Origin of the sequence: Actinomycetospora endophytica (assembly GCF_021026375.1) — a bacterium.
GTDB classification, from domain to species: Bacteria; Actinomycetota; Actinomycetes; order Mycobacteriales; family Pseudonocardiaceae; genus Actinomycetospora; species Actinomycetospora endophytica.
On sequence record NZ_JAJNDB010000001.1, the window covers coordinates 1 to 56,015 of the forward strand.

Genomic DNA, 56,015 nt, shown 5'->3' on the forward strand with positions numbered 1-56,015 from the left:
CACCGCCTGGCGGTGGGCCTCGAACGGGCCGTAGCCGCCGTCGGGTCCGGCGTTGCGGCGCAGCTCGCGGGAGATCGTCGACGGGTCGCGGCCCAGCTCGGTGGCGATCGCGCGCTGGGTGTAGCCGGCGCGGTGCAGGTCGGCGATCTGGAAACGTTCGTCCTGTGAGAGGTAGCGGGTGCTGATCTCGCGCACCGCGAGGCGGTCCAGGGGCGCGACGAACCCGACCACCTCGCCGTTGCGGTAGGTCTTGTAGCCACGCGCCCAGTTCGCGCCGCTGGTGCGCGAGACCCCGACCTCGCGGGCGGCGGCGGCCACGCTCCATCCCCGGGACCGCAGCTCGGTGAATCGCTGCCGCTTGGCCGACTGCGGACGGCGACCAGGGCCCTTCTTGACACGACGCGTCGACAACACGACTCCCAAACGATCAAGGACGTGTTGCGACGCTCAGTGGAAACCGCCCGTCCGGAAACTGACCCCTCCGGGAAGTGGGTGCTTTGCGGAGGTTCGCGGTTGGCCCGGCCGGCGCCGAGCTGACATAGAGCCGACTTATCAGTCATGTCAGCAGTTCAGAGCAGGGAGATGGTGAGCAGGGCGAAGCTGGCGACGGCGGTGCTGGAGCGCAGGACGTCGATGGTTTCCCAGCGGGCGATGACAGTGGGCCAGTCCGGTGGGGGTTGGTCGGGGTCCCACTCGATGACCTGCATGTTGATGGGCACGGTGCCCAGCGCCGAGGACGCGACGAACACCGCGAGCACACCCAACGATGCCCACGCCCACGGCCCCGGCGCGGCCCATACCGCCAGGGCGATCACGAGGGCGACGGTGGGCGCGATGAGCATCGGCACCAGCACGCGCAGCCGCCGGACCAGCGCGATCCAAATCCGTAGGTGGGCGGGGTCGGGCAGCGAGCGCATCGCCGGTGCGAGGCCCCAGCGCACGACGAACTCTTCGCCGGCGAGCAGCCCGGCGAAGATCACGGCGAGCGCGGCCACGGCGGTCACAGCGACTCCGTGTTTATCGAGCGTTCGTTAAGCTTGCTGGTGTGCCGAAGCGCAGCGGACCGAACTCGGGGCCGGCGACCCGCGGGGCAGTGCTCGAAGCGGCACGGCGGTTGTTCATCGAGCGCGGCTTCGACGGCACCTCGATGCGCGACATCGCCGCCGCGGTGGAGGTGACCAACTCGGCGCTGTACTACCACTTCCCGTCCAAGGAAGCGCTGCTCGGGGCGCTGTCCCAGGTCCGTCGCGATGAGATCAACACGCTCGTGGACTGGGCCCGCGAGCAGCCGAGCTCGCCGGGACTGTTGCGCGAGACCGGGCTGCGGTGGCTGGCCGGCGCCAGCCCCGAGCGCCTGGCGGGGCTGCGGCTGTCCCGGGCGATCCGGCCGGTGCTGGATCGGGTGGTGGCACCGGACGCGAGTGTGCCGGGCGGATTCGAGGTCCTGGTCGAGTTGTTCGCCGCACCCCGGGACGCGACCGACCGGTTGCGGATCCGGCTGGTCTTCGACGCGTTCGGCGCGGCGGCCGACGTCGCCGACCCTGACGACGGCCTGGACACGATCGTCGCCGCGGCCCGGATCATGGTTCTCGGGCTCACCGCCGAGAACGCCGGTCAGCCGTCCTGACCCACCGGCGTCCCCGGGGTCTTCGGGTCGGGGGTCAGGTGCACCACCCGGTAGAGCGCCGGCTGCGCCGCCACCGTCGAGTTCCGGGGCACCTGCCCAGAACTGTCCCAGCCCGCCGCCGCTACCGCCGCACGCCAGTGCGCCTCGGACTCCCACCGGGCGACGTTGACCACCTGGTACGGCGCCTGCGGGTCGATCGCCCAATGCAGCCGGGTGCCCCCAAAACCCAGGAGCTTCGCGCGTGTCCGCGATCGACGACTCCCAAGCGGCCACGAACTCCTCGGCCAGCTCAGGGGACATCGAGAATAGGTTGACGAGCACCAGAGGCTCGTGGGCGGGCATCGCCATGCGGCCAGCTTACTTACCGCTCGATCGGTAAGTAAATGACCTGGATCGCACCGAGGTCGCGCACTCCCCGGCCCGATTAGCGCAAGGGCCGATCGGCTCCCGATTGCGCACGAGCTGGTCGAGCCGCTTGGGACCGTCCAGCTGCGGTGTACGCGCGCAGCGCCCCGGCGACGCCAGCGCCACTGGTGCCGGGAGCGGTCAACAGGCTGGGGCCTCGACGTCGTCGCGGATCGCATATCGCGGATCACCCGGCCCCGAGGTCAGCCTGAAATCTCGAATGGCCGCGGGCGATCACCGGCGAATCGGCTGACCGCAACGCCGCGAGCCGCGACAGCCGACTCAACGATGGTGGGGCCAGCTACCCCTGACATTCGGATCTCGACCCGATCAGCGCCTGCGGGCTCGGTGCCCGGCCGCGGCGGACTGTCGATCGCCGCGGACCTCGGCGGCCCTCGCCGGTTACACCGAACCCAGCTACACCCAGCGGGCCAGCAGCAACGCTGGTGCCGCCGGCCCCCACGCCGCGCCCGAACAGGCCCGGCCGTGAGCACCCCGACCACCGCGCCGCGCGCAGACGCGCCACCACCACGAGTCCTCCACCCGATCGCGCGGACACCGGCGGCGCCCCGGCGAGGGCCCTGGGATGCGCACAGGGCAGCGGGGCTACAGCTCCGGCTCCGGCTCCGGCGAGCCGACAGCGACGCTACTCTCCGGTAGGCGGGGCGCGGGGACACGATGTTCCGCGCGCCACCCCTCCAGCGTGCGGCTATCCACCGTTCCGTGGCGTGCCATCGCCGCCCACGGCGTTGCCGCCCACACCACCGCCGCGAGCGCGGCGAGGCCGCAGAACACAGTGGTCGACCGTCGTGACATCAACGCCCCCCGACGCCCGTCACCTCCAGCACGACGGAATACTCCCGGCGAAAACGGTTCCTTCCTCACGGCCTGACAGCCGCCGGTGAGCGTGCCGGGCTCCCTTACGCTCAGGTATCACCATTGGGTTTTCAACCCCACCTCTTACTGTAGGGCACCCGCGCTATTTCATGCTCGAGTCCATGCTGCGTCGCCGCTATCCGAGAAGCGATGACGGGTGGCAGCGCTGGTTACGCATCTCGTTCATACAGCACTGCCTGCGGTGAACACTGACCGCGCCGATCCACCGAGTAGATCACGGAAGCGTCCCATCCGTTCCGCTGGTTCCCGATACCGCGATCGCCGATGCAGCCTGACGCCTGCTGGGCGCGCCGCATCGCTGACGCGGTCTACCAGCGAGCCGCCGGAGTGCTCGACGCCGAGCTCGCCGAGGCGGCACTCTGGAGTGCCGCCGGCCGGGCCGGCGGTCCGAACGGTCGGATACCCTCGCCGGCGATTACCCGGCAGGCCGAGAGGACCTCGCCGGGCTGCCAACCTTGCCGGGAATGCGCTGGCCATCGAGCGTGGCGGCGAGCCGGTCCCGGCCGCCCCCGCGCGCGGAAAGGCACCGGGCCGACACCGACGGTGCCGACAGCAAGAGCCAATTCACTCCCGGTGCCCGCTGGAGCGCAAAAAGTGAGTAGTGCGCAAGAGCCGTCGAACCGGAATACACTAACCCGACGCGGCGCAAGATTCGATACCGCCCTCCGTGGTCGCTTCGCCGCACGAGGAGCTCCATCATGGCCATCGGAAAGAACACCGAAACCGTCAAAACCATTTACGCGGCCTTCGAACACGGCGACGTCGATTCGATCCTCGACCGATGCACCGACGACGTCGACTGGGCCGCCGACTCAGCTCTCGACATCGGGCCGTGGCACGGCACAAAGCACGGCAAGAGCGAGGTTCCCAGCTTTTTCGAAGGAATCGCCAAGACCGGGCCGGTCAACGAGTTCACACCGCTGAGCTTCGCGGAAAACGACGACGGAGACGTCATGGTATTTCTCCGCTACGCATTCACGGTATCGGCCACGGGCAAGGACGTAGCAACGAACCTCCATCACTACTTCCGGTTCCGTGACGGCAAAGTCGCGTATTACCGCGGATCGGAGGACACCGCGCTCATCGCCGAAGCGTTCACCCCCTAACCGCGACCCGGGGGACACCCGTCCCGGGTGGATCCAGCTCGCGGCGGCTCGATCCACCGCCAAGTCGGCATGGACAGGCGACACGACCGCGGGGCAACACACCGCTCCCGCCGTCCGAGTACGGCCGGACGGCGGGGCTCGTCGCGCCTGGACCTCACCCATCGCCGACCTCCACGACGAGCACGGCACCGACGACGCGGCGACCCGTTCGCGACCCGCGCCGATCAGGTCGACACCTCGGCCGGACGCCCCACCTGCGGCACCAGCCCGGCTCCTACCCTCCGGGCCCGTCAGCCCGAATCAATCCGACCCGCCCCAGCCCACGGAGCACACCATGCCCACCGCCCTGACCAGCATCGACGCCCAAGCACTGCTCAACGCCCAGGCCAGAGCCTGGAACACCAATCCCGCCGGAATCGCCGCGACCTACGCCCCGACCGGAAGTCTGGTCAGCCCCGACGGGCATGTCTGCGACGGCCGTGCGGTCATCGAAGCCGCGTTCGTGATGCTCTTCGGCGGCCCGGCCACCCCCGGGATGCCCCCAGCCTGGGCCGGGCTATTCGCCGACACCACCACCGACTGACTACACGACGTCCGGCCCCTGTCCGACACCCTGGCCGTCGTCGAGGCCAGCCAGACAATGGGCCCGCTGCCCCCGCTGCACATCACCGCGGTCCTAGCCCAGACCAGCGAGACGGCCGCCATCCTGGAGTGTCGCCTACGCCTTCCTGACCCTCCCCTAAGCAGCGACCACGACGACACCACCCCAGGTCCGACCAGGTCGCCGCCCGGTTTGCGGCCGAAGCCATGTGTCGTCGGAGCGGCGGACTGTGACGCCCGGCGCCACCTCGTGCCAGGCGGCGAGGAACACGCCTCGGGAGCCCACCTCAGCGCAACGACACACCCCAGCGCTGCACGTGCTTACGCCCTCACATGCGCTCCATCTCCGGAAGAGCCTGATAAGCGGCCGTCATAGCCATCGTCTTCCAAGGTGGCGACCGCTAGGTCGAGGCCTCATCACCAATCACCACAAGCAGTCCCAGAGACGGACAGCGACTTACGAGCACTCTCCGTGTTCGTCAACTGAGAGCTATTCTGCGCAATCGCCCGTCCGGGTTCCGTCCTCGCCCAGATTCCGACGGACGGCACGGACGAACTCGAGAGTGGCATCCCGCTCGGCAGGACTCATCGGATCACTCGAGGCCTCCACCCGGGCGGCGAACGACGCGAAGATCTCCTCGATCTCGCGCGCGCCCGACTCGGTCAGCTCCACGAGCAGACGCCGCCTGTCGCGGGGATGCGGACGCCGGACGACGTGATCGAGAGCCTGCAACCGGTCGATCAGCTCGGTGGCCGACGCCGTCGTGATGTCGAGCAGCCCGGCGAGCTCCGAGGGACCACGCGGCCCGTCCAGGAACAGCGCGGTCAGCACCGTCACCGACGACGGACTGAGTCCACGGCGTCGACCTGCCTGCGCGCGGAACCGCTCCCCGGCCAGCACCAGGTCTCGAACCGCGCGCGCGAACTCCCCGTGCTCCCCCATGCTCGCTAGGTTACCTGGTGACATGGCTTCCTGGCGGCCACTATTCTGGGTCGATCCGCACTCCCGAGGAGGGCTGATCATGGCCCGCAAGATGGTCGACTGCCGAGACGTCCCCAGCGACATCGGCTGCACACTGACTCTCACCGGTGACGAGGACGAGGTCGTCGAGGCCGCCACCCAGCACGCTGTCGCGGTGCATGGCCACACGGACGACGCCGCGCTGCGCGACATGATCCGCAGTGGCCTGCGCGACGCCCAGCCCGCGACCGCGCCCGGAGCGTTCGTCCAGCTCATCGAGTTCCCCACCGACCAGCTCGAGCAGTTCGACGCCGCCGTCGAGGACTGGATGCGCGACATCGGACCCGACCGCACGGCACGCTGGTTCGTGCTCGGGGCCGACCGCGACCGGCCCGGCATGCACGTCGAGGTCGTCGAGTTCCCCAGCTACGAGGACGCGATGACGAACTCGAAGCACCCCGCGACCGCGGCGATCGCCGAGCGCATGACCGCCCTGGCCGGGGGCGAGGTCACCTTCCGCAACCTCGACGTCGTCCGCTGCCAGATGCCCTGAGGGCCAACCGACCGATCGGAGAAGACATGAGCAGCATCGCGGTCAAGAACATGGACGCCCCGGACGAGACGCGGACCCCGAACCTGACGAACGTCGACGTGGTCGCCCTCGGCGACGCGACGATCGCCCGGATGACGTTGCAGCCGGGCTGGCGCTGGTCGGAGTGCATCAAACCCCTCGCCGGGACCGACAGCTGCCAGACGCCGCATCTCGGCTACCTCGCCTCGGGTCGGCTGCACGTCGTCGCCGACGACGGCACCGAGGCCGACCTCGTCGCCGGGAGCGCGTACCGCCTCGCTCCGGGCCACGACGCGTGGGTCGTCGGGGACCAGCCCGTGGTCGGGCTGGAGTTCGAGTCCAAGACCGCCGAGACCTACGCCCGCCCCTGAGGCGGGCGGTGGTGCATCGGGTGCTGGTGCGCCATGAGCTGGTCGCCCCGGCAGGAGCAGCGCCGGCCGCGCAAGTACAAGCGCTGGACCCGGGAGACGCCGATGGCGCTCTGGCAGCCCGGTCTGGTCGGTTGGGGTGCACCTGGCCGGCGGGCGCGAGGTCAAGATGGTCTCCGGGATCGACAACCACTCCCGCTACGTGGTGGTCGCCGCCCTGGTCGTGGTGCCGACCGGCCGGGCGGTCACCGAGGCGTTCCTGCCGCGACCTCGCGCTACGGGGTGCCCAGTGAGGTGCTGACCGACAACGGCAAGCATTTCACCGGCCGCTACACCCGCCCGGCGCCCGTCGAGGTGCTCTTCGAGCGGACCTGCCCGGGGGCATCGGATCACCGCCCGGTCGACCAAGCGCCGCTCCCCGACGACCACCGGGGAAGATCGAGCGGTTCCATCAGACGCTGCGCCGCGAACTGCTCGATCACGTCGCGCCGTTCGCAGATCTCGACACCGCCCAGGCCGCGATCGATGCCTGGTACAGGGCTGTAATCACGTCCGCCCGCGTCAGAGCCTGGACATGGCCACCCCGGCCAGCCTGTTCCGCCCCGGACAGGCGGCCACGGCCGGTCCGCGGGGTACCGGCGCCCCCTGTCGGCCGCCAGAGATGGAACGTGCTCATACAGCCGGTGCCCGGCGGCGGGCTCGGTCCAGATGCGCTCATGCAACGCGTCTGGACCCAATGCCCTGTCGGCCTTCCGCACCTTGATGACCATTAACCGAACGGGTTGACCGCTCGGCGAACACGGAGGACCCTCGGCGCTGACCCGGAGACCGCCGTCCTGGACATGAGGTCGAGCGGACCACCAGCCCGGCCTCCGGGTCGCCCAGGGCGCCGCGTCCCGCCCCCTTGTGACGTTGCGTCCGGCGCGGGATCCCCGGGAGTCACCCCCTGGCTCTCGGGGCCCGCACCGGGGGCGTCGGCCCATGTGTCGACGACGGATGAAAACTGCCTCCCCGGACCAGCAACGTTGCGACGTTCACTAGAACACGCCGTACCTGCGCCAGGTCCGCATGCAGCGCGCCCACCGCGACCTGCAGGCCGCAGACCCCACCCGCGGGGACCGCGTGGCCACCGTCGCGCAGCGGTGGGGCTTCGCCCACCTCGGCCGCTTCTCGCTGGACTACCGACACCGCTACGGACACTCACCCAGCGAGACCCTGCGCAGCTAGCAGCGCGAGCTCGTCCCGCGGCGGGCCCGACTCGCCCCGGGTCGCAGTGGCCGCGCCTCGCCGCGCGAGGGCGGGCGATTAGCGGTGCGGGGACAACAGAGTGGGTAGCCGCAGCGATGACGGTCGAGACCGCTCCAGGTGGCTTCGTGTCCCCACCGGGCACCGAGCCGGGCCGACGCCGCCCGCGGCTGCGGTTCGAGCTGCTCGGGTGCGCCTGGCACGGGCACCGGATGGTCGGCACCGACGCGGCCATGATCACCGAGGCCGACGCGCTGGTGGTGCGGCCGGCCGGGGAGTGGGCCCGCTGGTATCGGTGTCTGCGCTGCGACGCCTGGCTGCTGCTGCCGAGCCCCGCCGCCCCGACGCGGGCGACACCGCCCGGGCGCGAGGAGATCGTGCTGCCCACCCGGGGCCGCCCGCTCAAGAGCCGCTATGTGCTGCGGCTGATCGCGCTGACCCGGGCGTTCAACGTCCTGGTCCTGGCGCTGGTACTCGGCGGCGCGGTCGCGGTGCTGATCAACCAGACCGCGCTGCGCGACGACCTGCTCGCCAACGCCGCAGCGCTGCAGATCGTGTTCGGCGGCCAGGCCATCGGCCAGCTCGAGAGCGTGCTCTCCGGCGGGGCTGGCCCGCTGTGGCTGGTCGCGGCCGGGCTGCTGATGCTGGTGGCCGTGGAGGCCGCCGAAGGGATCGGGCTGTGGCGGGCCACCCGGTGGGGCGAGTACCTGACCTTCGTGATGACCACGCTGCTGCTGGTCCCCGAAGTCGCCGAGCTGACCAGCTCGGCCAGCCCCGGCACCATCGTCGGGCTGGTGATCAACCTAGCGGTGGTGGCCTACCTGCTGGTCGCCAAGCGGCTGTTCGGGCTGCGCGGCGGCGCCGCGGCGATCGCCGCCGAACGCGACCACGACATCAGCTGGGCCGCGCTGGCCCGCCACCTGCCGACCGACGCCGGGTGAGCGGCCACCCCGCGCCCCGGCCCCGAGCCCGCCCGGGGCGGCGCCCGGCCGCCGGCAGGAGAGCGCGACGCCCCTGATGGGTACCCGCGCGCCGATGACTGAGGTCAGTCCTTCGGAGGCCGGCGCCGCCAGGACCCTGACCGGCGGACCGGGGTGCCGGTGCTGGCCCGCCGTCCGCGCCGGTGAGGCCCCCGGCCCGGGGCGGGTACGGGAGAAGCGTGGAACTGCTGGGGCAGCGTCTGGGGAGCCGCGAGCCCACCGATCCCCGATCGCGCCGTGATCCCACCAGCGCAGCGACCACCACGACGCCCGCTCGCCGGGCAGTCAGCGCACCAGCTTGACGACGGAGACGAAGAAGTTGTCGATCCGCCGGATCACGTCGACGAACCGGTCGAAATCCACCGGCTTGGACACATAGGCGTTCGCGTAGGCCTGGTAGCTGCCCGCGACGTCCTCGTCGGCCGACGACGTGGTCAGCACCACCACCGGAATGCTGCGCAGCGACGCATCCGACTTGATCTCGTGCAGGACCTCACGGCCGTCTTTGCGGGGCAGGTTGAGGTCCAACAGGATCAGCCCGGGGCGCGGCGCGTCGGCGTAGCCACCCTCGCGGCGCAGGAACTCCAGCGCCTGCACCCCGTCGGCGACCACGTGCAACGGGTTGCGCAACTTGTGGTACTCGAACGCCTCGCGGGTCATCAGGACGTCGCCCTCGTCGTCCTCGACCAGCAGCACGTCGAACTGCTCCGGCTCAGCCACCAGCGCCCTCCTCGGCTCCCCGCGCGACACGCGCCGACCCTCGGGTCAAACCGAACCGCCAACGACAGCCACCGGTCGGCCACCGCCGGGCCTATTCAACCGGCATCGCCACCCCGCCGCGGCACCGGGTCAGCCGCGGGCAACCAGCGCTGGGTGGTCTGCTGCGCGCCGGCCGGCGGCCCACCGCCTCCTCGCGATGGGCCGGCGCTGCGCTCGAGCGAGGAAACGACTCGAACATGTCCACCCGGCCCACCACCCGGGGGCGCCCGGACGGCATCGCTGGCCGGCGCAACGGCCGCCGGACCGGGGCGGGAGCACCCGGCTGGCAGCGTTGTTGACCCAACTGGCCGTTGTCCGCGACGCGAACCCGTTGTACAACTAGCGTGAGCGGAGTCACGGTCGGCCACGGCGGGATCAAAGGAGAAGGTCCCGCCCCCCGCACCACGACTCCGTGCCCGGACCCCCCGGGACCCCACCGCGAATGCCGCCCCCTCACGGGAGACAGCCGTGGGTCTGCGCCAGCCCCTCGAGCCGCGAGGGCCGGCGCCGAGACCGCCCATCACGGCGTCCGGTGCACGCCTGGTGCCCCGCCCGGTCCGGGCCCCCGGACGCCCGCCCCGCCCTGCTCCGGCACCCCCGCCGCCCTTGAGGGTGCCGGCTGGGCGGGCGTCCGGGACCTCACCCCGTGGACCACGCACAGTACTCAGCCTCAGCGCTTCACCGCGGTTGACCCCGACAGCCGCGCCTTGTGGTCGTCCGCTCCCCCGCTCGCGCCCGCCCCTGCCGGGCCGCGGCGCGAGTCCCGGGCCGCCCGCTTCCCCGCCGCCAGCACCCGGGCGACGGCGGGGCGGCGGCGGTGGTTCTGGAAGGTGGCCGTGGTGTCACTGCTCGACCCGCCCATCCCCGAGCGGCCGGTACTCGGGCCGACCCGGCTGATCACCCGCGGCGGGCTGATGCCCTGGCCCGGCCCGGCCCCGGCCGCGCTGGCCGAAGGCTCGCTGGTGGTCGCGGTCACCGCGCCCCGGGCCCGGACCGTGATCGCCCGCAGCATCGGCGAGATCGACCCCGCCACCGCCCCAGGTTGGCGGCGCACCCTGCACGCCACCCTGCGGGTACTCACCGCCACCGGCCACCAACCCCGGCCCACGGGCGCGCTGCGAACCCCGAGCACGCTGGTCTGCGATCTCACCGACGTGGTCCTGCTCGACCCCGCCGGGGTCGAGGTACTCGTCGAGCTGGCCGGGCACTGCCGGCTCTCCGGGGTGGAGCTCCAGCTGCTCGCCGAGAACTCACGGTGGCCGGTCCGGCAGGCACTACAGAGCAGCGGGCTGGGCCACGGGCTGGTGGTGACCACCCGGACCAGGGGCCGCCACCGGCCAGCGGTGCCGCCGCTGTGACCACGACCCGGCCGCCCCGCCCGACCGCCGACCCCCTGCCGGCGCCGGCCGGGCCGGGCCCTCGTCCCGTCGGGCACCACCCCGTTGCGCCATCGCAGCCCGACGCCGACGGCGCCCCGCTCGAGCTTGCCGCCGCGATCTACGTCGGGCTGCACGCGCTGCGCGACCTGCGATCGCTCCCGCCCGCGGTCCGCGGCGGGCACCTCGAGGCCACGCTGCGCGCCAGCTCCGCCCAGCACCGCACCACCCCCGGCGGGCAGCTCGGGGCCGACGACGACCCCGTCACGGCGCTCGCCGCCGCCGCGGCCGCGACCCGCACCGCGGCCGCGTTCCTGGCCAGCGGCGGCTACGAAGACGCCTACCTGGCGCTGCGCACCGCCCACGACCTACTGCCACGCCGCCGCGACCGCTCGACCGGTGATCCCCGCTGAGGCCGCCGCCCGACCAGTCATCCCACCCCCGGGCGCGGCCGCGGGCATCACCGCACCCGACCCGACGGGCCCTGACCGGGGCGGGAAGCGGCAAGCGGACGGGCGCGCAGCTCGCCATCGACCTGGGCGAGGCGCTGCGCAGCAGCGATATGATCGGTCAGGCCAAAAGGGATGGCGGTTGCGGCGTAGCTGGCTAAGCGATGATCTCCACCGGCCTGCTCTCGACCACCGGTGTTGCCCTGGCCCCCGACAACGGCAACGACGGCGACACCGCCCAGCAGGGCGTGGTCAACTCCAGCGACTTCGCCCCGAACACCACCGGCGACCTGTGCAACAACGATGTTCCGGTCAACGTCCTCGGCGTGCAGGTCCCGGTCCAGGACGACGTGCTCGGCCTGCCGATCCTGTCCTCCGCCGGGACCGGTAACGGCGCCGCCAACGTCAAGAAGTGAGGCAACGGCATCGACGCCGACAACCAAGAAGCGCCCGAAGCCAGCGCCCGGGTCCCGGTGACGGCCCGGCGGGCTGGCTTCGGCGTGCGGGTCTGCGAGCCCGGCCACCAGTTCCCCTCGATGGCTGGTGATCGGGCCTGCAGCATGTCGACCCCCGACCGCTCACTCTGTGCGACCCGGCGGTTTACCGGGGTCAGCGGTGGCGGGGGCCCGCCCAGGTGTAGACCGCGCACACTGACCGGTATGGACCTGGGGATGATCTCCGGGTTGGTCGGGCTCGACGTGGTCGCGGTCGGTCTGTGGCCCGGCGACGACCCGTGGCCGCGCGCCGAGCACCCCGCCGCGATGCCACCGGAGGTCCGCTGCGTGGACCCGGTCACCGCCGAGCGGGTCCGGGCTCTCGCCGGTGTCCGGGCGGCCGCCGCCGTCGAGCTGAGCCGGCGGGGCATGCACTACCTGGTCGACCGAGCGGAACGACATCCCCGCGGCGGTCTCGACGGCCCTGGCGCGGACTGACCATCCGGCTTGGTCAGCATCCCGGCTGTGTCGGGCATGATCGCTCAGCGCGCAATCTAATTGCCGTTAGACGAATCGTGGAGATCTGGTCGCGGCGCCGCTACCCTGCTCGGTCGGGGACCGCCGGACCGGGTTTCCGAGCCTCTTGTGGGGTCTCCACCGGCTCGGCGCACCCCCACCCCGGGAGGCCCGGTCGGTGGCTGTCCCCCCACAGCCCCGGCCGGGCCTCTCCCCGGCCTGCGAAACGTCGAGCTGACACCACGTTATCGATCGGTCGCGCGATGTGATCACCGGGTGGCCGGGGCTCCCGTGCCAGGAAGGTTCCGCCACTCATGGCGACTCTGCGCACGACCGTCCTCGTGGCGGCCGTGATCTCCACCGGGCTGGTCTCCACCGCCGGTGTCGCACTGGCCCGCGACACCTGCGAGAGCGGCGACTCGAGCGGGCACCACGGCGTCTCGCGTCACCACGACGTGGGAACCACGGTGCAGAAGGGCCTGGTCAACTCCAGCGACTTCACCCCGAATACCTCGCTGAATGCCTGCAACAACAACGTGCCGGTCAACGTGCTCGGCGTGCAGGTCCCGGGTCCAGGACCTCGCCGGCGGTATTCCGATCCTTTCTGAGGCCGGGCACGGCAACGGCGCGGTCAACGCCAAGTCCTGCCACAACCCCATCGCCGCCGACAACTAGACCCGACCGGTCACATCGGCGGGCCTGCGGAGGGTGTCCGCCGATGCCCCGGAGGGACCGGGGGTCCTCTGGGGTGTGCGGGCCCGGTCACCGGCCCACGTCGTCGCTGGTGACCAGGCCCGCAGCATCTCCACACCCTCCGCCGCCGCGGCGCCCGACCGCCGACGTGAGCGCACTTGGCCGACGGTCAGCCCAGCACCGGGCCTGCTCTGCGCCATGGCCGGGGTCGTCTCCCCGGCGTCGGTCCGTCCGGCAGCGACCGGGAGAGGGACTGACCGGACCGAGCCCGGCAGGGCACACCCCCCTGGAGCCCTGACTGCGGCTGGCCGATCAGCCCCTCGAACAGCTATTCGCACTCGCCGGAGATCCTGTTACGGACATTAAGGTCAACGCCGCCACGGGTACGCATCGAGCCTGCTCATGTTGGTGTGTGCCGTCGCGGGACATGGTTGACGGATTGTTGTCAGGAGATCGTTGACGTGCCCGCTTGATCAGCTGGGTCGAGAGCGGGGGCCAGGGCAGGGGCGTCTGAAGCGCTGTGAGCAGGACGTATCTCTGGAGGCATGTCGGGTCGGGGTTGGACATGCCCGCCGTGGTGACCAGGGCTTCCCAGAACACCCATCCGCGAGCGCGTCGCCAGGTGTCAGCGTCGAGGTCAAGACGGCGCTGGAAGCTTCGGCGGGCCGGCTCGGTGAACAGGGTCCAGGCCAGCGTGAGGTCGCAGGCGGGTCTCCGACCGCGCAGCATCAGAAGTCGATCACCGCACTGAGGCGTCCGTGTTGGACGAGCAGGTCGTCCACGGCGAGGTCGCCGTGGGCACAGACGGGTGCCGCTGGCCAGGCGGTCGTGGTCGCTTCGAGCCAGATCTGACGGCAACGCTGGACATCGACCCGGTCAGCGAGGGCGAGAAGTGCCTGTTCGACCTCGTCGCTGTATGCGCTGGGGTGGCTGCTGCGGAAGAAGGACTGCCTGCCGGCGGCGGGGCCGTCCTCGGTGCTGGCCGCGTGCAGCTCGGTGAGGAAGGCGGCAAGGTCGACTGCGAGTAGCTACTCGTCGAGCTCGGTGGTCGTGCTCAGTGGTTGACCCGGCAGCCAACGACGGACAGACCACGGGAACGGGAAGCGGTCGCTGGGGACACCGGTGGCGACACCCAACCTGCCCGCGGCGCGCGATGCCGGCCGCCGGATTCCGCACCCTCGCCCACCCGATCCCGTCCCCGCTCAGACGGGCAGAACTACCATCACCGCTGGGCACGGCGGTGAAGCATGTCCTGACGACGAACTGTGAACTGTCTCCTGAGACACCACACATCAACGTACCCCGGAGGGCTGCCAGCTGACCGACCGAACCCGGGGCCCAGCGACCTTGAGCAGGCCAATACGACCACTCGTTTGGGTGATCTCGCGTTGGGTGGGCGTCAGGGAGTCCTGAGGCAGGAGTCATATCGACAGAACAAGCATTTCAGGAACCGGTCGTCTCTGGTCTGCCGGCAACCGATTGGTAGGGCGGGACGTGACCGGGTCGGGGGCGTCGGCGTCGGCCCGCCCACGGGGTGGAGGCGTCGCACGCCGGTCCCCTACCGGCAGCACAGCGCTCGGGCGGGTTCGCGGTGAGCGTCCTGCCTCGCCGGGCCCGGCTGGTGTCGACGGACCCGAGAACCTCCGGTCCGGCGGGTGTTCCACCGGCTGGGTCGTCGCCGCGCTGGAGCGGGTGGTCGGGCCGGTGCCCGACATCCTGCGGCTGCCGAAATGAGGGGATCGATCGTGCAGCCGCCGATCGAGGGGTACACCGCTAGGCCGGTCACCTGGAATGGCCGGCGATGACGCTCCGGGTAAGTGTGTCAACCCGGAGTGGCCCCGGGGGGACGGCTTGATCTGGCCCCAGTTGCGCGTCAGGGTTCGGGTAGGTGCGTGGCGAGGTGGGTGTGTCAGGTGATCGAGCCGGACGAGGGTGATCAGGGCGGTCGGCGGCGTGAGGGGCAGAGTTCGAGTCGGGTGGCTCGAGCGCGTGAGCGCCGGGACCGGCTCGGGCAGCAGCTCGAGGAGTTGCGCCAGCAGCGGGAGGACCTCGCGGAGCGGGGCGCGGAGGGCGCGCGTTCGCCGGAACAACAGGAGGCTTCGCTGCGCGCGGCTCGAGGCGAGGCAGCTGCGGCTCATGAGGAGGCGGCCCGTGCTCATGAGCTCAGCGCGGACGCTCATCAGCGGGCTGGGCGGTTGCGGCAGCGTGCGGGTCGGGAGTCCGGTTCGCCGACGCATCCGCAGGCAGCGGCTTGGGACCGGGAGCAGGCGCAGCGGGAGCGCCAGGAAGCGGCCGAGGACCGGGAGGACCCCGGCAGCTGAGTGAGCGGCCTCAGTCTGCGGCGAGTCTGGCCTTGGCGTGGGCGAGGCGGTAGGAGTGGGTCCCGGTTTCGATGATCAGTCCGGCGAAGGTGAGCCGGTCGATGATCGCGGCGCAGAGCCGGGGGTCGGTGAAGGTGCTCGTCCAGCCGGAGAACGCTTGATTGCTGGCGATGGCGATGGAGTTGGTTTCTTCGCGTTCGGTGAGGACTTGGAACAGCATTTCGGCGCCGCGGCGGTCGAGTTGCATATATCCGAGCTCGTCGATGCAGAGCAGGTCGACGCGGCCGTAGCGGGCGATGGTCTTCGCGAGTTGGCGTTCGTCGGCGGCCTCGACCAGCTCGTTGACCAGTTTCGTGGCCAGGGTGTAGCGGACCCGGAATCCCTGGTTCGCAGCCGCGGTCCCCAGCCCGATGAGCAGGTGCGATTTCCCGGTTCCGGAGTCGCCGATCAGGCAGAGCGGGTCGCCTTTGCGGATCCAGTCCCCGGCCGCGAGGTGGGAGATGGTGGCGGGGTTGACGTTCGGGTTGGCGTCAAAGTCGAAGTCCTCGAGCCACTTATCCCGCGGGAATCCGGCGGCTTTGACCCGCCGGGCGGAGCGGCGCCGGTCGCGGTCGTCGCACTCGCAGAGCAACAGCTCGGCGAGGAACCCGCGGTAGGTCAGCTGGTCGTGCTCGGCGGCGGTGATGGCGTCCTCGACGGTGGTGCGCATGGTGGGCAGGCGCAGGGTGCGGCAGGCCTGGTCGATCGCCGCGGTGGCGGCCTGCTCGGTCATGTTGCGTCGCCGACGCCGCGAGCCGGTGGCTGCCTTGGTGGCGGTGTTGGGCTCGGTCATGACGCTCCTCCGGTGGTCGTCGCCCGGGATGCTCGCGGGGTCGGCTGGCGGCGGGCGAGCAGCTGGTCATAGCCGGCGACAGTGGGCAGCGGACGCTGATCCGCGGGCAGCGCGGCGATGGTGGCCTGCGGGTCAGCCAGCCGCCGCTCGGTCAGGCTGACCACCGCACCTTCGGTCGTGCTCGGCGCTGGTCCGAGCTGCGGGGCAGGTCGCTGGTCGGCGATCCGGCGGGTCTCGACGGCGACGACGTCGGCGCGGGTCGAGCCGGCGGCGGTGGCGGCGCGCAGCCCGGCCAGGACGTCTTCGCGGGCCTGGTGGCGGTGCAGCAGCAGCACCTCGATCAGCTCGCGGGTGCCGTCGCGGTCGCCGTGCGCGGCGCGGGCGGCGGCCCAGAACGCCTCGTGCTCGACGGCGAACGCCCCAGAGCGGCGGGCCTGGACCAGCGCGGTCGCCCCCGGCAGCGCCCCAGGCTTCCGCGCCAAAACCTCGAGGTAGTGATCGAGCGCCAGCACCTCGGCGCCCTTGCCCTGGGCCCGGTCGTGGCGGGCGACCTCGCGGCGCCGGTCGAGCACGATCACCTCGGTGGCGCGCAGCAGCACCCGCAGCTTGCGCCCGATCAGTCTCGCGGGCACCGAATAGCGATTCTGGCGGATCACCACCCGGGCGTGGGTGTCGACCCGCGGAGTCAGCACCAGCCCGGTCTCGAAGCTCTCCGCCGGCAGCGGACGCAGCATCGGCGCCTCGGTGCCGAAATCATGCCCGACGGGACGCACCCGATTGGCGATCCGGCGGGCGTCGTCGCGTTCGTCCGCGGCCCGCAGCCGGGCGTTGAGCTCGGCCAGTGAGGCGACTTTCGGGACGGGGACGAGGTGATTGCGACGGAACCGGCCGCCCTCACCCTCCACCCCGCCTTTCTCATGGGCGCCGTCCTCGCCGGGCTCGCAGTAGAACGGGTCGAACCCGTAGTGGGAGCGGAACGCCACCCAGCGGCTGGTCTCGTCGCGGTCGCGGCCCTTGAGGACCTTACTGACCGCCGGAGACAGATTGTCATAGCGAATCTGGTCCCACGGGACACCGCCGAACCAGGCAAACCCGTGCACGTGGCCTTCCAGGAACGCCTCCTGGGCCTGCGTGGCGAAACACTCATGGAAAGCTCGGCCCGAATACGACAGCCGCAGCGTGAACAAATACGTCTTCGTGCGGACCTCGGCCAGGTCGATCCAGAGCTCGGCGAAGTCGCACTCGGCCTCCCCGCCGGGCTCGTGGGTCTGCGGGACGAACGCCTCCGGGGCCCGGTCGGCCTCCAGCGCGATCTCCGCCCGGCGACGGGCGACGTAGTCGCGCACCGTCGGATACTTCAAGTCGGTCTGGCCGTGCTCGTCGACCAGCCTCGCCAACACCCGACGGGCAGTGTGGCGCTGCTTGCGCGGCGCGGTCAGGTCCTCACGCAGCATCGCGTCGATCAACGGCTTCACCGGATCCAACCGCGGCGCCTGACGCACCGGGGTCTTACGCTCCGGCGGAACCGCCGAGCCCAACGCACTGCGCACCGTGCGCCGATGCACCCGATATCGCCGGGCCAGCTCCCGGATCCCCAACCCCTCGCGGCGCTCGTCGCGCCGGATCGCCTCGTAGAGCTCCACCCTGGTCAGCCCCACCCCGGCCCCTCCCGCCGCGAGCAGGCTCTTCGCCAACCTGCCTCGCCGGCGAGGCCTATCAGCCCGCCCCGACACCCCGACCATGGCCGACTCATGGTGGGGCCAAATCAGACCGTCACAACCGGTCTCGCAGCTCCGGGTGGGGCCAAATCAGACCGTCACCACGACCACCACCGACACCCGAGATGGGGCCAGATCGGACCGTCACAGTGGGGCCAAATCAGAATGACAAACTCATCCGGGTGCTGATCTGTGAAGCACGGGAGCGGCTGCGCGAACGGCTGGCCGCCGAGCTGGGTGTCCGGTGGCTGGGCGAGCCGGGCGCCACCCCGGCGCGGGTCGATGTCGTCGATGATCCGGCCGAGCTGGTCGCGGCGTGGCTGGCCAGCGAGCCCGACCTGGTGGTGGTCGGCGCGGGCCGTAACCAGTACGACACCCTGGCCGGGCTGCGTGCGCTGCTGGCCTGGGCCCCGCAGGTCCGGGTGCTGGTGGCCGGCGCCACCGCCGAGGACCACGAGCTGTGTCCGCTGGTGCTGTCGGCCGGGGCCCGCGGCTACCTCGCCCTCGCCGCCGCGCCGGGCGCGGCTTCGGATGGCACCCCCGCCCCGGATCGCTCCCCGCCGGCAACCACCCTGCCGGTTTCCGCCGTCCCCGCCGCGGTGGCTTCCGACGCGCTGTTGAGCCAGCGCGAGGCCCAGGTGCTGGTGGCCATGAGTCGCGGGGAGACCCGCGGGGAGATCGCCGCCGAGCTGTCCCTCTCGCCGATGACGGTCAAGACCCACACCCGGCGACTGTTCCGCACCCTCGGGGTCAGGTGCCGCGCCGAAGCGGTCGCCGCCGGGTTCCGGCGCGGCCTACTCAGCTGACCCACCGCCCCGCGGGCAGACGCCCACCGGCGGACCGGCGCGGTTCACTCGACCGGTGGTCCTCGGGGCCCGGCTGCGCCGGGCCCGGGGGCGAGGAAGCGACACTCACCGTCGTGGAGCTGTGGTTGTCGGAACATCCCGCCTCGGGGCTGGTCGCGGTGGCGCTGATCGATCCCACGAGCAACCCGGATGAGCAAGACGCGCGGAGCTTGCCGGCCGAGGTGCGAGTCGTCGACGGGCACACCGCGGCGCTGGTGGAGTCGCTGGCCCAGATGGTGCGCGGCACCGCGGAGCGCCACGGCCACCCGGCATACTTCGAGCTCGACGCGCTCGTCGACGGCGCGCAGCGCCTCGCGGTCGACCTCACCGCCGAGGGCTAGACAACCCGGCGCCCAAGCGTGGCGCCAGGCTGGTCGGGGCTGGCCCGGAGGGCCGGCGGCGGTCCCAGCTGGGGACCGAACGACCACCGCCGGCCCCGAGCACCGTCCCGCGCCGGGGGGGGGGGAGACGGCGCGTCCTCAATACCCAGCGCCCACCCAGGCAGGACGGACAGACTCCGGGGGCGCGGCGGCGTCGCCAGGCCACCGCGGCGGAAACCGGCCCGGGTCCGCTGCCGGAGCCCACGCCAACGACATCCGGGCCATCGTGGAGTCGCGCCAGCAACGTGTCGGCCCAGCCGGGGCGGCGCAGCACCGCCTCGAGCAGATCCTCGGGCTCGACCCAGCGCTCGCCGCGCCCGGCGCACAGGCAGCGGGCGGCGGCGAGCACCCCAGCCGCCTGGAGACTCCAGCCCCCACTCGCGCACTGCCCCGCCGCCGGTAGCGTGAAGCGACGCGCCGGTCTCGGGAGCGTCCACAGGACTCGGCACCACCCGGTCTCCGCTCGGGCAGCCGGGTCTGCCGAGGGCGCTGAGCATTCGCCGGGTCGCGGCCAGCTCGAGGCCGGCCCGCCGGAACCGCTCCCCGGCCGACCCGCCGGCCAGCAACAGCGCCAACAACACGTGCCCGGTCTGCACCCGCCGATGCCCCAACACCCCGGCCTCCTGCTCCGCGAGCCTGACCACCCACACCGCGCCCCGCCCCGAACCACACCCCCGCAGCCCGCCGACCCCACCAGCCTCGGGGCCGCCGTGGCGGGGGTCGCCGGGACGGGGCCAGCGTCGGGCGCGCGACCGTCGGCGCGCCCGGCCAGCAGCGCGTCATAGATCGGCGCGTCGTCGACCGGCGTGCCCATCGCACTCGACTCGAGGGGCGGCGAAGCTCTCGCACAGCGCTTCGTAGATCAGCGCGGAGACCGGTTCACCGACACCGGCCGAAGCAGGACGGGAGCACACGCCCAGCTAACGAACACGCCGCCGACATAGCGACGATCAGCCCGCGGGCGCCATGACCGGCACGGGTACCGACATCACGCTGCGTCCATCGCCGCAACCGCCGGCCGCGGTCACCCCGGTAGGCGTGCGGTGCCGATGTGGGGGAACACCCGACCGGCCGCAGCTACCCGGAACCCACTAGGCGGCACCCCGTTACCACCACGAGTGGATCTCCGTCGCGCGTCGGCCCAGCACTCGAACGGAGAACCCGATCGCCGCCGCAGCTGGTCAGCGAGGCTTCGCCGGGAGCGAACGGCCCCCTGAGCCGACTCGACCCGAGCATCACGCCACGAGATTCACGCGCGAGTCCCCGGCAGGGCCGCTCGCATGGGCATGCAGGTCTCGGTCTTGTTTTCGTCGACACCCCGAGGTAGCGCTGGGTCCTCCGGCATCCGCGCCCTCGGCGGACGCGACCTCGCCTCCGGGCTGGCCATGGCCGTCGCGCCGCAGGGGACCCCGCTGCGCACGGCGGTCGGGATCCGGGTGGGCTCGGACCTCGTCGACCTGGTCGTGCTCGGCACCAGCCTGCCCGATCGGGGGGCACGGTCCAATGCGGTCGCCGTCGCGGGCGGGTGGGGCGCGCTGTGCGCCCTCGGCTTCTGGGCGGCCTGAGGCCCGCTCAGGCGCAGGAGCGGTCCGCCGGCTCTCCGGCGATCGCGTTCGGCTCGTGGGCGGGGGTGAGCACCGGCGCCAATCTGGCGATTCGTCAGTCGGAGCACGCTTCGAGAAGGTGCTCGAACCACCGCCCGCGTTCGCCGCCGATGAGAACAAGTGCGCCTTCGGCGTCGCGATGAACGGCTACCTGGCCGGCTACGAGCAGCCCTCACGGCCGGCCACGCGCAACGGTGGCGGAGCCGGGACCCTACTGCTCTCGCTCAGGTCACATCGGTTTGCTGAGGTGCGGTCGGAGCGTCCCGGGCCAGGCGCCGGGCAGCACGGTGACGGCCTCTGGCGTCGCGGGCTCTCGCTGCGAGCGGCTACCGGCTGGCCGAGCGCGACCTCGTTGCTGGCGGTGGCGCACAGTGTGTCTATGTCGGCCCGAGTACGACCCCGACTCGGTGACCCAAGCACCAGTACCACCTTGAGAGGGCTGATTTGCGGCATGTTCGGGCGCTGCCAGGTCGTGGAGGCAGAACCGGCACGCTGCATCGATCTGTTGCTCGCCGGCGACTGCGCCCTGGCGCTGCTCGCGGTCGACGACCGGGTCCCGCCTGAGACAGACAACCGCTTCGAACACCACACCGTGCTCGACGAGCCGATCGACCTCGCTGTCCCGGCAGGGCACCGGCTCACCACCCAGCCCGAGGTGACACTGCGCGAGACCGCATCCGAGCCATGGATCACCTGCCGCCCGGACAGCGCCTACCACCGACTCACCCTCGCCGCGTGCCAGGCCGCAGGCTTCCGGCCGACCGTCGCCCATTACGCCGAGGAGTGGGACACCGGCACCACGCTGGTCGCCCACGGCTTCGGGATATTCATGCTCCCCCGGCTTGCCCCCGCTCCATCCCGGCACCGACGTGGTGCGTCTACGGCTGAGCGGCCCGGCGGCCCCCGTACGGCGGATCGTGGCCGTCACCCGCGCGGGCGGCTCCACACAACCCGTCATCATCCACGCGTTGACTTCGATCACGACCGCTGCCCGGTCAATCGCGAACTGGTGGTTGTCGCAACCGCCGACGTAGAACAACTCCCGAAGGTCGCTGCGGGAATTCCCGACCGGCCGGTTCAGCCGAACCCCGACCGCCGTTCGCCCGCACCGCACGGCGAACGGCGCAACTTCGGATCGAGTCGGACGGGCGCCCGCAACACAGGCTCAGGCGGGTCGTTGAGCCCGCCACCTGCCCTCTCGTTGACACCGCAGCCCCGGGCGGGGTCTCGCGCTTCCCGATGGACAGGAGACCCGTCATGATCGTTCTCGGTATCATCCTGGTGGTTGTGGGCTATCTGGCCCCAGTCCCCGCGTTCGTCACCACCATCGGCTGGATCCTACTGGTGATCGGGCTGATTCTGACTCTGCTCGGCGCCGTCGGGCGCCCCCTCGGACGCAAGACCTACTTCTGACGGTGACCGGGGTGAACCGCAGCGACGGGCCCGACACCCCAGACCCCGCCCCGGGTACCGGCGCGGGCCCTGCGGCGGGCCGGCACGTGGTGTGGCACCAGGAGTTGGTTTGCCAGAGCCGGGCATGCCGGGGCCGGCGGCGGGTGTTCCCTCCCGGGGAACTCATCGAGCGCGGTCACCGGGAACGCCGGGTCTGCCCGGAGTGCGGAGCGACGGTGAGGGTGCCGGCTTTCTATCGGCGCCCATCCGATCGCCACGGGACACAACCCTGATCGAGCCCACGAGCGAGATGTTCACGAGCATCGCTCCGGAAGGAAGCCGAAGAATTCGGGACGGGCAAATCTCCCGGGGCGGTTTCGCAGATAGCCCAGAACGCCTCAAGGGCAGCGAAACACGCTGCAACGCCGTCTCCAGCGTCCGGAATTTGTTCTCGCTGCCGAATTCGCTACCGCTGGGATTCTCAAGGTCGGCGCCGCGCGTCATTGGGATTGTCCCTGATCGGGTCACTTCTCGGCTGCGGCTTGGCCTGGCCTCTCTTGAGGACGACCAACCCTTCACGGTCATCAGCTTTGACGAGATTGGTGGGACCGTGTCCGGTCAAGCTGTCGCGATACCCCAGCTCGTCGGGGCCGCCCCGGCGGGGACCGCTCCCGGTGCGGGTTTCCGAACGCGGCCTAGGAGGACACGATCGCGGAGAGCCGGAGTCGGGCTAGCGAAGGACCTGCCCGCCCTGGACGGCGGACCAACGCCTCGAGCAGATCGGCGGGCTCGACCTGACGACTGCGACGAGCAGCCGCTACCTCGCGTGCGGTGGCGAGCACCCAAGCCGCGTCGATCCCCCAGTTCCGACTCGAGTTCTGCGCCGCCGCAGGATGCCGGTCGCCCGGGGCCGCGTTGCGTGTGGTGAGCATCCGTCGGCTCGACGAGAGCTCGATCCCCGCCCGCCACAGACGCTCGCCGACCTCTCCGCCGACCGACAGCAGGCCCAGCAGGACATGACCGGTGTCCACCCGCCGATCTCGCGATGCGCTCGCCTCCCACTCGGCGAGCTGGACCACCCAGGTTGCGTCCTGTCCCAGGCGGACGCCCGCTCCGGCTGCGACCGGCACCGCCGGACGCGTCTCCGACAGAACCTTCCCGGCCGGCGCTGTAGCCGTCCCGTGGATCGCGCGGTCGTCGGCGAAGGCGTCGACGAGTGCTTGGTAGATCGGGGAATCCTCGACCGTCACGTCCTCGACCGGAGCCGCGTCGAGGTCGACCCGAGCAACGTGGGCCTCCAGCAACGCGTCATAGATCAGCGTGCTGACGGGGTCACCGGGTCGAAGAGTGGAGCGCACCCTCTGCCAACGAAGTTCCTGCCATGGAGCGACGAACGGCAGGGAGTCGTCGGACCTCGACCCGGTCCTCGCGATCACGCTGCGTCAATTCCGCGGCCCGACCAACCGTGACCATGGTGGTTTCTGATGTCGGCGTGGGTGAACGCCACCGCGAAAGCAATGACCGTGCCGCGCCGGGCGAGCCCAAGATCATCATGGTGAGTGGATCTTCCCTCGAGTTGCGGTCCGCTGGTCCTGGTCGGATACCGAAGACCTTGTGCCGTCGGGTCCCTCGCTCGGGTAGCGGCTCTCGAATGTCAGCCCAGCGGGGCAGGCCGCCGCGCCTGCTGGCCATCTCCCTGTGCGGGGCCCGGGCAGTGTTCACGAGAATGACACGACTTGATGACGGGTTCGGTTTCGGCAGCGAGCCGTGGTCGGGCACGCTCTGCGGCCATGGTTTCCCCGGGGACTCGTGTCCACCATGGCTCCCATGAGGCGCGGCCGCCCCGGGTGGTGATCACCGGTAGCGGGTTCGCCGGATTCCACGCGGCCAAGGCCTTGGCGAGGCGGACCCGCGGCGCGATCGAGATCGTGGTGGTCAGCCCGACCAACTACTTCCTGTACCTGCCGCTGCTGCCCGAGGTGGCCGGCGGCATCCTCGAGCCGCGACGTATCGCGGTCGCGCTCTCCGATGCACTACCGGCCTGCGTGCGCCACGCTCCGGGCGAGGTCGACGACATCGATCTCGAGGCGCACGAGATCGGGTGGCTCGACCCCGAGGGCGTCGGGCACCGGATGAGCTATGACCGGCTGATACTCGCGGCCGGCAGCGTGCACAAGGTGATGCCGATCCCGGGGATCAACCAGTACGCCGTCGGGTTCCGCGGTGTCCCGGAGGCGCTGTACCTACGGGACCATCTCGTTCGGCAGATCGACCTCGCGGCGATGTGCGACGACCCGGCCGAGCGGGAAGCGCGCTGCACCTTCGTCGTGGTCGGTGCCGGCTACACCGGGACCGAGGTCGCCGCACAGTGCCAACTGTTCACGCGCGCCCTGGCCGCGAGCCGCGGGCTGAACCCGGACGACATGCGCTGGGTCCTGGTCAGCAGGGGCGAGGTCCTCGCGGGCCTGAACGAGCACCTCGCTCGCTCTGCCGACGCCGTGCTCCGCCACCGCGGCGTCGAGGTGCACACCGACACGACCATGGAGGAGGCCGGCGACGCGGAGGTACTGCTGAGCACCGGCGAGCGCATCCCGACCCGCACCCTGCTCTGGTGTGTCGGTGTCCGGGCCGACCCCTTGATCGAGAACCTCGACATCGAGCTCGACTCGGGACGGGTGGTGGTCCACGAGACCTTGCAGGTACCGGGTCAGACCGACCTCTACGCATGCGGGGACGTGGCCGCGGTTCCCGATCCCAGCCGGCCCGGCGAGCGCACCCCGATGACCGCGCAGCACGCCGTCCGCCAAGGGGCGCTCGCGGGCCGGAACGTGGCAGCCTCGCTGGGGCACGGTTCCTTGCGGCCTTATCGGCACCGAGATCTGGGGTTCGTGGTCGACCTCGGTGGCTTCAAGGCCGCCGCAGCACCACTCCACCTCCCGCTGACTGGGCTCCCCGCCAAGATCGTCGCCCGCAGCTATCACCTTGGCGCGATGCCGGGAAACCGGCTCCGCACCGCGGTCGACTGGACCCTCGAAGCACTCCAGCCCCGGCAGAGCGCCCAGCTGGGCCTGGTCCGCTCACCCGCGATACCTCTCGACACCGCCTCGCCGGAAGTTCCCCAGCACCACCTCGGCTTTCCCCACGTCGCAGGCGGAAGGCAGGCCCCAGACGCTGCCGCCACCTGGAGCCGAGAGTGAGTCCAGCAAAGGTCGGCGAGGCGAACTCCGGAGCCAGCGACGCGGGTTCCAGGGCGCTGGATCTCGGCTGCTCGCTGTAGCCAGCCCTTGCAGGCCCTGATCCTTCGTGGGACTCGTGGCCTCGACTGCCGCCGATCCGGTAGGTCGTGGTCGTGTGACGCGCCGGGCAGCGAGGGCCGCCGTTGCCTCTCCGCGCTCGACCGCTCCGAACGCCGAGGCTGATACCGACCGGAACGGTAATGACCCGGACGCGGAGGACGATCGGCGGGAGTGCGTCTCACCTACTCTCTGCTCGCCCCCGCCCTGGCGGCCCCCGCCCTGGCCGCCGCCGGCCTCGCCGCCGGTTGCTCCGTTCCCTCCGCCCACTGCAAGCCTTCGATGTCCGCTGGGCGGCGCCCGGTGGGGAGCCGGTAGCCGTGGTGCGGCTCAGGTGCAGTGAGGCCGCACGACCTGTTCGGCGGCGATTCGCTTGATTGTCCTGTTGGAGACGACCACGGGCGCGGTTCGGTCGTGTCCGGTGGCGACGGCGACGAGGGCGTCGGCGAGGCGGTCGACGCGCACGGAGATCGGCGCAACGAGCAGGGCTAGTGCCGGGTTGGTGGTGGTCGGAAGGATTCCGGCTGGACGGAAGCAGTGGACCGTCAAGAACGGGTGCTCGTCGGCGAGCGCGCGGAGGTCCTTCTCGGTGCGGCCCTTGATGTGGCGGGTGACCTTCTCCCACGGCAGTCGGCTTGTCTCGGTGGGATCGACGCCCGCCCCGGACAGGTAGCAGAAGGTGAACGGTCGCGCCGACGGCGCCGCGCCGAAGGTGATGGCGACCGCGGTGGCGAGTGCGAGGGTGAAGTCATGGGTGATGCGGGTGTAGAGCTCCGGGTCCTGGGTGTCGGAGTTCTTGCCACCGAGGGTCCAGATGCAGCCGGCGTGATCGTGGAGGTGGGCGACGAGCGCGTCGGGATAGGCGGCGAAGTCCTCGACGACGACCGATGCGACCTTCGGTGAGTCCGAAGTCACCGGGCGGCGGACCAGGCAGGTGACCGCGGTGACGGCAGGGTCGGCGACGAGGTGATCGAGGACTCGGGAACCGACGAAACCGGTGGCACCGGTCAAGACAATCTTCACGACGGTGTCCCTTCGTCGAGTTCCGCACCGACACAGTCGAGGACGGTGTCGACCCGAGGAAGGACGGTCGAACTGGTGGACGTCGGGCGCTCGGTCGACGCGCCCTCGCCCGTCGTGTCCTGAACGCCTCGCCCTCGGCTGTCGCGGCCGCCGGTCAGCATTGGCTGGGCTTGACCCCAGAGAGCTCGCCGTCGAGGCATGCCTGCCGTTGGATGTCCCCTGAGGACGGGGCCCGGCCCGCCGAAACGCCCGGGTCGAGGTAGCCCTGGTACTCCGAGCAGGCTGCGTTGAACACGCCCGCCGTCACGGCCCGGTGCCCGCACCCAGCGCTCGTGTCGACCGTCGACGTCCGAGCCGGGTGGCCGCTCATAGCGGTCGTTCGACGGGACGGCCTCGAGGTGCTCGAGACGGCCGCCTTGACGTGCTTGACCACCGTGGTCGCGACAGGAACGGCCGCCGCCGGAGCCGCCCGAACGGGGGACGCAGCGACCGCCGGCGCCGGCGCCGCCAGTGGCGCGATCGCCGTCGGGACGCCAGGGGCGGAGTCCGCCCCGAGAACGAAGGCACCGCCGCACGCAGCGGCCAGGGTCGCCACCGAAGCGGCGGCCACCATCACTCGACGTCGCTTCCAGGGCACCCGTCGGGCGGTGTGCCCTGGGACCCCGGCGAACCCCGATCCCGTGTACGCGGATGCGCTCAGCGCCGGCAGCGGAACAGTGGCCGCATCCAGCTGAGTGAGGCCTCGCCTCTCGGGCGCGGCGTGGCGTGCCCGGTGCAACGTGGCGTGCGAAGTACTCATCTCGTGTCCCCCCGACGGAACGTTCTCGCCGACGTCATCGGGGGCCGTCCGGACCTCGTTACCGGCAGTTCGATGAACGCCCGCCCGTCCCCGGGGCCCCGCAGGGCCGGGTCTCGGGCTGACCCGGTTCCTGAACGGCGTGACCTCAGAGCACGACCGTGACGTCCCACGACGCGGGCTGCAGACGAACGCCGACATCGGTCCGCTCGAGGCGCTGCGCGCTGGCTCCGAGCTCGCCGCGCTGCTGCGCGGGTGGCAGTGGCAGGCCGTCTTCGCGCCCGACGTGCCGGTTCGTCGTGGGATCACGTCGCGACCGCGCTCGGCATCACCGCCGAGCAGGCCCGGTCGGACTATCTCGCCGCCGTCGAGCAGCTGGAGCGCCACGGGCTCGCCGACGTCACCGCTCACCGCCCGGTCGACTGATCCGGGACCGGCGATCGACCGCGTCATCCGCTCTGGGTGAGGTCCGGCGCCGAGATGATGTCGACGATGACCGCTGACAGCCCACCAGCGAGCGGAGGACCACCCGCGATGTCGATCTCCCGTGCGTCTGCCGGCCAGAGAATCACCGCCTCGTGGGCCGCGGAGATCGGCCGCAGCGCCTACCTGTGGGGCTGGCCGCTGGTCAACATGCACAACCGGCGCACGTTCATGGAACAACTGCCCGGCCCGGGCCTGTTGGCCGGAATTGTCCATGCTGGGCCGCCGGGGCGGATCGGCATGCTGCACGACTACATCCGCCCCGAGGAGCGTGTGGTCGCCTGCCCCAACCAGGACGTGGCCTACGGCTTCGGAACCCTCGACGCCCACCTCGGCCCGTCGGTCGTGCAGGTCCCCGACTTCGGTGACCGGTTCTGGGTCTATCAGGTCGTGGACCAGCGCACCGACTCGTTCGTCCAACTCGGCAAGATGTACGGCACCGCACCCGGGCACTACCTGCTCGCACCCGCCGACTGGACCGGAGATGTGCCCGAGGCCATGGCGGATGTGTTCCGCTACGACACCAGGGTCGCCGTCGTCATCCCCCGGGTCTTCATGGACGACACCGACGCCGACCGAGCCGCCATCGTCCCCCTGGTCAACCAGATCAGCGTCTACCCGCTCGCCGAGTACGACGGCACCATGAAGTCCGTCGAGTGGACCGATGTCCCCACCGACGGCGGTGACGGCGCCGGCGGCGACACCGAGACCCAATGGGTCGACCCGAACACCTTCTTCGACGCCCTGGACGAGGTACTCGACGAAGTTCCCCCGCGGCACGGCGAGGAAGCCCTCTACGACTGGTACCGCACCGTGCTCGAGGCCGCCGCACGCGACGCCGACGTCGCCGCAGCGCTCCACCAGGCCGCGCTCGACGCGGACACCACCGTCAGCGAGCTGTTCGAGTTCCGGAACTACGGGCTACCGGTGGGCCATCACTGGAGCACCCAGCGCTGCGGGGCCGAGTTCGGGAGCGACTACCTGATGCGTACCGCCGTGGGGAAGTCGAACATCTTCGTCAACACGCCCAACGAGACCACCTACTTCTACCTCGACCTGGACGCCGACGGCGAGCGGCTCCACGGCTCGAACGTCTACACGGTGACCTTCGAGGCCGGTGCGTTGCCGCCGGTCCGCGGTTTCTGGTCGTTGACGGTCTACAACAAGCACCACTTCTTCCACCCCAACGACCTCGACCGCTACTCGCTGGGCACCAAGAACCAGAACCTCACCTGGGGCGACGACGGCTCGCTCACCCTCACTGTCGGCGGCAAGGCCCCCGACGGCCTCCAAGCACACGCCAACTGGCTCCCCGCACCCGACGAGGAGTTCACGCTCTACCTACGGGCTTACTGGCCCGACCAGACGATCCTCGACGGCACCTGGCAACCACCCGCGGTCACCCGACACCATTGACCGCCGCCCGAGGTCCGCCACTGCCGAATAGACCTCTCATCAGTCAAGGCGGCGCCGCCGGCGCCGCACCTGGCCCGCTGACCCTTCGGCCTTGCCTCCCGCTCCGCTCCGGCAGGCCGGGGCCGCGGGCCGACTACCGGTTGCGGAGGCTTACTCCAGACCCGAGGTCGAGCCCATTGGCAGGGTCACGAGAAGGCTCGCGGCCATCGCGGCGGGGCATTCGTAGCCTTCGACGACCTCGGCCTCGACCCACTGCTCGCGCCAGGTCCAGGTCCGCACCTCGCCTTCTGGTCCGAACGGTGAGATCTGAACCTGCGACCCCTTCACCCACACACCAGTGGCCCACGGTGCCGCGATAACCGGGCTCATCGCGGCATCGCTCCCTACCTGGGCACGCCGATGTCGTCGACACCGAGGGCCCGGGCGCACGCTGGGGAGCGGTCACGGAGAGAGACCGGAGCAACCTCCGTTTGCCTGCAGCCCGACCGGAGCCGGTCCAGCAGTCACTTGCGAAGCTCGCTCCGATGTTCGTAGGGAGCAGTCGCGACCGCTCCAAAGCGGCCCTGAGGAGAAGCTGAGGGGCAAAGTCTCTCTCGATCTTGCTCTGGGTGCGGGTTTGGGGGCGAACTACCGTCCACCAGTGCCTTGGGTGCGGCTTGAGTCGATCACCACGCGGCCAAAGTCGCTGGTAGCAGGCCTGGCCGACGGAAAGGACCGTCCTCCTAAAGCGGGTGCCGCAGGTTCGAATCCTGCCGGGGGCGCCCTCCTGACCGGCGGGTTTCAAGTACTGGTCCGACGCAGAGGGTCCAGGCGAACCCGGTGGACCAGGATCTGCATCGGCCTGGCCAGCCCGGCCAGCCTGGCGTACGGCGAAGGCGGCCAGGACGTCGAGGTCGAAATGCCCCGAAGCCGCAATTGCTCACGACCACGCTGGGCGCGCCCGGTGGCGTGTCAATGGTGACGATGAGCCGGTGGTAGCGGCGCATCGAGCGACGGCGGCATCGCGCGCTGCGGCGTACACCGCCCTGGCGAGAGCGGTCGTGCTGGTGGTGGTCATGAGGCAGTGATCGTGGCGCTACTGGCGGGTGGGGTCCACCAGACCGACCGCGGTCCGCACGATCCGGCTGCGCAGCGCGTCCTTGATCTCGGCAATGCGGCTGCGGTCGACGGTGGCTCTCGGCTGCCGGCCGAGGCGGGGGAACAGCGCGGCGGCGTTGTCGTGGCCGATCGCGGCACCGATCGACTGCCCGAACGGGGTGTGGGCGAGGTGCTCGTCGAGCCCGCCGGTGAAGTAGGAGACCGCGCTGGCCGGGGCGAAGGGCCAGTCGCTGCCGTAGAGAATCCGCTCGGGGCGGGCGAAGGCGAGCAGTGAGGGCAGCGCGGACGAGCTGCCGGACAGCGCGGTGTCGTAGTAGAAGCCGCGGAAGTCCTCGAGGGTGTCGCGCGGGCTGCGGCCGGTGTCGCCGGCCATGCCGACCGCCATCCGGTGGGCGGCGTAGGGCACGAACCCGCCGGCGTGGGAGAGGATCATCCGCAGGTTCGGGTGGCGGGCCACGACGCCGTTGCGGACCAGCAGGTAGGCCGCGCGGGTGGTGTCGAGCAGGAAGTCCGCGGCGAACGGCGGGATGCCCTCGACCGGCGCGGCCGGCAGCTCGGCGGGGTGGATGAACACCACGAGGTTGCGGCGGTCGAGCTCGGCCATGACCGGGTCGAAGGCCGGTTCGCCGAGGTAGGTGCCCTGGTGGTTGGCGAGCAGCACCACCCCGTCGGCGTGCAGGTCGTCGTCGGCGTGGGCGATGGCTTCGAGGGCGGCGTCGACGTCGGGCAGCGGCACCGAGGCGAACATCCCGAACCGCTCGGGTCGGTCCTTGACCAGTTCCGCATGGGCGTCGTTGAGCCGGGCGGTGAGCTCGCGGGCTTCGACGGGGTCGCCGAGGTGGGTCCCGGGGGTGGACAGCGAGAGGACGCCGGTGGCGATGCGGTGCTGGTCCATCATCGCCACCGCCGACTCGGGGCTCCACTCGGGCAGGGCCCGGCCTCCGGCTTCGGCGATGCCGTGGCGCTCGAGGGCGGCGACGTAGTCGCGCGGGAGGAGGTGCTGGTGGACGTCGATGCGTCCGGTGCCGGTCATGGGATTCCTCGTCCTGTGGTGGGTGTGACGGCCGGGGGAGGTTGGGTCAGCCGAGCCCGGTGGCCAGGGTGCGGCTGGCGGGGTTGTGGGCCGCGGGGGGTGCGACTTCGCGGACGTAGTCCTCGACCCCGGCCCCGGCCAGGGCGGGCACGACGTCTTCGGTGGTCAGCAGGGAGGCCGCGCCACGGCGGAACTGGTCGAGCTTGTCGATCACTGTCTGCCCCACGGGGGTGTCCCCACACGCTGATGCCCTGATGGGTGACCGGCTCCCAGGTCTTCTCGTCGACGACCAGCGGGTTCCAGCCGACCTCCCATTCGAATCCCGACGGGGTCTGGGCGTAGAAGGACAGTTCGCGGTCGTTGGTGTGCTGGCCGACGGCGAGCGCCATCCCGAAGCCGAGCTCCTGGACCCGCTGGTAGGCGCCGACCATGTCGTCGAGCTCGGCGACCTGGACGTTGAGGTGCTGGATGCGGGTGCGGATGGGGTTCAGGCGCACGCCTTGGGTGGAGGCGACGGCGATGGAGTGGTGGCGCTCGTTGACCCGCAGGAAGCGGATTTTGAGCATGATCCCGCTGATGGTCTCGTCGATGTAGTCCGAGAGGCGGGCGTCGAAGACGGTGTCGTAGTAGCCGCGCAGCCCGGCGGGTTTGGTGGAGGTCAGCGCGACGTGGCCCATGCCGCCTTCGCCGGTGACGAAGCGGCGGGTGCGCATCTGCAGTGGGTGCTCGTCGAGCAGCGGCCGAGTGAAGATCTCCTGGGCGAGGCCCTTGGGGCCGGGGAAGCGCAGCAGCCGCTCGACCTCGCTGCGGGCGGCCTGCTCGGCGCTGCCTTCTTCGACGGGGACGCCGGCGCCGCGCACGCGGTCGATGACCTGGTCGAAGGCGGCGGGCATCGCTCCCCGGTGGGCGCTCCTTCAATCAGCCAACCAGTAAATCGTGCTTGCTAACGGCATCTACGACCCACTTAAGCAAATCGGAGCGTGGTGCGGCGGTGTTCCTCCGCGACGAGGACCCCGCGACGTCGAGCGAATGGTTAACTTGCGGACCTCTCACCGTTCGGTTTCCGGATACGCGGCTCGTCGAGGAGGCGGCTTGTTCCGGGTGGGGATGAGCCGATTACTGTAGCGCTCTTGGGGCGCCCGAATCAGCAAACCAGCGGGTCCCAGCATACTGCCGCCCGCACATAAGGGTCGATGACGCCACTGTCGGGCGCTAGCGGGCTGGCCAGCCAGACGGACTCGCTGACTCAGGGGGAAGCGGCGATGGTCATGGACGATGATCTTCTGATGGGGATCGCGGGCGACGACGCCGGGGCGGTGACGGTGGTGGCAGTGCAGGGCGATATCAAATCCGCGGCACTGGCGCGACTGGCCAAATTGCTCGGTGCGTTGGCCGATGTGCCGGGTCCGATCGTGATTGATGCTTGCCGCGTGCTGTGCAGGAGCGGCGAGCTGCTGACCATGCTGAGGGCCTTCCAGGCGGAACGCCATGCCGGCGGTCAATGCTGTCAGCTGCTCGGGATGATCGAATCTTGAAGTCTCTGCCTCGTAGGCCGTGGCTGGTCCGCAGCTTCTCCTCGAGCGGCCAGGAGCCGGGTCTGCTGCGTCGCTTCAGGCTGTAGCGGGTGCGGCGACCGGGCTCGGTCTGGTCGAGCGGGGTCCAGGAGCACGCATGTCGGCTCACTGCGGAAACGCAGAGAGGCCCCGCCGAAGCCCGCTCACCGCGCCCGACCTGAAGTCCCAGCTTGCGAATGAGTGTTGGCGCGAGACCTCGAGGGCTTACCTTGAGTATCGGGCGCAGGGGCTCGGCCTCGGGCCACGCGGGGATGGTGACGCTTCTGCCACGAGGCGCATCGATGCCGGGCCTCTGCACCAGCGGGCTGCTCAGGCTCATCCAGTCGTCCTCAGCCTGCGCCCTGACCTGCGACCGAAGGCTCCGCCGGTCGCTGGCAGTTCAAGTTCTCGGTCGTCAGCTACGTGAGCCCGTTCGGCTCGATCTGCGGGTCGGTGGTGTCGTCCTGCTGTTGTATCGACTGCCCGAAGGCGCCGACCAGTCGGGTGAACCGGTCTAGGGCTTCGGGGTCGCCGTCGAGTTCGACACCGAGTTCGGCGGCCCGGCTCGGGTCGAGCATGAACGGCGGAAACGCTGCGGCGTCGGCGCGCAGGATGAGGTCAGGCGACCGGTCGGACGGGGGTGCGGCTGGGTCGTCGAGCGAGGTCAGCGACCAGCGCGCGCCGTCGCAAGCGACGCGGTAGATGCCGCCGCCGTCGAGGTGCAGTTCCCAGCACGCCGGGCTGGGGTCCTGTTCGGTGTGCTCGATGGCCAGGGTGATCGCGCGCAGCAGGTGCTCGGCGTGGAGCCGCTCACCGGGTCGGGGTGGGCGCGCGGCGTGGCGTTGCCCCCACCAGCTCAGGGCGTCGAGGGCGGGGGCCAGCTCGGCGCCGCTCGGGGTCAGGCGGTACCAGACCTCGCGGCGGCCGGGTTGGCGGTCGGCGGTGAGCACGCCGGCGTCCTCGAGTTCGCGCAGTCGGACAGTGAGGGTCTTGGGGGTGATGCCGCCGAGGCGATCATGCAGGTCGGTGAACCGTTTCGCGCCGCTGAGCAGGTCGCGGATCACCAGCAGGCTCCAGCGGTCTCCGACGAGTTCGAGCGCTCGGGCGAGCATGCAGAAGTGATCGTAGGTGCGCACGTTCCTGGCCACCGCCCCAGATTACTAGTTGACAGCTAGTATCTCTAAGAGAGTATCTTCGCGACACTTCAGTTCCTGGGGCCCGAGGAGGCAGTCATGTACGACCCCCCTAGTTACATCTGGGCGATCACCCTCACCGGGGTCATCGGCATCGCCGCCGCGACCTGCGGCCTGCTCTACGGCGGCGCGGTCCGCGCCGAGCTGGGCCGTCGGCGCGCGGCGCTGCTGGCCGGGGGCGCAGCGGTGGTGCTCGGCGGCTGGTTCACCGCAAGCGCGGTGATCGCCGAACACGGCATCTACGGCGGCAAGACACCGTGGTTGCCGGTCGCGTTCGCCGGGTTCCTGACCCTGTTGCTGGCCCTGCGCCGAATCCCGACCGTGACGCAGGCCCTGGCGGCGCCCGGCACCATGACCCGGCTGCCGCTGCCGCACACCTTCCGCATCGCCGGGGTGGGGATGCTGCTCATGATGGCCCTCGGCGAGCTGCCCGCACTGTTCGCGCTGCCCGCCGGTCTCGGTGACATCGCCACCGGGCTCGCCGCGCCGCTGGTCGCCCTGCGACCCGCCCAGGGCACCGGCCGCCGCCGCGCCCTGTGGTTCAACCGGCTCGGCACCCTCGACCTGATCGTGGCGATCATCCTGGGTGCACTGACCTCGTTCCAGCTGGTCACCGTCACCCCGGTCAACACCGCGATCACCGAATTGCCTTTGGCCCTGATCCCCACCTCCGCCGTGCCGCTGCTGCTCGTGCTGCACCTCACCGCGCAGTCCGGACTGGCGAAGCCCCCACGAACACCACAGCCCACCGCCACGGTCGCCGCCACCGCGTAACAGCGCAGCGGGTTCGCGGGGCCGCTTTCGCGCCGGCTCGCGCTCGGTGATGCGCGGCCGGTCACCGAGGGCCTCGGCAGGATCCGCTCGGCAACCGTCGCCCAATCGTCGGCTCGACACACCAGGCCATCGGACTTGCCCGCACCATGGCAGCATCGCGGACTTCTCCGGTGGCGAAGGCTCCACTGCTCTCACGACAACGGCCCGACCATCCAGGCGATGGTCGGGCCGTCTTGGTGCGGCTTGAGGCGCAATGCCGACCAGACGTGAACGGCCCGCCGCACGGTGTTCAGCCCGCGGGCTTGCACCCGGACGCGGAGGTTAGAGCCCTAGCTTGCCCGCGACCATCGCGGCGATCCTAGCGATGATCGGTCAGGTGCCGAGGTTGCTGGACGGGTTGGTGATCCGGGCGCGGGTGCCCTCTTCGAGGTAACCACGCATCGTCGACGCGGCTCGCCAGCGGCCGTGACGCATGATCTCCAGTTCGGGGTTGCCGCGGGCATAGGCCTCGGTGGCGAACCCGCGGCGCAGCGAGTGCCCGCCCCAGTCGCCCGCGAGTCCCATCGCGGAGGCGCGGGTGGCGATGGCGTCGGCGATCGCCCGGCGTGACAGCCGAGTCGTCCGCAAGCAGTCGTGGCCGTCAATCGGCCGGAACGCCGACCCCCGGCGCACCCGCGGCGACAGTCCGTCCAGAAAGGCGGTCCAGGCTTGCCACGCCGCCACCGGACAGAGAGCGCTCGAGGCCGCGGCGCTGTCATCGTCTCTTGATGCGCCACCCGAAGCTGACGGCCGGGGGCGCCACCGGTGGTGGCGGCGATCGCGGCGCAGTGGCAGCCGGCGCCGGCGATCCACACCGACGCGCCCTGGGCGGTCTGGTCGGTCTTGGACCGGTCCAGGGTGATCGTCAGGCCGTCGTGGCCGGCGGCATCCGACTCGACCCTGACGTCGCCGAGGTCCGGGGCGGCGAGCTCGGAGCGGCGCAGCGCCGCCTGCCACCCGAGCAGGATCAGCGCCCGGTCCTGCAGCAGCCGCGGGTAGCCGGTTTCCTCGGATCCGGGCCGGAACCCCGGGGTGGTGACCGGGTCCGGCCCGACCAAGCTCCGCACGGCCTCGGTACGCGCGGCAGCCTTCTGCTTGCCGGGCCGGCTGGTAGTGGGTCGGTCGGCGAAGTCGCGGCAGATCCCGGCCATCACCGCCCGGACATGGCTGTTCCGCGCCGGGTTCGGCGCCTTTGCTGCCTCGGCCTGATCGCGCACCGAGATCGAGGCCAGGTAGCGGGCGATGGTGGCCGGCCGCAGCCCTTCCCCCACGGTGATCTGCCCGTCGACGATCATCGTCTCGGGCCAGTCCTCGGGGCCGGCCGGGCGGGTCCGCGGGGCGGCCAGGTGCGCGAGGTAGCGGGTCCGTTCCTCGAGGAAGGGCGGTGCCCGACTGTCAGACATGGGTCGAATTGAGTGTCGCTCCTCCAGATCATGAGAGTGGGCTCGACGCCTCGAGAAGCTGGTGGTGGCTAGCTCCCGGTGGGCGACGGACCCGATCCGGAGCACGTCCTCCGTATCATGTGTGTGCTGTCCGGCCACTCCATACCACCCAGGAGCTGTCATGCCCGAGAGCCGCCGAGCATCCGTCCCACCTGACGACCCATCGCGCGAGCTCCGGATCGCCCGTCCTGACACCGACCAGGGCCTCACCCACCTCTGGCTGGTCGGGGACACCTACACGATCCTCGTCCGCGGTGAGGACACCGCCGGCCGGTACACCCTCATCGACATGCACGTGCCGCCGAAGGGCGGGCCGCCACCACACCGGCACGACTTCGAGGAGATGTTCACCGTCCTCGACGGCGAGGTCCAGGCCACCTTCCGGGGCGAGACGGTGGTCCTGCAAGCCGGGGAGACCATCAACGTGCCCGCGAACGCTCCGCACTCGTTCACCAACGCGGGTTCGGCACCCGCGCGATTGCTGTGCCTGTGCGCGCCCGCGGGCCAGGAAGAGTTCTTCACCCTCGTCGGGCAACCCGTCACGACCCGGACCGAACCGCCGGCCCCGCTGAGCCCGCAGGAGGAAACGGCCTTCCGCGCGAAGGCACAGGCATTGGCCCCGCGCTTCGACACCGAACTGCTTCCCCCGCCCGGTGTCGGTTGACGACAGGGCGCTGACGGGCCCCGGCGACCGGGTCCACACTCGGGCGCGGCACAGGAGACGGTGGAAGGAACCACGTCACCGACGAGCAGCGCCGCGCACTCGTCGAGGTGCTCACCCGCGACACACCGCTACCGGAAGCCGTACGGTCCACCGTCGGCCAGGTCCCCGGCGTCCGCCTCACGTGCGCGCTGGTCGCGGACGGGCACCACGTCTGTGACGACGTAGGGAACGGCCTCGTCGCAGACTAGAGCTCCAGTACCGCCCGTAGAGCATTGTCGACGTCGTCCATCTGCTCTGTGGTCGCTTCCCCCAACAACTCGGTGAGCATCGACCGCGGTGGACGATCAAGCAGCAACACCGACGCCCATCCCCACGCGGTCTCGATGGCCAACAGCGACTGCGGATCACTGTCGAGCACGTGCAAGGCGTAGCAGGTGGCGACGTCCTCGCTCTCGTTCAACAGGTCGGCCGAGACCACCAGCCGGCGGGTGGACTGCCCCTGTCTGCCGAGCAGACCGGAGTACTGCCAGACCTCACCGCGGCGCATCGTGAGCGGCAGCCGCCTCGGCCTGGGCGTCCTCGTCGTACCCGGGATGCTCGGCGAACCACCGGCCATGCGCCCGCAGTCCCTCGCGGAGTTCGTCCTGGCGGACCAGGCGCTCGAGGTAACCCGACGCGCCGCCCCTGGTCCGCGCACCGCACTGCCGGACCCGCCTCGCCACCGGCTCATCGAAGCTCACCGTGATGCGCTCACTCATGCACACCACAATACGCACCACCGTGCACGACCTCCACCGCACTCGCCCCGGGCCGACCATCACATCCCGCCCGTGACGACGCCCCACCCACGTCACGATCGGCGACCGGTCGCTTGTTCACCGCTCCGTGGCGGGCCACCCAGACCCTCACCGCCCGCCGACAACCACCACCACAAGCTCGAGTCCGCCCCGGGACACCGTGATACCGAGGCTTATCACGGCATGTCCTGATCGACACCGACGAGCCGGTGTGTTGGTCTCGATGTCATAGTCCGGGCGATACGGTCCTGCTGTCCATCTCGGGCTCGCCCACCTGGAGCCCGTACGACGGGTGTGGTCGAACCGGACATGGCCGCGCCTGGCTGTCGCGGCAGCCGGGGTCTTCCTGGTGGCCGGAGTGGTGACGGTCGCTGCGCTCGGGACCGCTCCCCCACCCTCGTCGGCGGCCGCTGGGCTCCCGGCCCTCGGCTCTTCGACCGTCCCGACGTCGGTTCCCCCGGCGGCCACACAAGCCCAGGTTCTTGGACGGCCCGATGCGAGCGGGACCTGCCGCGCCCGTCCGGCCCATCGCTCCGATACAACGTGCGCTGGTCGGCGAGCCGCTCGTAGCCCCGGGAGAACGAGTCCTAGCCTCGCAGGGTGCCCCTGGGAACCATGCTCACCGAGCTCCCTCTCGCGTGGGACAGCGATTCCCGACTCGTCGACCCAGAGATCCTCCGGTCGGCCGACGCCTTTCACCACAGGGCGACGGGGTCGATCGTCGCCTGTTACATGATCCGCGGCGCGTGGAGCGACACGGCGCTGACGGAGCTGCATGGCTGCTTCGCCAACGTACTGCCCGGTCGGCATAGCTCGCGCATCAAGCACTACGGCGAGGTCAGGGTCGCGGTGTATCTCGGGGTCACCCGCTCCTACGACGCCACCGCCGACGATGTGCCGTGGCTTGAGCACACAGACGACCTTGATGCCGCCATGGCCTGTTCAGCCTGGGCCTTGGACCGCGGATTTGCAGCGCTGAACCGTGGACGCCCTCGGGGCATCGCCGAGCACTCCGGTCTACCCGCGCCCTGCGACAGCGTCCTCCAGCGATTCCAAGTCGCTGATGAGGCACTCGGCGACAAATGGGCGCCCGAGGGCTTCCCCTACTTGAAAGGAATGGGGAACTCGTGGACGGCCCTGCGGGAGACCGCGCCCTTCGACATCCGCCACCGGCTGCACCCTGAGCAGCCGTTGGGTCTGCGGCGCAGGGGCGGTCGGCGAGCCACGTACGGTAGCGGCGCAGTCCCGCTCGCCGCGTCACCTGCTCGGCGAGCAGGGCGTAGGTCGGCTGGATGCCCGGGGCCGGTGCGCGTCGCGGGCGAGGCGTCGCAGCTGGCGGCGGACCTGCGAAATGCTCTCCAGCGAGGCGAGCGGCCTGTTCGACCAGGTCACAGGGCGCACATCGCCTGGTCGGGTTCCCGGCCGACCTGCCAATGGGCGGGCAGGTCGGCGGTGACGGCGAGCGCGGTCCCCGTCCCGACGATGGCGACGCCGCTCGCGCGCACGGGCTCAACGGTGGCCCGACGAGAGACGCCCCGGTCAGCATCGGCGGCCGCGGACTCGCGGTCAGCAGCTCCTGGGCGAGCTCGAGGAAGGAGGTCTCGCGGGCCTGCGTGCGGTCGTCGGTGGCGCGGCCGGTCATGGCTGGGCTCTCGTGCCCGCCGCCGAGAGCTCGACGAGGTTCACATGCGCGTCATCCGCCAGCTGCTCGGCGCCAAGCTGGACGAGCCGGGTCAGCGGTTCATGAACCCGTACGACACCATCGGCACGACGAGGATCAGTGTGTCGGTCTACGACCGGCTGTGCCGCCTGGCCGTGGTTGGGCGCGGTCCCCGTTTCGGGCCTGTCGGTCTCGGTCGGCCGACATCAGCGTGGCCGTCGACAGCGTCGGGTGCTCCCGGAGCGCTCCGATGGCCATCCGTGGTGCGGAGCACTACACGGAGCCGTTGCGACGGTTCGTGTGCGTCGGAGTACCGATCCGGGTCGCGAGCACCGTCGGCGCCACCGCCGCCAGCCACTCGGCGTCGTCCTCGCACTGCCGCGGCCGTTCCACCGGGACGTCGCCCAGACCCGGCCCGCGCAACTTCAGGCGGCGGCTCCGACACAGCCGGTCGGCCACCACCGATGGATCGACGCGCTCGACGTCGACGACCGGTTCGTCCGCCCCGCCGCCAACGGACTCCCATCGGCCAGGTACGGCCAGCAGGTCCGCGACGCCATGCGCACCGAGTGGACCAACGGAGTCGAGGCCCACTTCGACGAGGGCGCGGCCGGCGCCGGCCGGTTCGCCGATGGCCGTGGCCGACACGGCGACTTCGCCGCGATCTGAGTCGGCAGGAGGGGCGCCCGACCGCCCGGACTGCGGCTGACGCGTCGTCGCCGCGGCCGGCCCCCCAGCTCACCGTCCAGGTGCCCCGGGACCGCAGCCCGGGTTCGGAGCGTCCGGCGGTGACTCCCGCGCCGGCTATCTGGACGCCCAGGCTCTCCGCGGCGCGGGTCGAGGCGAGGTCGTGCTGGTCGCGGGAACACTCCTCGGTATCGCCATCAGCACCAGCGGCCGGGTGGAGACGACCGCAGCCGCGGCCTCGAACACGAGCGCTGTCCCGTTCAACCCCCAGTCCTATGCCATGAAGGACTACCGGGGCTGGACTATGGAGGGCGCGATCAGCGACCTCGACTCGCTGGGCTTGACCATGTCGCTGGAGGACCAGTCAAGCGCCAACCAACGTGAACGCCGGCGGTGGCAGCGCTGATTGGGGTGCCCGGCGCCGGGTTCTGCAACGTGACGATGGTCAGGGCCAGAGCGCGACCTGCTGTGATCCAGGTCCGTCGATCAACCCAAGCTCCTGTTGCCCGGCGGCCGTGCGCAACTCGACCTCATGTCCCGAGACGACACCGGCCTGTTGATCACCGCGACGTCTTCAGCGGCGGTCGCATTTGCTTCCGAAATCGGTTTCGGGACGGGACCTCCGGTCCTTACGGTAACTGTCGGCGCGGGCGTTCGACCTCGGGTCTCGCGGGGATGGTGACACTTCCGCCACAAGAGCATCGAGGCCGAACTCCCGCGCCGTCTGGCACTCGCCTCTGCCGATCACTCACGGTTCGACCGTGGGATCCCTCTGGCGTCGGGAGGACCCAACCGGGGACCCCACACCGACGCGCCCGGGCCCAGCGGAACGAAACAGGCGCCGGCGTTCCTCGGCTGCGCCGCTGGCCAGCGGGCTGGCGACCATTCCTCGCGACGCGCAACGTCCGGTTGCGCATCAGTCGGGACCGGGCCTAGCCTGACCTACGCGCAACCTGTAGTTGCGCGTGGCCTGCCGAGGAGTGAGACATGGAACAGATCGTCACGACCACCGAGACGCTCGGCTTGGAAAGGCAGGTCCGCTTCGCCGCGCCGCAGCAGACGGTGTACCGGGCGCTGACCACGGCGTCGGGTATCTCGGGGTGGTGGATGCCCACCAGCGGTTGCGGGGAGCACGGCGGCGAGCTCTGGCTGGACTTCCCGCCCGGCCCCGGCGCGATGCACGTCGACCTCGCCCAACCGTCGTCACGCGTGCAGTGGACCGTGCTGCGCTGCGACTTCCTGCCCGACTGGGTCGGGACCCGCATCCGGTTCGAGCTCCGCCCCGATGGGGACAGCGGCAGCATGCTCGACTTCCGCCATGAGGGCCTGACCGACGAGCTCGACTGCTTCGAACAGTGCCTGCAGGGGTGGGACTACTACCTGGCCAGCCTGCACGACCTCGTCGACACCGGCGCCGGTCGACCGGGTGATCGACACCGCCGGTGACCGGCACGGTCCGCCACCCACTCGGGGAGCCTTCGATGGTCGCGATAGTCGAGCAGGAGATCTGGATCGACGCTCCGGTGGATGTCGTCTGGCGTACTGTCACCGAGCCCGAGCTCGTGACTCGCTGGTTCGCCGAGCAGGTCGACGTGGCGCCGACACCCGGGTCGGACGGGACCCTGACCCTCGGGCGTACCGCACCGTCCAGGACGGTCCGGGTCACCGTGCAGTCGGTCGACAGGCAAAGTTCGTTCTCCTACCGCTGGCTGCACCCCGAAGGCGCACCGGCCCGCACCGGCAACTCGGTGCTCGTCACGTTCACCCTCACCGCGGAGCACGACGGCACCCGGCTAAGGGTCGTCGAAACCGAACTGGACGCCATGGGCTGGTCCCGTGACGAGCTCGACGGCTACGTCAACGAGCACACCGCGGGTTGGGCCGCCCACCTCGGCCGGCTGCGGGGCCAACTCGTCGGGCAGCGACCGTGACCGACGCCGACGATCGACTCTGGGCGGCGGTCACCGAACCCGGCCGGCGTGGTCTCCTCGACGTCCTGCTCGCTCGCGGCGAGGCCACTCCGACCGCCCTCGCCGCGGAGCTGCCGTTCACCCGGCAAGCCGTCTCCAAGCACCTCGCGGTGCTGCTCGGAGCGGGGCTGATCACACGACAACGCGAAGGCCGGGAGGTCCGCTACGCAGTCGAGCCCGATCGCCTCCACGACGCCACCCAGGCGATGATCACCGCGGCGAACCGGTGGGATGCGCGCCTGAACGCGATCAAGGGTCTCGCCGAGTCTCTGCACCGCGCCGACCCAGGTTCCGAGCATCACCGGGCTCCACCACCGCGATGACCCGGACGGTCTGACCAGTGGCTCGCGGCGCGACCGCACTGGCGCTCGGCGCCCGCCGGACGACCATCTCGAGCTGCTTTTCCGACACCGGGCCCGAGACGGGACATGTCACTTGCGGGGAGCGCCCGGGCGACCGCGACGAACATCAGCGCCTTCGTTGGATAACGCGAACGTCGGCAATTCCGAAGACCATCGCGAGGGGCTGACCGGGCCCGTCTCGGCCGGGTCGGCGAGGCTGAGCACGGAGAGCTACGAGAGGCCGCACCCGCCTCGAGCGCCGCCGCTGGCTCCGGGCGTGCGCCGCCCTACCGTGACGTGTTGGGCGCGCGGGATCACGACGAACCCGTACCGCTGTCGCGGTTGACTCTTCCTCTCACGCCGGGGTCGTGACGTTCCGGGGCTCCCGCGGTGGCGTCACGGCAGGTAGCGCGGCGGTGGCCAGCAGGCTCGCCAGCGCCACGGCGGCGGCCGCGAGCATTCCGGCCCGCAGGGCCTGCAGCTGGGCCTCTGCGTAGCTCTCGACAACGGCGACAGCTTGATCGGGTGGCACGCCGGACGCGGTGAGCGCGGCCTCTGCTTGGGCCAGCGGGACGAAGTCCAGGCCGCCGGAGATGGCCACTCCGGTCTGGCCGGCGAGGTCGGCGGAGACGCGAGGGTCGTCGCTGATTCCTCGGGTGACGGCGGCTCCGAGGGCGGCGATGAGCACGGAACCGACAAAGGCGGTACCGAGCGATGAACCGAGGTTCTGCGCGGTGTACTGCAGCCCGCCCGCGGCACCGCGGTCGTCCTCCCCGACGCTCGACTGGGCGATGTTGCCGAGCTGGGCGGCCAACAGGCCCATCCCGATCCCGAGCAGAGCGGTGGCGCCGGCGAAACCCACGTCGTCGAGCTGCGGCTCGACGCTGGCGAGCAGCCACAGGATCGCCACGAACAGGATGCCGAACCCGAGCCGGACGGCTTGCCGGGGTGCAAGGACCCCAGCGAGCCTCGGTGCGGCGAGGGCAGTGATGAGCATGGTGGCCGAGATCGGCAACAGCCGCAGCCCGGTCTGGAAGGCGTCGAGCCCGAGCACCACCTGCAGGTAGAGCGGGATGGAGAAGAACAGTCCGAGCAGCACCAAGTTCTGGGCCAGCAGACACCACAGGGCGGCCCGCAGCGGAGGGACCGCGGTCAGCGACCATCGGATCAACGGGTCCCGCCCGACGGCCTCGCGATGGCGCACCCAGGTCCGCAGAAGGGTCAGCACCACGAGACCGGCGGCCACCACGAACAGGGTGGGCGCGAAACCGAGCAACGACAGGCTCGGATCGCGCGGGCGTAGCCAGCCCCAGGTCGTGCTCTGCAGCACACCGAGTACGACCAGCGCGATCCCGAGCGCTGACAGGGCCGCGCCGACCAGGTCGAGGCGGGGTCGTGGCCCCTCGAGTGGGGCGTCGTCGACCCATCGCAGACCCACCAGGATGAGGGCCACCAGCACGACCTCGCCGGCGAAGACCAGCCGCCAGCTCAGGTAGGTGGTCACCCAGCCGCCGAGCAGCGGCCCGACCGCGATCCCCGCCCCGGCCAAGGCGCCGACCACCCCGTAGGCCAGCGCCCGTTCACGTCCTGCGGCGTAGTTCCCACCCACCAGGGCGGCGAGCGCCGGCAGCACGAGGGCGCCCCCGAGGCCCTCGATGATCGACCAACCGAGGGTGAGCACCCCGACGGTCGGGGCGAGCGCGGTCAACAACGACCCGATCCCGTAGATGACCAGACCGGTGGCAAAGATTCGCCGTCGGCCCATCGCGTCCCCGATCGCGCCACCGGTGAGCAGGAACGCGGCCATGATCATCGTATAGACGGTGATGACGCGCTGAATGGTGGTCACGTCGGTGGCGAAGTCCGCCACCAGCTGACTGATCGACACATTCATCACCGAGGTATCGAGCACCACCAGGAACTGCGCCGCCCCGAGGGCGACCAACGGCATCCATCGCGCGGTGCCCACCGTCATCGGGCCTCGCGCCCGACGATCACCGTGACGGTGAGCGCCCCCCACATCGCGATGAGCACGACCGGACCCAGCGCCGGGATATCGACCGGGACCCGGCGCTGCAGGTCGATCGCGACCGCGGCATCGCCCGAGATGTCACGGCTCTCGGCGGTGCTGGACCTTCTCACGATGCCTCGCGCACCACCGTCATCCGATCGCGATCCGTGGGAGTACATGGGTGGTCGGTTCCTCGTCCTCGCTCGAAGGCTGCCCCGGACCGAGGTCAGGCGAAGCTCTCGCGCAGGGCGTCTTCCTGGTCGGCGGACAGGTTGGTCTGGATGAGCTCGGGCTGGAGGTCGCCGAAGGCCTCCTGGACCTTGTCTGGCACCGCGTCGAAGGTCAGCGCGAACAGCGCCGAGGTGCCCGGGGTCACCTGCTCGCGGAGTCGGCTGATGAAGTCGTCGTCGATCCCGACGTCTCCGAGTGACCCGACCGCGGCGCCCAGCGCGGCGCCCACCGCCGCGCCGAGCAGCGGGACGAAGAAGATCAGACCGAACAGCAGGCCCCAGAACATCCCGCCCGTCGCCCCAATTCCGACGAGCGGTTGGAGCTGGCGGGTCGTGGGCTTCTTCGCGCCCGGCTTCCAGGACACCGTGGCCGCGTCATGCAGCTCGATCAGCCGTTGATTTTCCAGAGACTTCAACGTGCTGACAGCGGTATCGGCGCCGTCGGACGTCGCGAACTTCCACACGGTCAACGTGGCCATCTGCCAGACATCCCTTCGACCGAGGATCATTCGCTGGCCAGTCTCGCCACGGACCGCGCGCCGTGCCTCACCTAGCGCGGGTGAGACACGCCGACGGCCCCGACGCCGGCACCATCGATGTGTGCGACATCGGGCCAACGCCCAGGGCGCCCAATTCCTCCGACCATCCGGGCGACGAGCACCGGCCGTAGCTCGTCCCCTCAGGATGAGGACGCGCTCGCTCGGGGGGCCGATCGTGAGCGCTGGGTCCCACCGGTCGTTCGCAGCTCAGAGGAGACCACGATGACCGAGCAACAAGCGCCGTCCACGTCGGCACGGTCGATCCCCTACCCCCGTGCCGCGGACGAGTCGAACCCACGCGGTCCCACCCCGGCATGAACCGGATGGGTTCGTTTCGGTGGCGTGCTGATGGCCGTGGTCGGTGGGTTCGGCGTGATCGAAGGTGTGCTGGCCCTGTTCCTGCCCACGACCTACGTGCAGGGGAACGGGGTGGTGGTTGCATTGACCTTCATCGGCTGGGGCTGGCTGCACATCGTGCTCGGGGCGCTCGTGCTCATCGTGGGCCTGAGTCTGCTGCGCGGCGACGTGCCGGGCTGGGCGCGCGGCACCGCGATCGTGCTCGTGGCGCTCAACGCGATCGTGCAGCTGGCGTGGCTGCCCGCCTACCCGGTCTGGTCCATCCTGATGATCGTGCTGGACGTGCTGATCATTGGGGCACTCCTCGCGACCGGGGACCGGGCCGCCTGGTCGGGGTGACGCTCGGCGTCTCGACGTGGCGATCGCCCAGCCCCATCGGGCTCTTGGCGGCGGGTGTGTCGGGACCGGTCGCGGGTGGTGCTGACCATGCCGCCGAGCGGGATCACCACCACCCGGGCGCTGCCTGCCGCCGCGGCCAACGATCGGTTCGATCCCGTCGAGCGGGCCGAGATCGTCGCCGCGGCCGGCTGGGCGGTGCGGGCGGTCCAAGAGGACGTCCTCGAGCGGGCTCGGGGACGCCCGCTCGCCGCGCCTCGGTGGGCGGACGCGGACGTCACCGAGCCGTTGCCCACGACCCCGGGCGAGCTCCACGCTCGGGCGAGGTCCGCCGAGCCGAGCCGGGCCGGGCCGGGTGCTGAAGGTTGGTCTGGCGCCGTTCGAGTCGTGATCCTCCCCGGGACCGCTGTGCCGGGGGCGAGCGCCCAGGATCTTGGGCCTGCGAGTCGGGCTCGGTTCCGATCTCGGGTATGCCGTCCCCCGGGCACCCTGCTCGGAGGCGGATGGACTCCTTCGGGCGCTTGTGGTGTCGCGTCAGGTGAAGACCCGTCGACGCGGAGCTGCGAAAACGTGCAGCCCGAAGTTGGTCGACAGGTCGCGGCAAATGTTGACGCCGCGGACGGAGTTGCCGTGGGCGTCGAGCCCGGGCGAGTAGACCGCGATGCCGATCCGTTCGGGGATGGCGGCCACGATGCCGCCGCTGACGCCGCTCTTGGCCGGGATGCCGACGTCGTAGAACCATTGGCCGGCGGCGTCATACATTCCACAGGTGGTCATGACGCTGGTGACGTCGCGGGCGTGCTCGGACGGCATCGCCGGGTTCCCGGTCAATGGATTCGTGCCTCCGTTCGCCAGCGTCGCGCCCATCACCGCGAGCTCATCGGTCGTCACCATGACCGAACAGACCGACAGGTAGACCAGGATGTTGTCCTCGATGTTGCCGTGGAGCATTCCCAGCGAGCGCATCAGGTAGCTGGTGGCAAGGTTGCGGTCGTTGACCTTGAGTTGTTGGTCGAGGGTCTCGGCGTCGACGTGCAGTTCGGTGTTGCCGGAGAACAGGCGGAGCCGTTCGAGCAGGCGTCCGACCTTCTCCTCCGGGGTGCGTCCGCGGATCAGGCTGGTCGCGACCAGAGCCCCCGCGTTGACCATCGGATTGTGCGGGCGGTTGCGCTCCTCGTCGAAGCTGATCGAGTTGTAGGGGTCACCGGAGGGCTCGACACCGACGTGATCGAGGGTGGCCTCCCGTCCGTTGTCCTCGAGGGCGAGGGCGTAGGTGAAGACCTTGGAGATCGAGTGCAGCGGGAACCGCTGCTCGCAGTCGCCGACCGAGACACGCACGCCCGAGACGTGCACACCGGAGAGACCGAAAAGGTCGGTCCACGATTCAGCCTCGGGTGGGTAGAACGAAACGATCTGCTCGACCGGCAGCCCCGCGTGGCGCCGGTGCAGCTCGTGGATGCGGGCGCGCACCGCCGCCGGGTCGACGTTCTCGGCCCAGGGCTCGGGCGAGGGCGGGCCGGTGCCCGGGCCCGTCGGTGATGGGGTCGTGGACACTCCGCCGCCTCACGGTGCTCGTCACGCCGGGGACCGGCCCTCGAGGTCGTGCCACCCCTCCGCGAGCATCGGCTCCGGGTCGCTCGTCAGACTCCCCTCGGCCGCGGCTGCCCGCCTCATCCGTCGCGGATGAGCCGGGCGGGCCGAGGCGCTGCGGCGAACTGGTCAGGTCTATCTCGGACCAGCGGACCAGCGGATGCCGACGCGGACGGCGTCGCGCGCCTGCCCCTGGCGTCCCACCGATGCGGCCGTTCCCACCCGGCACGCGGAAACGTGGCGAGCATCAGGGGTGCACCGAGCGACCGCCCGGATCCCCGGGCTCGCCAGGGCGCTCACGTCTTGCCGGCGAGCTCCGCAGAGATTCGGTCGCGCAGCCGATGGCGCTGGATCTTGGTGGCCGACAGAGGCCACTCGAGCTCGGCGCCCTCTCACGGTTGATCGACCGGCCATCGCCGAGGCCTTCGCTGGCACCGCACCCGGGGCCACCACGACGAGGCCTTCGCGGCCTCGCCGACGCCAGGGGATACGGCTTCGGGCGGGTACGCGAACAGCATCACCTCGTGCCTCGCCGGCCAACGGCGACCCCGAGGAACTGCCCGGCTCCACCCGATGTCGCAATTCGGGCCATCAACTCGACGGGACACCGCTCGTAGGGTCGGCCGACATCGGCCTGATGTCTCGGAACCTGCGTCGGGCGGCTGGTGCCCGCTGGTAAGGAGGTAATCGCGCATGTGTGAGCAGCCGAGCTATTACGCCGTTCCCGGCGGCGACCAGCGGTGACTGGTCCCGAGGGCGCTGGTCAACCGCGGCGACCCGACCTCGAAGCCGCCGCCGACAGCACCATCCCGGCCGAGCACGCCCACCGGGCCGCCCTGGTCGTCGCCGCCAACGCCACCGGCCCGGACGATGCCCGGGACCTGCTGGACATACTCGGATTGCTCGATCGGGCCCGACCGGTGCTGGACACCGCGACGGCCGCCGAGGCGGTGGGGATTACTGAGACCGCACTGATCTGGTTCGCGCTGGCGGACATCGCTACCCCTGCCCGCACCGATCCGAACCGCACGCGATGGTGGAACGTGGTCGACCTGCACCGCCAGATCGACGCCTATCGGACCAAGGAGAACCAGGGCGAACAGCCGGTTTTCGGTGGCCAGCCCCGGCCCGTTGACTAACCTGCGAGGCCCTGCTGTGTCCGACGACACAGGCGCTGCCCTGGGGCGGGCTCCTGCTCCCGGGACTGGGGGTGGACGGGCCGGCGTCCGCGGCGATCACCCCTCGAACGCGTCGACTCCGGTTTCCCCAGCCGGGTCCGCAGTGGCTCAGGTCGAGGTCGGCGAGCAGGCCTGGGCGGCTGGGTTCCCACCCGAGCAGGTCTTGTGCTGCTTGACCGCCTCGGCCGGTACTCACCTGTCGGAGGCCCAGTAGTGGCTCAGGTCGAGATCGGCGAGCAGGCCTGGGCGGCTGGGTTCCCACCCGAGCAGGTCACGGGTGATCGCCGCGGACGCCGGCCCGTCCACCCCCCAGAAGCCGCCGAGCCAGCCGAGGTACTCGCGGGCGTCGTCCGGGGCGACGGAGACGGCTGGGATCCCGAGGTGGGCGGCGAGGACCTCGGCGACGCCGCGGATCGCGACGCCCTCCTCCCCCACCGCGTGCAGTACCGTCCCGGCCGGCGCCGACTCCAGCGCGAGGCGGAAGACCCGGGCGGCGTCGTCACGGTGGACCGACGGCCAGCGGTTGAGGCCCTCGCCGACGTAGGCCACGGCACCCTTCTCCCGGGCGAACCGGATGGCGGTGGGAAGGAATCCGTTGTCGCCGTCGCCGTGGGTGGCCGGCGGGAGGCGCACCACCGAGGACCGCACGCCCCGCTCGGCGAGGGCGAGCGTCGACGTGGCGTTGGCGATCCGACCGCCACCACCGCTGATCGGCCCGCTGCGGTCCCCGGCCAGGCCGTCGCGTTCGGTGGCGACGACGCCGGGCGCCAGCCCCAGCACACCGAGGATTCCCGAGGCGATGACGAACGGCTTGCCGGTCCCGGCCAGGGCCTCGCCGAACGCTTCGATGGCCGCCCGGTCGGCGGCGCTCGCCCCGGCGTAGTCGCCGCTGAACGCGATGTCGTGCTTGAACGCGAGGTGGACGACACCGTCGGCCTCCTGCGCCGCGGCCCGCAGGCCGTCGAGGTCGTCGAGCGACCCGGACCGGACCGGTGCTCCCGCGGCGCGCACGGCGTCGGCCGAGGACTCTGACCGGGCGAGGCCGGTGACGGTGTGGCCGGCGCCGAGCAGATCGGGCACGAGCCCACGACCCACCCAGCCCGACGCTCCCGTGACGAACACGTGCATGAGAAGCCTCCCTAATTCGTTGTACACTCGTACCACTAACCTGGGAGGAGAACCAGCGATGGCGGCGGGACGCCCCATCGACCACCGGCGGCGGGCCGAGCTGCTCGACGCCGTGGTCGATTACACGGTCGAGTACGGCTTCTCCGAGGTCTCGTGGCGTCCACTCGCTGCCGGCCTCGGGGTCTCGCCGAACACGCTCGTGCACCGCTTCGGCTCCAAGGAGCAGATGCTCGAGGCGGTCCTCGGACGGCTGCGCGAGCGCATCCTCACCGACACCGACGACCTGCTCGGCGAGCGGCCCGGCCTGGCCGCCGCGGCGCGCGCCGCGTGGAACCGCACCTCGGCTCCGCAGCGGGCCGCGGAGTTCGGGCTGTTCTTCGCCGTCTACGGGCGGGCGCTGCAGGCCCCGGAGCAGTTCGGGGCGTTCCTGGACCGGGTCGTCGCCGACTGGTTGCGCTCCTTGGTCGACGCCCAGGGACCCGACGTCGACCCGGCCACCGCCACCCGCCGGGCGACCCTGGTGATCGCGACCCTGCGCGGGCTGCTGCTCGACCTGCTCGCCACCGGCGACCGGGAACGAGTCCAGGACGCTGCGGAGGCGTTCCTGGCCTCTCTCCCGGGGCAGGATCGACCGGCCTGAGCGGTCGGGACATCTGATCTTTCAACCAGGTCCCGACGGGGCCGGAGCAGTCGAAACCCCCGCCGCACCTGGCCTGACGGCAGGCTCGAGGCCGAAGATGGCGGGCGTGTTCGGGCCTGTGGTGAACGTGTTCCTGTTCGTGGACGATCTCGAGACTGCGACGGCGTGGTACGCCGCGCGACTGGGCCGGCAACCGGTAGCGACGCAAGACCAACTGGCCATGTTCGAGCTCGGTGAGCGTTCAGCGCCGGCGCGGCTGACGGTGCACCGCTCGGACGAGTACAACGAACCCGGTCTTCAGGGAACGGTGGCCTACTGGGACGTCGAGGATGTCGACGCGTTTGTGGCCGAATGGACCAGGAACGGGGCGGTAGCGCACCGGGGACCGAAGACGGTGTTCACCGGAGAGCGGCTGTGTCAGTTGCGTGACCCGTTCGGGAATCTGATCGGGATTCGCCAGGCGCCAGTCTGAACCTCGCGTCCCGCGGTGGACCTCGTTGGCCGCGACGGCGGTGCGCGCGGGCGGGGCCTCCGGGGTGGCCACGCCGTGCACCGCGATCGCCGCGAGCTGGCCGGCGACCTGTTCGGGTGAGGAGGGCATCGGCGGAGCGCCACGGCGGCCCTACCAGCTACCTCCCCGAGACCTCGGAGGAGGCGATTGGCCCGCCGCTCCGCCATTGGGGTCCGGCGAGCAGAGCGAGGCCTGGACCTCGTGATTCGCCGTCGCGGAGTGCAGGCTCGCGACGCCCGCCGACGTCATTCGCCAGCTCATCAGCGCCCCGGCCATTCGCCTGGTCGACATCGACGGGTGGCCCTGCCCGGGCGATGCGCTGAACGCTTCCGCTCTCAGCGTCCGGCGACCCGACGCAGCAACCGCGCGGCGGCCGCGATCTCGTCGTCGGCGACCTCGTGGCCGCGGCCGGGTTGCACCCGCAGCTCGGCCTCCGCCCCGTGGCTGCGTAGCACGTCGGCCAGCGCCTGCGTGGCGGACAGCGGCACCCAGACGTCGGCCTCTGCGTTGGTGACCAGGACGGGGAGGCCCGCGAGCGGCGCCGGGCCGGGCGGAGCGGGCCACGGCGTGCCCGCGGGGCCGAACGCGGCGCCGGTCCAGATGAGCGCACCCGCCCAGTGCCGCCGCCCGCGCAGGAGCTGGTCAGCGACCAGGCAGGCCCCCTGGGAGAACCCGGCGAGCACCACCGGTGTGCCACGGCCGGGGGCCAGCACCTCGGTGAGCCGGTCGATGATCTCGTCGGCGCGCTCCCGCTCGGCCGCGGTGTGGTCGAGGGGATCGTGGACGCGACCGGAGTACCAGGACCGACCCGGTGCCGCGGGCGCGGCCCACGTGATCCGCACCCCGGAGAGATGGTGGGTGAGGCGGTCGAGCACGTGGTCGTACATCCACGTCGGGTCCTGGTCGCGGCCGTGCAGCAGCACCACCGTGAGGACCCCGCTCCCGACCGGCTCACCCCGGACCTCGACCACCACCCCGGCGGCGTGCAGGGCTGTGGTCACCCGGCACCATTCCCGAGCGCCGCGCGACGGTAGGCCACGGGTGTCCGGCCGGTGGCATGCTTGACCAGCTGTCCGAAGCGGGTCGCGTTCGGCAGCCCCCGACGTTGGGCGATCGCGGAGACCGGCTCGGCGGCATATGCCGGATCCGCGAGGTCGGCCAGGCAGCGCTGGATCCGGCGCTGCCGGATGGTCCCGGCGACGGTGCGGCCGTCCTCGGCGAGCAGGGCGTGCAGATGACGGGGCGAGACGAACATCGCCGCCGCGATCGAACTCGGCGACAGCGTCGGGTCGGCCAGCTGCTCGTCGATGTAGCGGTCGATCCGGGTCCGCAGCTCCTCGTGCGGATCCCGGCGCTCCAGCAGCCCGCGTCGGGAGAGCTCGTCGTCGAACAGCGTGCGGACCAGCTCCGTGGCGTGCCGCGCGGTCGCCAGCACGGACTCGGGTCGCGACGCGACATCCGACTGCTCGAGCGTCTCGTGCAGCCCGGTGAGCAGCCCGGCGACGGCGGGGGTGAGCCCGTGAGCGCCGTCGAGCGTTGTCGCGGTGAGCTCGCCGGCCCTGCCGTAGCCGCGCAGATCCGCCGTGCCCGGTCCCGTCGTCGGGAAGCGGAAGCACAGGCTGCGGTACCCCTCGCCGCTGACGATCTCGACGGGGCGACCGGAGTCGTAGAACACCATGTCACCGGGACCGACGCGGCCGACCCGGTCGTCCTGCCGGAACTCGGCGGTACCCGCGAGCTGGAGCGAGAGCAGGTACTCGCCAGGCCCGTCGCCGAGGTGCTCGGGCGCGCGGACCGCGCGGTGCGGATGCGAGGTCATCGCGATGAGCGAGGTCTCGCCGAGCCGGTGGCGGCTCACACTGCCGCGGAAGCGTTCGGGCCGCGAGCACTCGACGTCGAACCGCAGCAGCGCCCCTGTCACGGCGCCCTGCCAGGCGTCCAGGTCCTGGACCTCGTCGTCCACCGGGGCACCTCCCACCGGCCGGCCCCGCCCGAGGAGTGCAGCGGACGGAGAGGTCCCTGCACTGTAACGAGAGCCGCGAGACGTGGGCCACACCTAGCGTCACGGGCGATTCCGACGAGGAGGTGTCGCGGTGTCCCACATCCGCGGTTCCCACCACATCACGCTCTCGGTGGGCGGTGCGCAGGAGGACGTCGACTTCCACGTCGGCGTCCTGGGGATGCGCTTCATCAAGCGCACGGTGCTGTTCGACGGCTCGCTACCGATCTATCACCTGTATTACTCGAACGCGGCCGGCGACCCGTCGGCGGTACTCACCACGTTCCCGTGGCGCCAGGCGGGCCTCGTCGGGCGCCGCGGCACCAACCAGGCCCGTGAGGTGCTGCTCTCGGTCTCCGCGGACTCGCTGGACTTCTGGTCGCGGCGTCTGGCCGACCATGACGTCGAGGTGACCGACGCCGAGGTGTTCGACCGCCGACGACTGCTCTTCCGCCACCCCTGCGGCATCGAGTACGCACTGGTCGCGAACGACGGAGACCCGCGGCGGGGCTTCGCCGGCGCCGGCGTCCCGCCCGAGCACGCGATCCACGGCATCCACGGCGTCGGGGTGCACGTCGCGACCCCGGAACGGATGGTCGAGTTCGCCGAGGAGGTCTTCCACTCCCAGGGCACGGTGACCGAGGACGGCGATCGCGCCGGGTTCCAGGTCGGGAAGGAGCCGCTGGGCAACCACGTGGAGCTCGTCGCCGACACCACCGACGACCAGGGCACCTGGCGCTACGGCGCGGGGACCTTCCACCACGTGGCCTGGAACCTGGAGACCCTGCAGAACCAGGACGAGCTCAAGTTCGAGATCGAGGGCAACGGTTATACCGACATCTCCGAGCTCAAGGACCGCAAGTACTTCAAGTCGGTCTACGTGCGCACCCCGGCCGGCGCGCTGTTCGAGCTGGCCGTGACGCACCAGGAGGGTGGCTGGACCTGCGACGAGTCGCCGCACGAGCTCGGGCAGCGCTTCCAGCTGCCCGAGCAGTTCGAGCACCGCCGCGACGAGATCTTCTCCAGGCTCGAGCCGATCGAGGCCCCGTCGTGACGGCGGTGGCGTCCCGGTTCTGGGAGTCGGTGGTCCCGACGACGACCCGGCGCGGGCACTTCTGGGTGCCGGGCGAGCGGGTGGTCGGTGACGACGGCGCGATCCGCGCGAAGGGCCCGATGTTCGTCGCGTGGGAGGCGCCGGCCGAGGAGACCGACCGGCCGCCGGTGGTGCTCGTGCACGGCGGCGGCGGGCAGGGCACGGACTGGTTGGGCACGCCCGACGGTCGGCCAGGCTGGGCCGCGGGATACGTCACGGCCGGCTACCCGACCTTCGTCGTCGACCGCCCCGGCCACGGCCGCTCTCCCGCCCACCCCGACGTCGTCGGGACCCTCGGCCCCCAGTTCGACTACGGCACCGGGCAGGCGCTGTTCTTCCCGGACCGGCCCGACCACACCCGCTGGCCGCTGGATCCCGACGACGAAGCCGCGACCGACCGCTGGATCGCGCCGCTGGGGGCACTCCCGGTCGACCTGGCCGAGTCGCAGCGGATGGACGCCGACCGGCTGGCCGCGCTGCTCGACCTGCTCGGACCCGCCGTCGTCGTCACCCACTCCGCCGGCGGTCCGAGCGGGTGGCTGCTGGCCGATCGGCGGCCCGCCCTGGTGCGGGCGCTCGTGGCGATCGAGCCCATCGGCCCGGCGTTCGCGACCTTCCCCGGGATCGGCACGCTCGACTGGGGCCTGACCGCGGCGCCACTGACCTACGACCCGCCGCGGGCGAGCGCCGCCGACGCCCGTGCGGCCGACCCGGCGACGTTGCGCGTCCCGGCACTCGTCGACCTCCCGGTCGCCCTGGTCACCGGGGGCGCGTCGATGTTCGCCGACTTCGCCGACGACGTCGCGGCCTGGCTTGCGGTCGGGGGCGCAGCGGTCGAGCGCGTCCATCTGCCCGATCACGGCGTCACCGGCAACGGCCACGCCCTGACCTACGAGACCAATTCCGAAGAGACGCTCGCCGTCGTGCTGCGCTGGATCGACGCGCGGGCCGCGGCGGCGCGGGAGGCATGATGACCGACCAGGCGACCCGACCCGGCACGGACCAGGCGGCGGGCGCGCTGCGCGACGGCCGTCACGCCGCCGACGGAGTCGAGAAGATGATGGCCCGCCTCGAGCGGCTCGACCCGCTGCTGCGCACCGAGGCCGAGGACTCCGAGGCGGCCGGCCGGCTCAGCCCACGCATCGAGGAGGCCCTACACGACATCGGGGTCTGGACCATCGGAATGCCTCTCGAGCTCGGCGGCAGCGAGTTCACCCCCCGCCAGCAGATCACGGCGATCGAAACCCTCGCCCGCGCGGACGCCTCCACGGCGTGGGTGGCCATGGCCGTCGAGATGATCACCGGGGCGACGGCGGCCTACCTGGGCGAGTCCGCCTGGCGGTCGCTGACCGCGCCCTACGACGGCGAGGTGCGCGCGGCCGGGCAGGGCACGAGGCCCGGTCGGGCGGTCGCCGTCGAGGACGGCTACCGCGTCTCCGGCTCCTGGCAGTTTGCCTCTGGGCTCCATCACGCTACGCACGTGCACACCGCCGCCCTCGTCGAACAGACCGGCGAGATGCTGGTGTTCACGCTGCCCAAACAGCAGGCGACGCTGGTGGACAACTGGGACGTCATGGGGCTGCGCGCCACCGGCAGCATCGACTACCACCTCGACGACGTGTTCGTGCCCGCCGAGTACGTCTACCCCGGCGCGACGACACAGCCGCGTCTCGGCGGCGCGCTCTATCGACTCGGCGTCGCCAACCTCGCTGGGATCGGGCACACCGGGTGGGCCCTCGGGGTGGCGCGGCGCCTGCTCGACGAGATGCAAGCCATCGTCGCAGCCAAGACCGGCAGCCCCGGCGCAGGCGTCGACACCGCTGAGTTCCACGCCGACTACGCCCGCGCCGAGGCGTCGCTGCGCTCGGCGCGGGCCTGGAACATGGAAGTCTGGGCCGACAACGAGGCGATGCTCGACCGCGGCGAGACCCTCTCGATCGACCAGGAGACCCTCACCCGGCTCGCGCTGAACACCGCCACCTGGACCGCGCACGACATCGGGCAGACCGTCTACCGCTGGGCCGGCACCGCCGCGCTGCGCGAGGGCCCGCTCAACCGGGTG

General features: G+C 71.1%; 60 protein-coding genes and 1 pseudogene (1 of these 61 running past the window's edge). 37 read left to right on the forward strand and 24 right to left on the reverse strand.

What is annotated here, in order from left to right; all coding sequences use genetic code 11:
* Together LQ327_RS00005 and LQ327_RS00010 are read right to left on the reverse strand one after the other, a co-directional pair.
* The coding region (locus LQ327_RS00005) for a helix-turn-helix domain-containing protein (protein WP_372460586.1) at positions 1-318 on the reverse strand (318 nt) is incomplete at its 3' end.
* 251 nt (positions 319-569) lie between these two features.
* Positions 570-1,004, reverse strand: a complete 435-nt coding sequence (locus LQ327_RS00010; protein WP_230729312.1) for a DUF1772 domain-containing protein — start codon at positions 1,002-1,004, stop codon at positions 570-572.
* Positions 1,005-1,045: 41 nt separating this feature from the next.
* Between LQ327_RS00010 and LQ327_RS00015 the strand changes: the two genes are divergently transcribed.
* A complete protein-coding gene (locus tag LQ327_RS00015; RefSeq protein ID WP_230729314.1) occupies positions 1,046-1,627 on the forward strand; it encodes a TetR/AcrR family transcriptional regulator in 582 nt (193 codons plus the stop codon).
* On the opposite strand, the gene LQ327_RS00020 is transcribed toward LQ327_RS00015, so the two are convergent.
* A complete protein-coding gene (locus LQ327_RS00020) occupies positions 1,615-1,800 on the reverse strand; it encodes a hypothetical protein (protein WP_230729317.1) in 186 nt (61 codons plus the stop codon). The two genes, LQ327_RS00015 and LQ327_RS00020, sit on opposite strands and share 13 nt — an antisense overlap.
* Positions 1,801-3,627: 1,827 nt before the next feature.
* Between LQ327_RS00020 and LQ327_RS00025 the strand changes: the two genes are divergently transcribed.
* Entirely contained in the window at positions 3,628-4,035 is a 408-nt protein-coding gene (locus LQ327_RS00025) for a nuclear transport factor 2 family protein (RefSeq protein ID WP_230729324.1), read from the forward strand.
* 334 nt (positions 4,036-4,369) lie between these two features.
* On the forward strand, positions 4,370-4,618 hold the full coding sequence (locus LQ327_RS00030) for a nuclear transport factor 2 family protein (RefSeq protein WP_230729326.1): 249 nt from the start codon (positions 4,370-4,372) through the stop codon (positions 4,616-4,618).
* Between the two features lie 507 nt (positions 4,619-5,125).
* Here LQ327_RS00030 and LQ327_RS00035 read toward each other — a convergent pair.
* Positions 5,126-5,578: a MarR family winged helix-turn-helix transcriptional regulator gene (locus LQ327_RS00035; RefSeq protein WP_230729329.1), complete on the reverse strand. Its 453-nt coding sequence runs from the start codon at positions 5,576-5,578 to the stop codon at positions 5,126-5,128.
* Positions 5,579-5,657: 79 nt separating this feature from the next.
* Between LQ327_RS00035 and LQ327_RS00040 the strand changes: the two genes are divergently transcribed.
* The 6 genes from LQ327_RS00040 (at position 5,658) to LQ327_RS00060 (ending at position 8,721) form a co-directional block, all read left to right on the forward strand.
* Positions 5,658-6,149: a DUF1059 domain-containing protein gene (locus LQ327_RS00040; RefSeq protein WP_230729331.1), complete on the forward strand. Its 492-nt coding sequence runs from the start codon at positions 5,658-5,660 to the stop codon at positions 6,147-6,149.
* A gap of 26 nt (positions 6,150-6,175) precedes the next feature.
* Positions 6,176-6,538 (forward strand): cupin domain-containing protein, encoded by a 363-nt coding sequence (locus tag LQ327_RS00045; protein ID WP_230729333.1) that lies wholly within the window; start codon positions 6,176-6,178, stop codon positions 6,536-6,538.
* Between the two features lie 136 nt (positions 6,539-6,674).
* On the forward strand, positions 6,675-6,836 hold the full coding sequence (locus tag LQ327_RS35160) for a hypothetical protein (protein WP_372460587.1): 162 nt from the start codon (positions 6,675-6,677) through the stop codon (positions 6,834-6,836).
* A 136-nt stretch (positions 6,837-6,972) separates the two neighbouring features.
* Complete coding sequence (locus LQ327_RS35165; protein WP_372460631.1) at positions 6,973-7,308, forward strand: integrase core domain-containing protein; 336 nt, start codon at positions 6,973-6,975, stop codon at positions 7,306-7,308.
* A gap of 280 nt (positions 7,309-7,588) precedes the next feature.
* Positions 7,589-7,762, forward strand: a complete 174-nt coding sequence (locus tag LQ327_RS00055) for a helix-turn-helix domain-containing protein (protein WP_269069241.1) — start codon at positions 7,589-7,591, stop codon at positions 7,760-7,762.
* A gap of 146 nt (positions 7,763-7,908) precedes the next feature.
* Positions 7,909-8,721, forward strand: a complete 813-nt coding sequence (locus LQ327_RS00060; RefSeq protein WP_230729345.1) for a DUF2127 domain-containing protein — start codon at positions 7,909-7,911, stop codon at positions 8,719-8,721.
* 324 nt (positions 8,722-9,045) lie between these two features.
* Here the strand turns inward: LQ327_RS00060 and LQ327_RS00065 are convergent, their stop codons facing one another.
* A complete protein-coding gene (locus tag LQ327_RS00065; protein WP_308286225.1) occupies positions 9,046-9,480 on the reverse strand; it encodes a response regulator in 435 nt (144 codons plus the stop codon).
* An 878-nt stretch (positions 9,481-10,358) separates the two neighbouring features.
* Here LQ327_RS00065 and LQ327_RS00070 point away from each other — a divergent pair.
* From LQ327_RS00070 to LQ327_RS00090, 5 genes are all read left to right on the forward strand, one after another.
* The gene (locus tag LQ327_RS00070; protein WP_230729352.1) at positions 10,359-10,877 is read left to right on the forward strand and encodes an STAS domain-containing protein; all 519 of its coding nucleotides are present in this window, start codon (positions 10,359-10,361) and stop codon (positions 10,875-10,877) included.
* Positions 10,874-11,308, forward strand: coding sequence for a hypothetical protein (locus LQ327_RS00075; protein WP_230729354.1), 435 nt, complete (start codon positions 10,874-10,876; stop codon positions 11,306-11,308). The genes LQ327_RS00070 and LQ327_RS00075 overlap by 4 nt, the downstream gene beginning before the upstream one ends.
* Before the next feature lie 200 nt (positions 11,309-11,508).
* Positions 11,509-11,760 (forward strand): hypothetical protein, encoded by a 252-nt coding sequence (locus LQ327_RS00080; protein ID WP_230729356.1) that lies wholly within the window; start codon positions 11,509-11,511, stop codon positions 11,758-11,760.
* A 243-nt stretch (positions 11,761-12,003) separates the two neighbouring features.
* Positions 12,004-12,276 (forward strand): hypothetical protein, encoded by a 273-nt coding sequence (locus LQ327_RS00085; protein ID WP_230729359.1) that lies wholly within the window; start codon positions 12,004-12,006, stop codon positions 12,274-12,276.
* Between the two features lie 332 nt (positions 12,277-12,608).
* Positions 12,609-12,902 carry a hypothetical protein gene (locus LQ327_RS00090; RefSeq protein ID WP_230729368.1) on the forward strand — a complete coding sequence of 98 codons (294 nt, stop codon included), beginning with the start codon at positions 12,609-12,611 and terminating at the stop codon, positions 12,900-12,902.
* An 813-nt stretch (positions 12,903-13,715) separates the two neighbouring features.
* On the opposite strand, the gene LQ327_RS35170 is transcribed toward LQ327_RS00090, so the two are convergent.
* The 3 genes from LQ327_RS35170 to istA form a co-directional block, all read right to left on the reverse strand.
* On the reverse strand, positions 13,716-13,979 hold the full coding sequence (locus tag LQ327_RS35170) for a phosphotransferase (protein ID WP_372460632.1): 264 nt from the start codon (positions 13,977-13,979) through the stop codon (positions 13,716-13,718).
* A gap of 1,339 nt (positions 13,980-15,318) precedes the next feature.
* Complete coding sequence (gene istB / locus LQ327_RS00100; RefSeq protein WP_230729372.1) at positions 15,319-16,140, reverse strand: IS21-like element helper ATPase IstB; 822 nt, start codon at positions 16,138-16,140, stop codon at positions 15,319-15,321.
* Positions 16,137-17,792, reverse strand: a complete 1,656-nt coding sequence (gene istA / locus LQ327_RS00105) for an IS21 family transposase (RefSeq protein WP_230732892.1) — start codon at positions 17,790-17,792, stop codon at positions 16,137-16,139. Before istA ends, istB begins: the two co-directional genes overlap by 4 nt.
* 248 nt (positions 17,793-18,040) lie before the next feature.
* Here istA and LQ327_RS00110 point away from each other — a divergent pair, with 248 nt between their 5' ends.
* The 5 genes from LQ327_RS00110 (at position 18,041) to LQ327_RS00130 (ending at position 22,100) form a co-directional block, all read left to right on the forward strand.
* Entirely contained in the window at positions 18,041-18,664 is a 624-nt protein-coding gene (locus LQ327_RS00110) for a helix-turn-helix transcriptional regulator (protein WP_230729374.1), read from the forward strand.
* Between the two features lie 113 nt (positions 18,665-18,777).
* Positions 18,778-19,044 carry a hypothetical protein gene (locus LQ327_RS00115; protein ID WP_230729375.1) on the forward strand — a complete coding sequence of 89 codons (267 nt, stop codon included), beginning with the start codon at positions 18,778-18,780 and terminating at the stop codon, positions 19,042-19,044.
* A 1,340-nt stretch (positions 19,045-20,384) separates the two neighbouring features.
* Complete coding sequence (locus LQ327_RS00120; RefSeq protein ID WP_230729377.1) at positions 20,385-20,648, forward strand: hypothetical protein; 264 nt, start codon at positions 20,385-20,387, stop codon at positions 20,646-20,648.
* A gap of 118 nt (positions 20,649-20,766) precedes the next feature.
* Complete coding sequence (locus LQ327_RS00125; protein ID WP_230729381.1) at positions 20,767-21,948, forward strand: LysR substrate-binding domain-containing protein; 1,182 nt, start codon at positions 20,767-20,769, stop codon at positions 21,946-21,948.
* Positions 21,945-22,100 (forward strand): DUF6131 family protein, encoded by a 156-nt coding sequence (locus LQ327_RS00130; RefSeq protein ID WP_230729383.1) that lies wholly within the window; start codon positions 21,945-21,947, stop codon positions 22,098-22,100. The genes LQ327_RS00125 and LQ327_RS00130 overlap by 4 nt, the downstream gene beginning before the upstream one ends.
* 674 nt (positions 22,101-22,774) lie before the next feature.
* Here LQ327_RS00130 and LQ327_RS00135 read toward each other — a convergent pair.
* On the reverse strand, positions 22,775-23,515 hold the full coding sequence (locus tag LQ327_RS00135) for a hypothetical protein (RefSeq protein ID WP_230729385.1): 741 nt from the start codon (positions 23,513-23,515) through the stop codon (positions 22,775-22,777).
* A 354-nt stretch (positions 23,516-23,869) separates the two neighbouring features.
* On the opposite strand from LQ327_RS00135, the gene LQ327_RS00140 reads away from it, so the two are divergent.
* Positions 23,870-25,276 (forward strand): NAD(P)/FAD-dependent oxidoreductase, encoded by a 1,407-nt coding sequence (locus tag LQ327_RS00140; protein WP_230732895.1) that lies wholly within the window; start codon positions 23,870-23,872, stop codon positions 25,274-25,276.
* Positions 25,277-25,702: 426 nt separating this feature from the next.
* Here the strand turns inward: LQ327_RS00140 and LQ327_RS00145 are convergent, their stop codons facing one another.
* Positions 25,703-26,395: an NAD(P)H-binding protein gene (locus LQ327_RS00145; RefSeq protein ID WP_230729386.1), complete on the reverse strand. Its 693-nt coding sequence runs from the start codon at positions 26,393-26,395 to the stop codon at positions 25,703-25,705.
* Between the two features lie 1,057 nt (positions 26,396-27,452).
* Here LQ327_RS00145 and LQ327_RS00150 point away from each other — a divergent pair.
* Complete coding sequence (locus LQ327_RS00150) at positions 27,453-27,617, forward strand: hypothetical protein (protein ID WP_230729388.1); 165 nt, start codon at positions 27,453-27,455, stop codon at positions 27,615-27,617.
* Between the two features lie 108 nt (positions 27,618-27,725).
* Positions 27,726-29,090, forward strand: a complete 1,365-nt coding sequence (locus LQ327_RS00155; RefSeq protein WP_230729390.1) for a DUF1214 domain-containing protein — start codon at positions 27,726-27,728, stop codon at positions 29,088-29,090.
* 150 nt (positions 29,091-29,240) lie between these two features.
* On the opposite strand, the gene LQ327_RS00160 is transcribed toward LQ327_RS00155, so the two are convergent.
* The 3 genes from LQ327_RS00160 to LQ327_RS00170 form a co-directional block, all read right to left on the reverse strand.
* Positions 29,241-29,459, reverse strand: coding sequence for a hypothetical protein (locus tag LQ327_RS00160; RefSeq protein WP_230729392.1), 219 nt, complete (start codon positions 29,457-29,459; stop codon positions 29,241-29,243).
* Positions 29,460-30,165: 706 nt separating this feature from the next.
* Positions 30,166-31,221 (reverse strand): amidohydrolase family protein, encoded by a 1,056-nt coding sequence (locus LQ327_RS00165; protein WP_230729394.1) that lies wholly within the window; start codon positions 31,219-31,221, stop codon positions 30,166-30,168.
* Complete coding sequence (locus LQ327_RS00170; RefSeq protein WP_230729398.1) at positions 31,218-32,114, reverse strand: VOC family protein; 897 nt, start codon at positions 32,112-32,114, stop codon at positions 31,218-31,220. The genes LQ327_RS00165 and LQ327_RS00170 overlap by 4 nt, the downstream gene beginning before the upstream one ends.
* Positions 32,115-32,414: 300 nt before the next feature.
* Here LQ327_RS00170 and LQ327_RS00175 point away from each other — a divergent pair, with 300 nt between their 5' ends.
* Positions 32,415-32,756: a hypothetical protein gene (locus LQ327_RS00175; protein WP_230729400.1), complete on the forward strand. Its 342-nt coding sequence runs from the start codon at positions 32,415-32,417 to the stop codon at positions 32,754-32,756.
* 437 nt (positions 32,757-33,193) lie between these two features.
* Here the strand turns inward: LQ327_RS00175 and LQ327_RS00180 are convergent, their stop codons facing one another.
* Positions 33,194-33,910 (reverse strand): winged helix-turn-helix transcriptional regulator, encoded by a 717-nt coding sequence (locus tag LQ327_RS00180; protein ID WP_230729401.1) that lies wholly within the window; start codon positions 33,908-33,910, stop codon positions 33,194-33,196.
* Positions 33,911-34,006: 96 nt separating this feature from the next.
* Here LQ327_RS00180 and LQ327_RS00185 point away from each other — a divergent pair, with 96 nt between their 5' ends.
* Positions 34,007-34,741: a DUF8737 domain-containing protein gene (locus tag LQ327_RS00185; protein ID WP_230729403.1), complete on the forward strand. Its 735-nt coding sequence runs from the start codon at positions 34,007-34,009 to the stop codon at positions 34,739-34,741.
* A gap of 372 nt (positions 34,742-35,113) precedes the next feature.
* Here LQ327_RS00185 and LQ327_RS00190 read toward each other — a convergent pair whose 3' ends face one another.
* A complete protein-coding gene (locus tag LQ327_RS00190; protein ID WP_230729405.1) occupies positions 35,114-35,368 on the reverse strand; it encodes a site-specific integrase in 255 nt (84 codons plus the stop codon).
* A 975-nt stretch (positions 35,369-36,343) separates the two neighbouring features.
* Here LQ327_RS00190 and LQ327_RS00195 point away from each other — a divergent pair.
* Positions 36,344-36,886 carry a cupin domain-containing protein gene (locus LQ327_RS00195; protein WP_230729412.1) on the forward strand — a complete coding sequence of 181 codons (543 nt, stop codon included), beginning with the start codon at positions 36,344-36,346 and terminating at the stop codon, positions 36,884-36,886.
* A gap of 244 nt (positions 36,887-37,130) precedes the next feature.
* Here LQ327_RS00195 and LQ327_RS00200 read toward each other — a convergent pair whose 3' ends face one another.
* Both LQ327_RS00200 and LQ327_RS00205 read right to left on the reverse strand, forming a co-directional pair.
* Positions 37,131-37,433 (reverse strand): putative type II toxin-antitoxin system PemK/MazF family toxin, encoded by a 303-nt coding sequence (locus LQ327_RS00200; protein ID WP_230729414.1) that lies wholly within the window; start codon positions 37,431-37,433, stop codon positions 37,131-37,133.
* Positions 37,420-37,644 carry a hypothetical protein gene (locus tag LQ327_RS00205; RefSeq protein WP_230729416.1) on the reverse strand — a complete coding sequence of 75 codons (225 nt, stop codon included), beginning with the start codon at positions 37,642-37,644 and terminating at the stop codon, positions 37,420-37,422. Before LQ327_RS00205 ends, LQ327_RS00200 begins: the two co-directional genes overlap by 14 nt.
* Before the next feature lie 1,999 nt (positions 37,645-39,643).
* Between LQ327_RS00205 and LQ327_RS00210 the strand changes: the two genes are divergently transcribed.
* From LQ327_RS00210 to LQ327_RS00230, 5 genes are all read left to right on the forward strand, one after another.
* A complete protein-coding gene (locus LQ327_RS00210; protein WP_230729417.1) occupies positions 39,644-40,012 on the forward strand; it encodes a hypothetical protein in 369 nt (122 codons plus the stop codon).
* A 181-nt stretch (positions 40,013-40,193) separates the two neighbouring features.
* Complete coding sequence (locus LQ327_RS00215; protein ID WP_230729419.1) at positions 40,194-40,436, forward strand: PASTA domain-containing protein; 243 nt, start codon at positions 40,194-40,196, stop codon at positions 40,434-40,436.
* A 581-nt stretch (positions 40,437-41,017) separates the two neighbouring features.
* Positions 41,018-41,476, forward strand: a complete 459-nt coding sequence (locus LQ327_RS00220; RefSeq protein ID WP_230729421.1) for an SRPBCC family protein — start codon at positions 41,018-41,020, stop codon at positions 41,474-41,476.
* 35 nt (positions 41,477-41,511) lie between these two features.
* Positions 41,512-41,961 carry an SRPBCC domain-containing protein gene (locus LQ327_RS00225; RefSeq protein WP_230729425.1) on the forward strand — a complete coding sequence of 150 codons (450 nt, stop codon included), beginning with the start codon at positions 41,512-41,514 and terminating at the stop codon, positions 41,959-41,961.
* Positions 41,958-42,323 (forward strand): ArsR/SmtB family transcription factor, encoded by a 366-nt coding sequence (locus LQ327_RS00230; RefSeq protein WP_230729432.1) that lies wholly within the window; start codon positions 41,958-41,960, stop codon positions 42,321-42,323. The genes LQ327_RS00225 and LQ327_RS00230 overlap by 4 nt, the downstream gene beginning before the upstream one ends.
* Before the next feature lie 373 nt (positions 42,324-42,696).
* Here LQ327_RS00230 and LQ327_RS00235 read toward each other — a convergent pair whose 3' ends face one another.
* The 3 genes from LQ327_RS00235 to LQ327_RS00245 all read right to left on the reverse strand — a co-directional run bounded on the left by LQ327_RS00235 (position 42,697) and on the right by LQ327_RS00245 (position 45,061).
* Positions 42,697-44,316, reverse strand: a complete 1,620-nt coding sequence (locus LQ327_RS00235; RefSeq protein WP_230729433.1) for an MFS transporter — start codon at positions 44,314-44,316, stop codon at positions 42,697-42,699.
* Positions 44,313-44,483 (reverse strand): hypothetical protein, encoded by a 171-nt coding sequence (locus tag LQ327_RS00240; protein ID WP_230729435.1) that lies wholly within the window; start codon positions 44,481-44,483, stop codon positions 44,313-44,315. Before LQ327_RS00240 ends, LQ327_RS00235 begins: the two co-directional genes overlap by 4 nt.
* Positions 44,484-44,578: 95 nt before the next feature.
* A complete protein-coding gene (locus tag LQ327_RS00245) occupies positions 44,579-45,061 on the reverse strand; it encodes a DUF1269 domain-containing protein (protein ID WP_230729437.1) in 483 nt (160 codons plus the stop codon).
* 396 nt (positions 45,062-45,457) lie between these two features.
* Here LQ327_RS00245 and LQ327_RS00250 point away from each other — a divergent pair.
* Positions 45,458-45,817: pseudogene (locus LQ327_RS00250) on the forward strand (DUF7144 family membrane protein); the annotation flags it as partial.
* 531 nt (positions 45,818-46,348) lie between these two features.
* Here LQ327_RS00250 and glsA read toward each other — a convergent pair.
* Positions 46,349-47,368 carry a glutaminase A gene (gene glsA / locus LQ327_RS00255; RefSeq protein WP_230729447.1) on the reverse strand — a complete coding sequence of 340 codons (1,020 nt, stop codon included), beginning with the start codon at positions 47,366-47,368 and terminating at the stop codon, positions 46,349-46,351.
* Between the two features lie 776 nt (positions 47,369-48,144).
* On the opposite strand from glsA, the gene LQ327_RS00260 reads away from it, so the two are divergent.
* On the forward strand, positions 48,145-48,543 hold the full coding sequence (locus LQ327_RS00260; protein WP_230729448.1) for a hypothetical protein: 399 nt from the start codon (positions 48,145-48,147) through the stop codon (positions 48,541-48,543).
* Positions 48,544-48,774: 231 nt separating this feature from the next.
* Here LQ327_RS00260 and LQ327_RS00265 read toward each other — a convergent pair whose 3' ends face one another.
* Positions 48,775-49,710, reverse strand: a complete 936-nt coding sequence (locus LQ327_RS00265) for an SDR family oxidoreductase (RefSeq protein WP_230729449.1) — start codon at positions 49,708-49,710, stop codon at positions 48,775-48,777.
* 58 nt (positions 49,711-49,768) lie between these two features.
* Here LQ327_RS00265 and LQ327_RS00270 point away from each other — a divergent pair, with 58 nt between their 5' ends.
* Positions 49,769-50,350: a TetR/AcrR family transcriptional regulator gene (locus LQ327_RS00270; RefSeq protein ID WP_230729451.1), complete on the forward strand. Its 582-nt coding sequence runs from the start codon at positions 49,769-49,771 to the stop codon at positions 50,348-50,350.
* Positions 50,351-50,447: 97 nt separating this feature from the next.
* Positions 50,448-50,822 carry a VOC family protein gene (locus tag LQ327_RS00275; RefSeq protein WP_230729458.1) on the forward strand — a complete coding sequence of 125 codons (375 nt, stop codon included), beginning with the start codon at positions 50,448-50,450 and terminating at the stop codon, positions 50,820-50,822.
* 374 nt (positions 50,823-51,196) lie between these two features.
* Here LQ327_RS00275 and LQ327_RS00280 read toward each other — a convergent pair whose 3' ends face one another.
* Both LQ327_RS00280 and LQ327_RS00285 read right to left on the reverse strand, forming a co-directional pair.
* The gene (locus tag LQ327_RS00280) at positions 51,197-51,862 is read right to left on the reverse strand and encodes an alpha/beta hydrolase (RefSeq protein WP_230729460.1); all 666 of its coding nucleotides are present in this window, start codon (positions 51,860-51,862) and stop codon (positions 51,197-51,199) included.
* On the reverse strand, positions 51,859-52,824 hold the full coding sequence (locus tag LQ327_RS00285; protein WP_230729461.1) for an AraC-like ligand-binding domain-containing protein: 966 nt from the start codon (positions 52,822-52,824) through the stop codon (positions 51,859-51,861). The genes LQ327_RS00280 and LQ327_RS00285 overlap by 4 nt, the downstream gene beginning before the upstream one ends.
* A gap of 130 nt (positions 52,825-52,954) precedes the next feature.
* Between LQ327_RS00285 and LQ327_RS34455 the strand changes: the two genes are divergently transcribed.
* The 3 genes in view from LQ327_RS34455 to LQ327_RS00300 are tightly spaced (each overlapping or abutting the next) and all read left to right on the forward strand, a layout consistent with a single transcriptional unit that may run on beyond the window.
* Positions 52,955-53,914: a VOC family protein gene (locus tag LQ327_RS34455; protein ID WP_230729471.1), complete on the forward strand. Its 960-nt coding sequence runs from the start codon at positions 52,955-52,957 to the stop codon at positions 53,912-53,914.
* Positions 53,911-54,924 carry an alpha/beta fold hydrolase gene (locus LQ327_RS00295; protein WP_230729479.1) on the forward strand — a complete coding sequence of 338 codons (1,014 nt, stop codon included), beginning with the start codon at positions 53,911-53,913 and terminating at the stop codon, positions 54,922-54,924. Before LQ327_RS34455 ends, LQ327_RS00295 begins: the two co-directional genes overlap by 4 nt.
* A protein-coding gene (locus LQ327_RS00300) for an acyl-CoA dehydrogenase family protein (protein WP_230729483.1) crosses the window boundary here: on the forward strand, positions 54,924-56,015 show its 5' portion. It continues 126 nt past the right edge of the window; 1,092 of the gene's 1,218 nt are visible here — the first part of the coding sequence; the start codon lies at positions 54,924-54,926; the stop codon falls past the right edge of the window. Before LQ327_RS00295 ends, LQ327_RS00300 begins: the two co-directional genes overlap by 1 nt.

What these genes read in the sequence shown, in the direction of transcription:
- LQ327_RS00245 (WP_230729437.1), bottom strand. Translation starts at nt 45,061, where the DNA reads ATGGCCACGTTGACCGTGTGGAAGTTCGCGACGTCCGACGGCGCCGAT.
- LQ327_RS00025 (WP_230729324.1), top strand. Translation starts at nt 3,628, where the DNA reads ATGGCCATCGGAAAGAACACCGAAACCGTCAAAACCATTTACGCGGCC.
- LQ327_RS00200 (WP_230729414.1), bottom strand. Translation starts at nt 37,433, where the DNA reads ATGCGCCGCGGTGAGGTCTGGCAGTACTCCGGTCTGCTCGGCAGACAG.
- LQ327_RS00220 (WP_230729421.1), top strand. Translation starts at nt 41,018, where the DNA reads ATGGAACAGATCGTCACGACCACCGAGACGCTCGGCTTGGAAAGGCAG.
- LQ327_RS00030 (WP_230729326.1), top strand. Translation starts at nt 4,370, where the DNA reads ATGCCCACCGCCCTGACCAGCATCGACGCCCAAGCACTGCTCAACGCC.
- LQ327_RS00195 (WP_230729412.1), top strand. Translation starts at nt 36,344, where the DNA reads ATGCCCGAGAGCCGCCGAGCATCCGTCCCACCTGACGACCCATCGCGC.
- LQ327_RS00265 (WP_230729449.1), bottom strand. Translation starts at nt 49,710, where the DNA reads ATGCACGTGTTCGTCACGGGAGCGTCGGGCTGGGTGGGTCGTGGGCTC.
- LQ327_RS00165 (WP_230729394.1), bottom strand. Translation starts at nt 31,221, where the DNA reads ATGACCGGCACCGGACGCATCGACGTCCACCAGCACCTCCTCCCGCGC.
- LQ327_RS00225 (WP_230729425.1), top strand. Translation starts at nt 41,512, where the DNA reads ATGGTCGCGATAGTCGAGCAGGAGATCTGGATCGACGCTCCGGTGGAT.
- LQ327_RS00170 (WP_230729398.1), bottom strand. Translation starts at nt 32,114, where the DNA reads ATGCCCGCCGCCTTCGACCAGGTCATCGACCGCGTGCGCGGCGCCGGC.
- LQ327_RS00045 (WP_230729333.1), top strand. Translation starts at nt 6,176, where the DNA reads ATGAGCAGCATCGCGGTCAAGAACATGGACGCCCCGGACGAGACGCGG.
- LQ327_RS00090 (WP_230729368.1), top strand. Translation starts at nt 12,609, where the DNA reads ATGGCGACTCTGCGCACGACCGTCCTCGTGGCGGCCGTGATCTCCACC.
- LQ327_RS00035 (WP_230729329.1), bottom strand. Translation starts at nt 5,578, where the DNA reads ATGGGGGAGCACGGGGAGTTCGCGCGCGCGGTTCGAGACCTGGTGCTG.
- LQ327_RS00040 (WP_230729331.1), top strand. Translation starts at nt 5,658, where the DNA reads ATGGCCCGCAAGATGGTCGACTGCCGAGACGTCCCCAGCGACATCGGC.
- istB (WP_230729372.1), bottom strand. Translation starts at nt 16,140, where the DNA reads ATGACCGAGCCCAACACCGCCACCAAGGCAGCCACCGGCTCGCGGCGT.
- LQ327_RS00205 (WP_230729416.1), bottom strand. Translation starts at nt 37,644, where the DNA reads ATGAGTGAGCGCATCACGGTGAGCTTCGATGAGCCGGTGGCGAGGCGG.
- LQ327_RS00140 (WP_230732895.1), top strand. Translation starts at nt 23,870, where the DNA reads ATGGTTTCCCCGGGGACTCGTGTCCACCATGGCTCCCATGAGGCGCGG.
- LQ327_RS00235 (WP_230729433.1), bottom strand. Translation starts at nt 44,316, where the DNA reads ATGACGGTGGGCACCGCGCGATGGATGCCGTTGGTCGCCCTCGGGGCG.
- LQ327_RS00175 (WP_230729400.1), top strand. Translation starts at nt 32,415, where the DNA reads ATGACGCCACTGTCGGGCGCTAGCGGGCTGGCCAGCCAGACGGACTCG.
- LQ327_RS00080 (WP_230729356.1), top strand. Translation starts at nt 11,509, where the DNA reads ATGATCTCCACCGGCCTGCTCTCGACCACCGGTGTTGCCCTGGCCCCC.
- LQ327_RS00275 (WP_230729458.1), top strand. Translation starts at nt 50,448, where the DNA reads ATGGCGGGCGTGTTCGGGCCTGTGGTGAACGTGTTCCTGTTCGTGGAC.
- LQ327_RS00130 (WP_230729383.1), top strand. Translation starts at nt 21,945, where the DNA reads ATGATCGTTCTCGGTATCATCCTGGTGGTTGTGGGCTATCTGGCCCCA.
- LQ327_RS00185 (WP_230729403.1), top strand. Translation starts at nt 34,007, where the DNA reads ATGTACGACCCCCCTAGTTACATCTGGGCGATCACCCTCACCGGGGTC.
- LQ327_RS00155 (WP_230729390.1), top strand. Translation starts at nt 27,726, where the DNA reads ATGTCGATCTCCCGTGCGTCTGCCGGCCAGAGAATCACCGCCTCGTGG.
- LQ327_RS00160 (WP_230729392.1), bottom strand. Translation starts at nt 29,459, where the DNA reads ATGAGCCCGGTTATCGCGGCACCGTGGGCCACTGGTGTGTGGGTGAAG.
- LQ327_RS00085 (WP_230729359.1), top strand. Translation starts at nt 12,004, where the DNA reads ATGGACCTGGGGATGATCTCCGGGTTGGTCGGGCTCGACGTGGTCGCG.
- LQ327_RS00270 (WP_230729451.1), top strand. Translation starts at nt 49,769, where the DNA reads ATGGCGGCGGGACGCCCCATCGACCACCGGCGGCGGGCCGAGCTGCTC.